The following is a 57,671-nucleotide window of genomic DNA, read 5'->3' as shown; positions in this document are numbered from 1 at the left end:
CCAAGTGAACAATATCCATGGCTGTCGGGTGGAGATACATGGATAAAAGCCACATCCAATGGCAATACATTTTTTCTGAATAAACGAGGCAATTCACTTAGAAAGACTGGCGTATAAGAACCATTCCCCGCTTTTAAGGTATGTCGAACATTACTCCCAATGAAAAAAGAATTGACATGAAAACTTTCCGCAAGATGAGGATTCGCATAACGCGCTTCCCCTTCGGTATGCAAATGGCAAATTTCGACATTTCGTAATTCAGCTGCTCTTTCTGTCAAAGCATTAGCCAAAATTGTGGGCGCAGCCCCAGCGGCTTGCAAATACACTCTGTCTCCCGATTTTACGACTTTTACGGCTTCTTCAGCAGTGACATATTTTCCCATAAATGATTTATTTATAACAAAAGTAACTATTTGTGTGATAATCGAATATGACAAAGCTCATATTTCAGTTGAACATTTTATAAATAAAAGTTAAAATCTCAATTATGAAAGTATTACTATTATATTTGCACCAAAATATCTCAATATGGATCAAATTCTTTCAAATATTAAAATTCAGATTAACGAGAAGCTTTATGTAAAAGACCCTGAGACTTCTCCATTAGGAAAAAAAATCATTGAAGAAAGCATTCTTTTAATTGATAGCATTGGCTTTGACAACTTTACCTTTAAAAAATTAGGAGAAAAAATAGGTTCGAACGAAAGTTCCATTTACCGCTATTTTGAAAACAAACACAAATTATTAGTATATTTATCTTCATGGTATTGGAGTTGGATGGAATACAGATTGGTATTTTCAATTTCAAATCATTCAGATTCTTGGGAAAAACTAAAAAAGGCAATTGCAATAGTGACCGAAAAAGTAGAAGATGATCAAAAAACGTTGCATATCAATGAATCTATTTTGAACAAAATCATTATTGCCGAATTTACAAAAACATTTCATACCAAAGAAGTAGATCAAGAGAACAAAGAAGGTTTTTACTTTATCTACATCAGAGTTATTAACAGATTAACAACTATAATTAAAGAAGTAAATCCTGAATATTTGTATGCAAAAAGCCTTGCTTCTAGCATAGTTGAAGGAGCAATGCACCAACACTTTTTAACAGATCATATGCAATCCATAACCGATTGCAATCAAACTATAAATCCGACGAATTTTTATTTCGACTTAATTGAAAAAATACTTAAAAAATAAAAATATGACTTCATTAAAAAGACTTTTCAACCTTTTAGAGTTAGACAAAAAAGATGTTTCTCAAATCTTTTTCTATGCCATTTTTGCTGGAATCGTGAGTTTATCATTGCCACTAGGAATTCAAGCTATTGTAAACTTTATTCAATCGGGACGAGTAAGTGCTTCATGGATTGTTTTGGTAATCTTAGTCGTTATTGGTGTAGCGCTTGTAGGCATTTTGTCCTTAATGCAATTGCGAATAACTGAAAATTTACAACAGAAAATGTTTGTGCGCTCGTCATTCGAATTTGCCACTAGATTACCCAAAATAGAATTCAAAGAACTTTATGGTCATTATCCTCCAGAATTAGCCAATCGCTTTTTTGATACATTAACCATACAAAAAGGAACTTCAAAATTATTAGTTGATTTTTCGGCTGCCATTTTACAAATCGTTTTTGGTGTAATATTATTGTCATTATACCATCCTTTCTTTATTGTATTCGGATTTTTATTACTAATGCTTTTATATATAATTTTTAAATTTTCTTATAATAAAGGAATCCAAACCAGTCTAAAGACCTCCAAAAACAAATACAAAACGGCGGGTTGGTTACAAGAAATTGCTCGGAATAATTTCAGTTTTAGAAACGAACTGAACTATGATTTTGCTTTAGAAAAAAACAACGGAATCATAAAAGACTATTTATATTGTCGTGAAAGTCATTTTAATGTTATAAAAAAACAATTCAGCCATCTTATTATTTTCAAAGTTATCATTACGGCGAGTTTGTTAATCATTGGTGGCTACTTGGTTTTGAATCAGCAAATGAATATTGGGCAATTTGTCGCTGCAGAAATCATTATTTTATTAGTAATAAGTTCGGTCGAAAAAATCATTCTTGGCCTTGAGACTTTTTATGATGTATTAACAGCAGTAGAGAAGATTGGTCAAGTTACCGATATGGAACTAGAAGAAGAAATTACTGTTGAAAACAAAAGTTGTTATACCAATATCAGTCTTGAAACCGAAAATATGGAGTTTCAATTTCCAGGAACTAATTTTGGAATTCTAAACAACATCAATTTAAAAATAGACTCAGGAGAAAAAATTATAATCGATGGAGAAAACGGATCTGGAAAAACAACCTTGATTCGAGTGCTTTCCGGTTTATTACATCCGACTTCTGGGAATTTCTTTATCAATGATGACACCTTTAGAAAAATTGACATTAAACAATATCGCTCCAGAATTGGAAGTATTATTCAGGGTGAAACACCATTTGAAGGAACAATTCTTGAAAATATCACTTTTAATGATAAAAGCATCAGTACCGAAGATTTAAAATGGGCTTTAGATGGACTGCAACTTACTAGTTTTATAAAAACATTACCCAAAGGTTTAGACACTAAAATATTTCCGGAAGGCAAGGAATTATCCTCTTCCAATGCGCAAAAAATATTGTTGGCAAGAAGTATTATTCACAAACCCAATATTTTATTTTATGAAGAACCAACCGATAAAATGGATGTAAAAGTGGCCAATGAAATTATTGACTTTATCACTTCAGAAAAAAACAAATGGACGGTAATCGTGTCCTCTCAAAATCCGCATTGGCTTACCAAATGTACCCGAGAAATTACGATGCAAAAAGGAACAATTCTATCAGACACCAAAAAATAAGAGTATGCTAAACATATCCGACAAAAACCCGATAAACAACGAAGCTCTTGAAAAATATTCAACAGTCAAGAATTTGAGCAACAGACCTCATTATAAAATTTTGAATAGAATAATCCTTGTAGTTTCAATTGTAGGTGTTATTGCACTTTTCTTGCCTTGGACACAAAACATTTCGGGTACAGGAGCTGTTACAACATTAAAACCCAATCAGAGACCACAATCCATTCAATCTGTTATTTCGGGTCGAATAGAAAAATGGTACGTTCAAGAGGGAAATTATGTAAAAAAAGGTGACACCATTCTTTTTATATCCGAGATAAAAGAAGATTATATGGATCCGAATTTGGTGAAAAATACCAAAAACCAAGTAGATGCCAAAAAACAATCGTTGGAATCCTATGGTTCCAAAGTAGCAACGCTTTCTGTCCAAATGCAAGCCATAGAAAGAGAAAAAGGCTTAAAACTCAAGCAAGCCGAGAATAAAATAAAACAAGCTCGTTTGAAAATAAAAAGCGACAGTATGGATCTTGAAGCGGTAAAAACACAATTAAAAATCGCAACCACACAATTCAATCGTTCTTTACAATTAAACAAAGAAGGACTAAAAGCTTTATCTGATGTAGAAGAAAAACGCTTAAAACTACAGGAAGTTGAAGCTAAAATAATTACACAAGAAAATAAATTTTACACCAGTAAAAATGAATATATAAATGCCGAAGTAGAAATCAACCGAATATCAGCAGAGTATTCCGAGAAAACATCCAAGGCACAAAGTGACCAATACACAGCAATGAGCAATCAATACGATACGGAAGCTCAAGTAAGTAAATTAGAGAATCAATATGCCAATTATAGCATCCGAAATGGAATGTATTATATCAAAGCTCCTCAAAGTGGTTATATCAATAGAGCCTTACAATCGGGTATTGGAGAAAACATAAAAGAAGGAACTCCTATTGCAACGATTATGCCTTCTAATTATGACATTGCAGTAGAATCTTTTGTAGATCCAATAGATTTACCTTTAATCAAAAAAGGAGAAAAAGTAAGAGTTTGGTTTGATGGTTGGCCAACAATTGTATTTTCTGGATGGCCTGATATGTCTTATGGAACTTTTGGTGGTGAAGTCGTAGCTATTGAAAACTTTATCAGTGACAATGGGAAATTTCGAATCCTAATTGCGCCCGATAAAAACGAAGCACCTTGGCCTAAACAATTAAGCATTGGATCTGGCGCACAAACCATAGCTTTGCTAAATACGGTTCCCGTTTGGTTTGAATTTTGGAGAACACTTAACGGTTTTCCTCCTAATTATTACAAAGGAAAAGAGAAACCTTCAAAAGAAAAAAAATAATGCGATATCTTATTTTTATATTCACTTTATTTGGATTGTCTATTTATGGCCAGTCCAGTAACGAATCCACATTACCAACAAATCTCAAAGAAATGAGTTATAATGAGTTTTTGGGTTTTGTAAAAATGTACCATCCCTTGGTAAAAAATGCCAACTTGGAAATCAGCAAAGCACAAGCTAACCTGATGATGGCACGTGGAGGTTTTGACCCAAAATTGGAATTAAATTATAATAAAAAACAGTTTCAAGGCACTGAATATTATTCGATACTAAACAGTAGTTTCAAAATCCCAACTTGGTATGGAATAGACATCAAAGCAGGATTTGATGAAAACGAGGGCTACTATCTTAATCCGCAAAACAAAACTCCTAGCAACGGATTGACTTCGCTCGGAATTAGTGTTCCTCTTGGACAAGGATTACTGATTAATCAAAGGATGGCCGATTTACAAAAAGCTAAAATTCAAGTCAAATTAAGCCAAGCAGAGCAGAAGTTAGAAGCTATTGCCGTTTTATATGATGCTTCAGTCGCGTATTTTAATTGGAAGAAAAATTACGAAGAATATTTGCTTTATGAAAATTACAGCACCAATGCCCAAAAGCGCTATGAAGGAATAGAATCTTTGATAAAACAAGGAGACAAGCCTGCTATAGACAGTGTAGAAGCTGGAATTGTTGTCAAAAACAGATTGCTGGCACTTGAAGATTCAAAATTAAAATTAACAAAAGCCAAGTTAGAATTATCCAATTTTCTTTGGTTAGAAAACAACATACCATTGGAACTGGCAGATGTCATTATTCCTGAAAAAAAATTGGGCCAAACTATTCAGGAAACACTCAATATTAGCAATTTAATCAATCAAGAATCATCATTAATTAATCATCCAAAAATTGAAGCACTACAGAGCAAAATCGATTTATTGACGGTAGAGAAAAAAATGAAAGCCAACATGCTTTTGCCTAAAATTGATGTAGGATATTCGTATTTGGCACAACCCAATCCGACCAAACCCAACAGTTCTGACAATTACAAAGTAGGAGTTGATTTTTATTTCCCTTTGTTTCTACGAAAAGAAAGAGGCGGTTTGAAACTAGCGCAATACAAAATCCAGGAAACTGAGTTTACTAGAGATCTAGAAAAAGTACAATTATCAAACAAAATAAGTGCCCAAAAAACAGAAATTCAATCTCTGACCAAACAACAAAAATTAATCAACAAATTGGTAACCGATTACGAAACTATGTTGACATCCGAAGAGCGATTATTTACACTAGGAGAAAGTTCACTCTTCCTAATCAACTCGAGAGAAAACAGTTTAGTTAGCGCACAACTTTCACAAATAGCTTTAGAAAATAGGTTTTACACTTCCAACTCAGAATTGTATAAAATTATGGCCAATCCAAATTGATTTGTGCTAAAATAAGAAAGAGAGTTTTTTACATCAAAAAGACTCTCTTTCATTTTAAAATACAATCAGTTTATAAAATTATGCAACACAAGTTCAACAGCATAAATTAAAAGCCCCACCAAACCGCCTACAAGTGTTCCGTTAATTCGAATGTATTGCAAATCGCCACCAATTTCTAGTTCTAATTTTTTCGAAACCTCATCGGTATCCCAACTTTTTACGGTAGAAGAAATCAATTCACCAATCATCTTTTTATTATTGATAAGCACGGAAAGAACATCATTTTTGATAAAATTATTAATCTTATCCATCATCAATTGATCGGCTTGTATTCCTTTTCCAAAACTCTGAATCATATTGGCAATACTATTTTTGATTGTTGACTCCTCTTTTTGATTTAGATCATTGGCAATAGCCGTTTTGATTTCCAACCAAATGCCACTAATATAATCCTGCACTTCCTTTTTATTAGCAAAGCCAAGAACCAAATCATTGACTTTTTGTTGCATTTCGGGTGATTCTTTCAACTCGATTATAAAATCCACCACATAGTTGTTTACTTTTTTTCGAATAATGCTGTCTTGATGACTTGCCTGTTCCAGAAAATTATACAATCCATTGAAAATCCCTTCTGTTATTTTTTTATCGGCCAAGCCAAAAGAAAGAAATGGAGTCGAACTTTTTACTTTTTCTCCAATCAGATGTTTGTTGTTTTGCAATTCCACAATTAGAGTTCTCAAAACATTGGTCACCAATTCTTCTTGTTTATCGCTTTTAGCCAATGATTCTAAACCAAGAGCAATCCATTCGGCAAAATTTACTTTGCTTAATTTACCACTAAACTGGGTTTGTATAAAATGTTGAACTTCTTCATCATCTATCGTTTTCAAAAGGCCAGGAATCACGTTTTCAGCAATTAAATTCGCTACAGTATTAGCATTTTTTTCATCTATCAACCAATCCGAAGCTTTTACAGCCACATTAAATTGCTCTATTTTCAGTTCCAATTTTTCTCTAGTCAAAAACTCATCTGAAACAAAATTCCCAAGATTCTCGCCTATTTTATCTTTATTACTAGGAATCAAAGCCGTATGTGGTATCGGAATCCCAAGCGGATGCCTGAACAAAGCCACGACAGCAAACCAATCGGCAATTCCCCCCACCATAGCGGCTTCGCTAAAAGCTTTGAGCCAATCAATTTTATAAACATTAGCAACCACAAAAAGAACCACTGCAAATCCCAATAGGATAAGCGCGTTTCTTTTCATTTTAGCCAAATCCTTCTCTTTTTTACTATCTTCTTCTATGGATGCATTCATAATATAACGAATTGATTTCTTAGCTAATTTAAGCATTTAAAGTACTACAAATCCTAAAAAAAACATAAGTCTCCAAATCGCAGTAGGATTTCGTTCCAGTTTTAAAGTCTTAAAAATTAAAACAAACCCAATACAAAAGAAATAATTTTAAAAGTGTATTTTTGCACTCTGAAAATTCGAAAACATGATTATTCAAAAAACACGTGAGGAAATAGAATTAATGCGCGAAAGTGCCTTAATCGTATCAAAAACATTAGGAATGATTGCTTCTGAAATAAAAGAAGGAGTTACCACATTATATCTAGACAAAAGAGCCGAAGAATTCATTCGTGATCACGGTGCTGTCCCTAGTTTTCTGGGACTTTATGGATTCCCGAATTCATTGTGTATGAGTCCAAATTCACAAGTTGTACACGGAATTCCGAACAACAAACCCTTAGAAAGCGGTGATGTAATTTCGGTTGACTGCGGTGCTTTCAAAAACGGATTTCACGGGGATCACGCCTACTCTTTCGAAATTGGAGAAGTAGCCGAAGAAACTAAAAAATTATTACGCATAACCAAAGAATCGCTATACGTTGGAATCCGCGAATTGCGTGTGGGTAATCGTGTGGAAGATGTTGGTAATGCGATTCAAAAATACACCGAAGCACATGGTTATGGTGTGGTTCGAGAATTAGTGGGTCACGGTGTTGGTCAAAAAATGCATGAAGATCCAGAAATGCCAAACTACGGTAAAAAAGGCCGTGGAAAACTTTTCATCGAAGGAATGGTTGTTGCCATTGAACCGATGATCAATATGGGAACCAAAAACATCAAACAGCATAAAGACGGCTGGACAATTACCACTGCCGACGGAAAACCATCTGCGCATTTTGAACACGATGTAGCTATTATCGATGGAAAACCTGAAATTTTATCGACGTTTGCTTATATCTACAAAGAATTGGGAATCGTGAGCAATGAAGAAGATGAGTTTAGAAAAGTGCCTTTGGTTATTTAAACACGAATTGCACGAACTAAATTAAAAAATAGACACAAATTTCACGAATTAGCACGAATTCTATAGGCTTAAAAATTTCACGAATAATTCATTAATATGGATGATATTTACTTAAAAGAAGAGTCCTATAAGATTATTGGTCTTTGTATGGAGGTTCATAAAATTCTTGGCAAAGGTCATAGTGAAGTGGTTTACAAAGATGCTTTAGAACATGAATTTAGAATTAATTCAATCCCTTTTGAACGAGAAAAGATTTACGAAATTGAATATAAAGATATTATTTTACCACGAAAATACATAGCTGATTTTGTGGTTTTTAATGAAATAATATTTGAAGTAAAAGCGATTTCACAATTAACAAATAGTGATATCAAACAAACATTAAATTATTTAGCATCATCTAAAAACAAATTAGGCTTATTAGCCAATTTTGGAGAAGATAGTCTAAAATACAAAAGAATAATTTTATAGTCCCAAATTAGTGAAATTCATATTAGCCGTAATTAATTCGTGCAAATTCGTGAAATTCGTGTTTAAATTTTTATCAAATGAAATCTGTGTTTAAACTTATACTCAATACAATCCCACGTCCCATTCTTATTCGTTTAAGTTATGTTGCTCGTCCTTTTATCGCTTTTTCATTAAAAGGAGATAAATATACAGACCCAATTGACGGGAAAAGTTTCAAATCGTTCTTGCCTTATGGATACGAAAAACAACGCAACAATGTGCTTTCGCCAAGTACGCTTTCACTGGAAAGACACCGTTTGCTCTGGTTATACCTAAATGAGCAAACCGATTTTTTTACCGCTCCAAAGAAAGTATTGCATTTTGCGCCAGAACAAGCTTTTTACAAACTGTTCCGCAAGCAAAAAAATTTGGATTACACTACAACCGACTTATTTTCTCCTTTGGCAGATGTAAAAGCAGATATCTGTAATTTGCCTTTTGAAGACAATCAATACGATATTATACTTTGCAACCACGTTTTGGAACACATTCCAGATGACACCAAAGCCATGCAGGAGTTATACCGCGTTTTGAAACCGGGCGGAATGGCTATTTTGCAAATCCCGCAAGATTTAAAAAGAGATGTAACCTTTGCTGATGATACGATTACCGACCAAAAAGAACGTGCAAAAATATTTGGACAATATGACCACGTGCGTATTTATGGCCGTGATTATTTTGATAAATTAAGAAGCATTGGTTTTACTGTTATCGAAGAAGATTACACCAATAAAATAGCTCCAGAATTGGTAGAAAAATATTGTTTGGCAAAAGGAGAAATCATTCCAGTTTGTTTTAAATAATTATTTTACAACAAGATAAAAACAAAATAAATTTCACAAATTTGCACAAATTAATCTGTGTGAATTTGTGAAATCTGTGTTTAAACTCTCTAACAATCAAATAATTTTAGCGTTTGAAAACCGAAAATTCCTTTCAGTTCTGCTTTGATATTAGTTTTGAGCAAAAGCTAAACACCTATATTCCGACCGCTTATATTGTAGGACATTCTGAAGCTATAACTTATCTGGACAAAAAAGCGAGTCCCGAGGTACTTCAAAGTTTTGGTGTGATTATTGAAAATTTAGATACAAACACAAAAAAAGTTTTATCCCTTTGTGAAGCACTCAAACCCGAAGTTATTTTTAAGAAATTCCGCAAAAATAGCAAATCAGTCAAAAATATTGAAGATTTGTTCAAAGACAGCAAACTGCAATTTGGGATTCAGCAATTCATAAAAACAAATTTAGACCAGTTTTACACTTTAGTTTGTGAAGACAATTTCCCGCTCTCGCTGAATTTGGGAAAAGAAAAAGATTTTCGCATTAGTCAAATTACCACTACAAATCCAAAATTGGAAACCAGTCTTCAATTTGACAAACACGAAAACGGAATTTCTTATACGTTACTTTTAAAAGACGAAGCAACGACATTCTACCCATCAAACACAGACATCACGTTACTTTTGGACGAACCTGGCTGGCTAGTTGCTTACCATAAATTGCATCTTTTAAAAAATATCAACACCAAAAAAATTATTCCTTTTTTGAAAAAGAAAACCATCGAAATTCCTTCGAAAATGGTTTCTGAATACTTTGAAAAATTCATCAAGGACGTGGCAAAAAAAGCAGATATAAAAGCCACCGGATTTGCAGTCGAACTCAAGGACAAAATCAAATCTTGTTCACTCGAGTTGTCGCATGATTTTTTTAAAAACACTTATTCTCTAAATCTTTTATTCGACTATGATGGTTTTAGTTTTGACAATAGCAAAACCAAGAAAATCCATTCCGAAATTGACAGCCGAAATCTGGAGGAAATCAAAGTGATTCAATATAAAAGAAAAGCGGTCGAAGAAGCTTCATTTGAAAATAAATTGTTAGAATTTGGCTTTATAAAAACGGAAACCGGTTTGTATGGGCTTTCGCCAAAGGACGAAAAACAAGACCCTTATACCACTATTCAATGGGTTATCGAAAATCAGGAAAACCTCAAATCTTTAGGATTCTCAACAGAAGATCTAAAAATAGACAGCAAGAAAATCGACACTCATAAAGTGGCTATTCAATTTTCGAATGACATCAAAAGCGATTGGTTTGACATCAAAATGATTGTGGTTTGCGAGGCATTTGAATTTAGCTTCACTGAAATTGTTCCGAATATAAAAAACCGAAACCGACTCTTTCTTTTACCAAACGGCAACTATTTTTTGATTCCGATAGAATGGATGACACTTTACGGACCAATGGCGAAATTAGCAAAAGTTCAAAACGGAAATATTATCTTACTTAAAAGCAATTTTGCTGTTTTGGATGGTATTTTAGAACTTAAAAATTCAATACATTTAAAAGGAGAGGTCGAATATCAACCTTCCACTTTGGTAAAAGCAACATTGAGACCCTACCAAATTGAAGGAGTCAAATGGCTTTTGGAACACTACAACAATGGTTTAGGCGCTTGTTTGGCTGATGACATGGGATTGGGAAAAACATTGCAAACATTAACCACATTGGTTGCTGTACAAGAACAATTGGAATTTAAAAAAGCCGAAGACATTCAACTCGATTTGTTTGGAAACGAAATTCCTGTACCCAAAGAATACCTAAAAGCATTAATTGTTTTACCGTCTTCTTTGGTTTTTAACTGGTACAATGAAGCCCGGAAATTCACACCGCATTTCCGCAGAGTGCAATACATTGGCAACGACCGAAAAATGATTTCGAAAAAACTAGAAAAATACGATCTGATTTTTACGAGTTATGCCATCATTTCTAGAGACATTTCGATTTTGGAAAAATACAATTTCAGGTATTTGATTTTGGACGAAAGTCAATACATCAAAAATAAAAACTCCAAAACTTTCAAGGCAATCAACCAAGTAAAAGCCAACCACAAAATATCGTTGAGCGGAACTCCGATAGAAAATTCACTCGATGATTTATGGTCGCAAATGCAATTTATCAATCCAAATATATTGGGAAGTTATTCCTTTTTTGCCGAAAATTATAAATTTCCAATCGAGAAAAAGCAAGACGAGAACAGTTTATTGGAACTGAAAAATCTTATCGCCCCTTTTATTCTGCGACGCACCAAAGAGCAGGTTTTAAAAGATTTACCCGAATTGTCCGAGCAGATTTACTATTGTGAAATGGAACCCGAACAAGAGAAGTTGTACGAAGAGGAAAAATCCAAAGCCCGAAACTTCCTTTTGAAAACCGAAGGACCAAACAGAGACAAAATCAGCATTATCAACACATTGATGCGTTTGAGGCAATTGAGCAATCACCCTAAAATGATCGATTCCAAATCGGAAATGGATTCGGGAAAATACATTGCCGTGACCCGATATTTGGAAACATTGGTACAATCCAACCAAAAAACAATTGTATTCAGTTCGTTTGTATCCAATTTGGATTTTTATAAAACTTGGTGCAAGGAAAATAAAATCGATTTCTGTGAACTCACGGGAGAAACCCCTTTGAAAGAAAGGCAATACCAAGTCAATCGTTTCCAGGAACAGGAAAAACCATTGCTCTTTTTTATCTCTTTAAAAGCGGGTGGCGTTGGACTTAATATTACCAAAGCATCTTATGTCGTTTTTCTAGATCCTTGGTGGAATCCTTTTTCGGAAAAACAGGGAATTGGTCGTGCGCATCGAATTGGCCAGATGAATAAAGTAAATGTGATTCGGTTTATCACCAAAAATACTGTTGAAGAAAAAATCATCCGCTTACAGGAAAGCAAAAAACTGTTAGCCGATTCTCTTTTGGATGAAAATTACATCAGCACTGAAATTGAGGAGAATTTGGATTTTATACTTGAATAGCTTTAGGCTTTAAGCTATACGCAATAAGCCTTTCGCCTAAAGCTTAGTGCATACAGCTAACATATAATTTGTATATTTACGACTCATGAACGAAAATCAATAATGAAATCAATAGCCGTTTTACTTCTTTCATTCTTTTCCCTAACTGGTACTGCCCAAGTTGAGACTGAAATAGCACCTCCTTATAACATCAAAACGGTATCTTTTGTTCAGAATAGTCAAAACGTAGTTCCTATATTTAGATTGGGAGAACAATTTGAGTTTCAATTTGATGACTTATTTGGCAATGAAGCCGACTACTATTACGAAATCACACATTGCGATTATAATTGGATTCCAACTGACATTCCAAAAAGCGAATACTTAAAAGGTTTTGACGGTCAAAAAATTCAAGAATATGTCAACTCTTTTAATACTTTACAGACTTTTACCCATTATAAATTATCTATTCCTAATAATTACACTAAAATACTCTTGAGCGGTAATTATGTTCTAACCATTTTAAATTCTGACAAAGAGGTAGTTTTGAAGAGGTATTTCATCTTTTATGAAGACTTGGTTTCAGTACCTTTAAAAATTAAAAGACCTCGAACGGTAAAAAACATTTATTCGAAACACAATTTGGAATTTGAAATCAAAACTGGAGATCAAATGTTGTTTCAAAATCCAATGCAAAATCTAAAGGTAGTTTTGTTACAAAATGGAAAATTCAATACTGCTATAAAAAATGTGCCACCTCAATACACAGTCAGTAATAATTTTATCTATAAATACGATCAGGAAACGCAGTTTTGGGCGGGTAATGAATTTTTAAATTTTGATTCGAAAGACATCAAAAACGCCAATAATTACGTGAGCTTCATCAACTCCGACAATGACATTTACAATACCCATTTATACACCAATAATGATAAATCTAGTTTTCCTTACACCAATTTTTCGGATATTAACGGAAATTTTTCTGTTCGAAAACTGGACGGTGAAAACAACATCATTGAATCGGATTATTCGTGGGTTTATTTCAGTCTCTCTGCTCCTTTGGCTAATCCAAGTTCATCCATTTATGTAGTTGGAATGTTCAATAATTACAGCACAACTCCCGAATACAAAATGGATTTTAATCAAAAAAATGGTCTTTACGAAAAAGCAATTTTAATCAAACAAGGATTTACAAACTACCAATACCTAACTCTTAACAGCAAAGGGATTATCGACCAAGAGAATGCTATTGACGGAAATTTTTATCAAACTGAAAACGACTATACCATATTGGTTTATTATAAAGGAAGTGCAGATCGCTATGAAAAAGTCATAGGAAGAGGAACCGCAAATTCATTAAACATAACAAATTAGAAAACTTTGAAAATTTTTAAATAAAATATTCAATTTTTTCGTAGATTTGTCACCATACAGTACCTAATTAGCTCATTAACATGGTTTCACAAATAACAAGAGGCATTAAAATTTCAGTATTGACTAGTTTTGAAGGGACATACTTCAAAAACTATAAGATTCACTTTGCTTTTAGTTATGAAATCACGATAGAAAATCACAGTAAAGATTCAGTACAATTAACATCCCGTCATTGGGAAATTTACGATTCTTTGAATGATTTAGAATATGTAGACGGAGAAGGTGTTATAGGAAAAAAACCGGTTTTGAAACCTGGTGAGTTACATACCTACAGTTCAGGTTGTTTATTATCCTCTCCTTATGGCGCCATGAAAGGGTATTTCAACATGATTAATTTCACTTCCACTAAATCTTTCAGAGTTATAGTACCCACCTTTAGAATGTGTGCTCCTTTTGCTTTGAATTAATTTGACTTTAATTATGACATTTTTAGCATAATTTAAATCTTTCCTTTGTACTTTTGCATCAAATTTATAATCGTTTAATATTTAATTATAGAGATATGCTAAAAGGATTTTTCAATGTACCAAAAGCGGTAAACGAACCCGTAAAAGGATACGCACCTAATTCCCCCGAAAAAGCAGCTGTTTTATCAGCTTATAAAGAAATGTGGAATACTAAAATTGACGTTCCATTGTATATTGGTAGCGAAGAAATTAGAACAGGGAATACCAAAAACATGACCGCTCCACACGATCACCAGCATATCGTAGGAACCTATCATTTGGCAGAAAAAGGACACGTACAAAAAGCTATCGCCAATGCATTGGAATCCAGAACAGCATGGGCAAATATGGCTTGGGAACAAAGAGCTGCTATTTTCCTTAAAGCTGCCGAATTAATCGCCGGTCCATACAGAGCAAGGATCAATGCTGCAACAATGATTGGTCAGTCCAAAAATATTCATCAAGCCGAAATTGACGCTGCCTGTGAATTGATTGATTTTTTACGTTTTAACGTGGAATTCATGACTCAAATTTATGCAGACCAGCCAAAATCGGCATCCGATATGTGGAACCGTTTAGAATATAGACCTCTTGAAGGTTTTGTATACGCGATAACTCCATTCAACTTTACTGCTATTGCTGCAAATTTACCTGCAAGTGCCGCCATGATGGGGAATGTTGTAGTTTGGAAACCAAGTGACAGTCAAGTATTCTCTGCAAAAGTTATTATTGACGTATTCAAAGAAGCTGGAGTTCCTGACGGAGTTATCAACGTTGTATTTGGAGATGCATTAATGATCACCGACACTGTTTTGGCAAGTCGTGATTTTGCTGGAATCCACTTTACAGGTTCTACTCATGTATTCAAAGATATTTGGGCAAAAATTGGAACAAACATTCACCATTACAAAACATATCCGAGAATTGTTGGAGAAACTGGTGGTAAAGATTTTATCATTGCTCACCCAAGTGCCAACCCAAAACAAGTGGCTACAGGAATTGTTCGTGGAGCATTTGAATTTCAAGGACAAAAATGTTCTGCTGCTTCAAGAGCTTATGTACCACAAAGCTTATGGCCTGCTATTAAAGAGCAATTGATTACAGATACAAAATCAATGAAAATGGGCTCTCCAGAAGATTTCAGCAACTTTATTACTGCTGTTATCCATGAAGGCTCTTTTGATAAATTGGCTAGTTTTATTGACCAAGCCAAAAAAGATGCTGATGCCGAAATTATAGTTGGTGGAAATTACGACAAATCAGTTGGTTATTTTATTGAGCCAACAATTATCGTAACTACAGATCCTCATTATAGCACTATGGAAACCGAATTATTCGGACCAGTTATGACCATTTTTGTTTATGAGGATGCTAAATGGTCTGAAACGCTGAAATTAGTAGATTCTACTTCTGAATATGCTTTAACTGGAGCTGTTTTCAGTCAAGACCGTTACGCTATTGAAGAAGCGACAACCGCTTTACAAAATGCAGCCGGAAACTTCTACATCAATGACAAACCAACCGGAGCTATCGTAGGAATGCAGCCTTTTGGTGGAGCAAGAGCTTCTGGAACCAATGATAAAGCAGGTTCTGCATTGAATCTATTGCGTTGGGCTTCTCCAAGAACAATCAAAGAAACGTTTGTAACTCCAACAGATTATAGATATCCTTTCTTGGGAGAATAGTCCTAAAGTTGAAGGTCAAAAGTCTTGAAGACTTTATAAATATAAAAGCCGAATCTTAAATTAAGATTCGGCTTTTTACTTTTTACAAGTTTGAACAAACTTGAAACCTGAAACTTTTCTACACCACAAATTTCAATGGTAAGTGAACTACTTTCTTAGTCTCGAAGAATTCATCTTCAAAGAAATCAGAAATGTTATACTCTGTAGCTTTCGGGAAATCTTTTAGTTCTTCGGTTAAATCACCGCCCTTCAAATAAAGAATACCGTTTTTCAGCTGGTGTTTGTTTTGCTTCTTAATTTTTGTTTTCACCCAAGAAACAAAATCAGGCATATTGGTCACCGCCCGGCTTACGATAAAATCAAAATCTCCTTTCACGTTTTCGGCACGAAGTTGTTCCGCTTTTACATTTTTCAGTTCTAATGCTTCTGCAACGGCTTGAACCACTTTAATTTTCTTGGCAATAATATCGATCAGAAAAAAACGGGTTTCCGGAAAAAGAATAGCCAATGGAATCCCAGGAAAACCACCTCCAGTGCCTACATCCAAGACATAAGTCCCTGGTTCAAACTTATTAACTTTGACAATAGCCAAAGAATGCAATATGTGTTTAGTGTACAAAGAATCAATGTCTTTACGTGAAATTACATTGATTTTTTCATTCCAATCGTGGTATAAAAAATCCAATTTTTGAAACTGTTCTATCTGATTATCAGATAGGTTAGGAAAATACTTTAGAATCTCGTCCATCTTAAAAAATTTTAACAAAAGTACTGCTTTTAGATTAGAAATATTTAACTCAATATTGTATGTTGAAAATTTATATTGGTTACCTTTGCAAATATTCAGAAAATTATATGAACAATACCGCACCTACATTTGCAAAACAAGACAATTTAAAGTTTTTCAGAACACTTAATTCTCGAGTTAACAGCTATTTCAAAGAAAATAATATAGAAAAAACTGGAAACTGGAAAATTCATTTGAAAACTATTATTCTTTTTACTGTCTTCCTTGTGCCCTACTTTTTGATACTTACTTTAGACATGCCCTTTTGGGCACACCTTTTATTGACCATTGTCATGGGAATTGGAATGGCTGGAATTGGGATGAATGTGATGCACGATGCCAATCACGGATCGTATTCAACCAAAAGTTGGGTCAATAAATTCATGGGAGGAACCATATATGTATTAGCAGGAAACGTACACAACTGGCAAGTACAGCACAATGTATTGCACCATACTTACACAAACATTATAGGTCATGACGAAGACTTAGAAGCAGGAAGAATCATGCGTTTCTCCAAAGAAGCCGAATGGCACAAATTTCATAAATTCCAACAATATTACGCCGTGTTTTTATACGGATTATTAACTTTTAACTGGGCTATTACTACTGATTTCAAACAAATGAGCAGTTACCTAAAAAGAAAATTATCGTATGGTGAACCTAAAAGTCCAAAAGTACTTTGGACTACATTAATCATCACAAAAGTTATTTATTTATCTATTTGGATCGTTTTACCAATTGTTATCGGAATCACTTGGTGGAAAGTACTTATCGGATTCTTTGTAATGCACTATACCGCTGGATTAATTTTAAGCATCGTATTCCAATTGGCACACGTTGTTGACGAAGCTGCCAATCCTCAACCAAACGAAGTTGGCGAAATGGAAAATACTTGGGCCATTCACCAATTGTTTACTACAGTCAATTTTGCGCCAAAAAACAAAATTGTAAACTGGTATACAGGAGGTTTAAACCACCAAATTGAGCACCATATTTTTCCACACATTAGCCACGTTCATTATGGCAAAATTGCAAAAATAGTAAAAGAAACGGCCAAAGAATGCCAATTACCTTATTACGAATACAAGACAATGACAGCAGCTGTTGTTGCCCACTTTAAACATCTAAGAACATTGGGTCTAGAACCCTCTCTATAATAATTATCTAAAAAAGAATAAACCAAAAAATTACATTTTAATGAGCAATCCACTTTCAGACAGAATTAACAATCTAGCTACATCCCAAACATTAGCGATGGCTGCATTGGCAAGAGAATTAAAAGCACAAGGAAAAGACATTATCAGTTTAAGTTTAGGTGAGCCTGACTTCAATACCCCAGATTTTATCAAAGAAGCTGCAAAACGCGCTATCGATGAAAACTACAGCACATATTCTCCAGTAGAAGGTTACGCAGAATTGAAAGAAGCAATTTGCAGAAAATTCAAAAGAGACAACAATTTAGATTACAAACCATCACAAATTGTGGTTTCAACAGGAGCCAAACAATCTTTATACAATATAGCACAAGTAATGCTTAACGATGGCGACGAGGTAATTTTACCAGCGCCATATTGGGTAAGTTATTTTGAAATCGTTAAATTATCAGGAGGAGTTCCAGTAGAAGTTCCAACTTCTGTAGACACTGATTTCAAAATCACTCCAGAACAATTAGAAGCAGCGATCACACCAAAAACAAAAATGATGTGGTTTAGTTCTCCTTGTAACCCAAGTGGATCAGTTTACAACAGAGAAGAATTGACTGCTCTTGCTAAAGTATTGGGAAAACACCCACACGTATATGTAGTGGCTGACGAAATTTATGAGCATATCAATTTCTCAGGAACTTTTTGCAGTATCGCTTCTATACCAGGAATGTTAGAAAAAACAATAACTGTAAACGGAGTTGCCAAAGCATTTGCTATGACAGGATGGAGAATAGGATACATTGGAGCACCAGAATTTATTGCAAAAGCATGTACTAAAATTCAAGGGCAAGTAACCAGCGGAGCCAACAGTATTGCACAACGCGCTACAATTACAGCCGTAGATGCTGACCCATCTGTATTGAAACACATGGTTGACGCGTTCCACAGCCGTAGAGATTTAGTGGTAGGATTATTAAAAGAAATTCCAGGAATCAAAATCAACGTTCCAGAAGGAGCATTCTATGTATTCCCAGATGTTTCCTCTTTCTTCGGAAAAACATTAAAAGGAACATTAATCAAAGATGCCAATGATTTCTCAATGTATCTTTTGGCTGAAGCTTGTGTAGCAACTGTAACCGGAGACGCTTTTGGAAACCCAAATTGCATCCGTTTCTCTTACGCAACAAGCGAAGAATTACTAAAAGAAGCTTTACGCAGAATCAAAGAAGCGGTTTCGCTTACTGAAGTTCTAGCTTAAATAGAATTTATTTCAATTATAAAATAGTTTAAGGTTTAAAGTGTCATCGCTTTATGCTTTAAACTGTTTTTTTTTTAAGCAAAACCCAAACAACTTCCTCTCCTTTTTATACTCAGATAAAACTGGTTTTATTGGCAAAAAATCCGTAACTTCATGATTCTAAACTGCTAGAAAAATGAAGAAATCAATTGTATTAATCGGAACTATATTAGTCTCCTTTTCGACATTTGCCCAGCATGAAAAACTAGACCCCAACACTGTTACTATTTCAGCCAATTACAGTTTTTCGGATCCATCTTTGTATGGTATCAGTGCCGAATTTGGCAACAGTGATTTTTTCCTTTTCGATGAATATACTTCCACCCTATTAAACATTTCGGCCTCACAATTGAATTATGACAATAATTTGGTAAAGGTAAAAGGGAATGGTTACACCATTGAACTAGGCAAAAGAGTCTATCAAAAAAGAGGTCGTAAATCTGGCGTTTACCTACAATGGCTTATAGCATATTCTAGCACAAACTTTAACGAAAACACTCCTTTAGGCAATTTTGAAGGAAACTATTCCTATTGGAGTTTAATCAATCATGACATTGGATATAAAATAAAAATTGGAAAAAATATTATTCTAGATCCTTCTATTGGGTTCAATTGGAAATGGGAAGTAAAAGGAAAAGGCGATATCGACAACACCTACGTTGACAATTTCGTATTCCGATGCGGCGTAAAATTGGGGTTTAGTTTTTAAACAATTCCATATGAAAAATATTTCTTTCTCTAAAGACACTAAATAATTCTATACTGCTTTTTATTGCAAAAAGACTAATTCTAAAAACTTCAAATGGAAAAATCAACGCCCATCAAACGTCACGAATCACTCAAACAACTCAGTCGAGAACACCATCACGGGTTACTGCTATGTTGGAAAATAAAAGAAGGATTAAAAGCCAATATTGCCCCTGAGCGAATCAAAAAATACGCTGATTGGTTTTGGGAAGCACATCTTGCCACTCACTTTGAAATGGAAGAAAAACACATTTTTAGCATACTTCCCGCCAATAATGAATTAATTAAAAGAGCCATTGCCGAACACAAAAGTTTGAACCAACTTTTTCATACTGAAACCGAATTACTAAAAACATTGGAGAAAATAGAAAAAGAATTAGAAAGTCACATCCGTTTTGAGGAACGCATTTTATTCAACGAAATTCAAAAACACGCAACTGAAGAGCAATTAGAAACAATCCAAAAATTGCATGTTGAAGAAAATTTCGAAGATAATGTATCAGACCCCTTTTGGATTAAATGAAAAATTCGATACAATTTACAGTAATAGAAGACGGCCAAAATCAGCAAATTGAAACTTTCCATGGAGCATACCCCAACTTAATGTACTTGCTTAAAGACAAACTTTTTTTGAACAGCTTTGGCGAATGCGGAGGAATGGGAAAATGCGCAACCTGTATCGTAAAAACGACAGGAATCAAAGGTAATTCGGTTACAAAAGACAGAAACGAACCCAACACACTCATAAAATTAGGCCACACTGAAGAAAACATTCGGTTATCCTGTCAATTATTCATCACTCAAGATTTGGAGGGAGCACAAATCGAAATACTTGAAAATATTTTCTAAATCCAAATTTACTGAAACGAATCTTAAACAAGAGAATTTGGGCGTGCCCCAGTTGAGTAAAGAAGGCTACTTATAGCAACGGTTAGTCGCCTTCATTACTCAACTGTGTCGGGCCATCCATGCTACTTCGGTAGCTTATTCCTGTCCCTCACCCGGCGAACTGCTAAATAAGTAATTCATCATTTCTTCCTCAAGAAATCACCAAAATACAGCAACCATTCCAAAAGAATTTCAAACAAAAAATGTATTTTTGTTACAATCTAAACAACCTTTCCGTTACCAAGGAAACTCACAATATACAAAGTTCAAACCAATGAAAATATTACTTTTAGGATCTGGTGAATTAGGAAAAGAATTTGTAATTGCGGCACAACGCATCGGACAAACCGTAATTGCTGTTGACAGCTATGAAAATGCACCTGCAATGCAGGTAGCTCATGGTTTTGAAGTGATCAATATGCTCGATGGAACTGCTTTAGACAATATTGTAGCCAAACACCAACCCGATTTCATCGTTCCCGAAATAGAAGCCATCAGAACCGAGCGTTTTTATGACTACGAAAAACACGGAATTACGGTAGTTCCATCTGCAAAAGCGGCTAACTTTACCATGAACCGAAAAGCCATTCGCGATTTGGCTGCCAAAGAACTAGGATTGCGTACTGCCAATTATCGCTACGCCACTTCAGCAGAAGAATTACGAAAAGGCGTTGAAGCTGTAGGAATGCCATGTGTAGTAAAACCGTTAATGTCTTCCTCCGGAAAAGGACAATCGACCATAAAAACTGCTGCCGATATTGACAAAGCATGGCAATATGCCGTAGAAGGTTCTCGAGGTGATGTAGTTGAAGTCATAGTCGAAGCTTTTGTCAAATTCAATTCGGAAATAACCTTATTGACTGTAGTCCAAAACAACAACCCCACCTTATTTTGCGCTCCAATCGGACACCGACAAGAACGTGGCGATTATCAAGAAAGCTGGCAGCCCGCAAAAGTATCCGACAAAGATCTATACGAAGCACAGGATATGGCCGAAAAAGTAACCGAAGCTTTGGGTGGTGCCGGATTATTTGGTGTTGAATTTTTCCTTGCCGATGACGGTGTTTATTTCTCTGAATTATCCCCAAGACCACATGACACCGGAATGGTTACTTTGGCAGGAACACAAAATTTTAATGAATTCGAATTGCATTTACGTGCTATCTTGAGCTTGCCTATTTTTGAAATTACTTTAGAAAAATCAGGTGCGAGCGCAGTAATTTTAGCATCAGAAAACTCGATAAGTCCTAGTTATTCAGGCATTAATACTATTGCTGCTTTACCCAAAACCGATTTCAGAATTTTCGGAAAACCTACCTCAAGACCCTTTCGCAGAATGGGAGTCGCTTTAGTCAACGACACTTTGGATACTCCAATTGAGGAAGTCGTAAAAAAAGCAAAAGAAGCTGCTCAACTAGTCACAGTACATCCTTAATCACTATTTAGAATCCCGAAAAGCTGTGGGTGTCATTGCTGCATGCTTCTTAAATAAACGTACAAAATAAGAATAGTCATCAAACCCTAATGCTGTTGCAATTTCGTTGACTGTTCTTTTTTTATCCATCAGCATTCTTTTTGCTTCCAGAACAATCCTGTCTGTAATAACCTGAGTGGTAGTTTTCTTTAATCTTTCATTACATATTCTATTCAAATGCTTCAGTGTAATATGGAGTTCAGACGCATAAAAAGAAGGGGCTTTTTCTATCCAGAAAAACTTCTCCAAAAGTGCATGAAAATCTTTGATTTTTACATTATAGGAATGCGTTTCCAGAACATGGGTTTCATTATACTTTCTGGCAATTTCAATATGAATACTGTCCAATAAGTTTATGATTTTATCTTGTTTCATAATTTTATTTCCTTGATATTCCCCAAGCATATCAAGGAAATAAGATTCAATCGCTTTTACTTCTTTAATATCAAAAACCATTTCAGGAGAATTCCCTAACGAAGAATAAAAGGAATAAGCATCTATTGTCTTTTGTCTAAAATACAGATTGTACATCTCCTGAGAATAAAACACCACAAAACCATCAATATCATCAGACAAAACCCAATGATGTATTTGTCCAGGCTGTAAAAAAAACATACTGCCAGGCTGAATGATAAAACTATCAAAATCGATATCATGTGTTCCTGAACCATGGGTAAAAAGAACCAGCACATACGAATTATGTCTATGTGACTCTTCTACAAAACTGTGATCAACTAAATGATTCTTGAAAGTATTAATATAGAAATCACTATTGACGTCATTGCAATTGAATCGCTGAATCGAATAAATGGGATACTTTTTCATACTTCCTAAATGTCTTTATTGTGCTATAATTAGCGAATATAGAAAATAGCTGTGACACGAATAAAAAATACCTTTGAAAAAAAATATAAAATGTCACACACACTTGTTCATATCCTAAATAACGATTGTCCACATTGCCTTCAAGGAAAAGTATTTAATGAGAAAAATATTTTTTTAAATGTTGGATTCCCAAAAATGAATCAATATTGCCCCCATTGTCAATTCAAATTCGAAAAAGAGCCAGGCTATTTCTTTGGTGCGATGTATGTAAATTATGGCTTAACTGTAGCACAAGGGATAGCAACTTATATAATTGCACAACAATTTTTTGAAGAGCGCTTCGACTTAAGAATCATTGCCATTATTGCCGTAGTCATAGTATCGATGGCTTCTTTTAACATTCGTCTTTCCAGATTATTATGGATTTACATGTTTAAAAACTATTCCATTTAGAATTAGAAACAAACTAAAAATTCTTAACTTAGGACTTTCAAATTTGTCCTAAAATGAAAAACATATTCGTATTTGCATTATTATTTGCAACACTAATATCAAGTGCTCAAGATAAAAAAAAGCTCATAAAATCTCAAATCGTTGAAGTTTCATGTGGTGAATGCCAATTTGGAATGAAAGGAAAAAGCTGTGATCTTGCCGTTCGCATCGATGGCAAAGCCTATTTTGTAGATGGAACCAAAATTGACGATCACGGGAATGCCCATGCCAAAGATGGTTTTTGTGAAACCATTAGAAAAGCAGAAGTTACTGGAGAAATAGTAAACAATCGTTTCAAAGTCACTTCCTTCACTTTACTTCCAGAGCAAAAATAAATGGCATTAATACTCCAAAATATCGAGCAACATGTTACGCTCACAGCACAAGAAAAAGAACTCTTCTTGTCCAAAACTGAAACACACCATTACAAAGCCAAAACGATCTTATTGAATAGTGGTGCAATTTGCAAACATTCTTATTTTGTAAATTCAGGCATTCTTCGCAGTTTCAATATTAATGATAATATCGTAGAACATGTATTGACTTTTGCCTGCGAAGGTTGGTGGATTGGTGATATGTACAGTCTGCTTTCGCAAAAGCCGGGCAACTTATTCATCGAAGTTTTAGAAGACGCAGAAGTAGTTTTGTTATCAAAAGAAAACCAGGAAATATTGTATCGCGAAATCCCAAAGCTTGAACGTTTCTTTAGAATACTTACCGAAAATTCATTGGTTGCAAACCAAGAACGCCTAATGGACAACCTCAGCCTCACCGCTGAAGAGCGTTTCGAGAAATTTTGCAAAAAATACCCCACTCTCATCCAGAAAGTCGCCCAAAAACAAATTGCATCCTATTTGGGCGTTACTCCTGAGTTTTTTAGTAAAATGAAAAGTAAAACACTAAGAAAGCAGTAGGCTGGCAGCAGATTGCAATCCAATCGTCCGTTAACCAAGTCTGAAAACTACCTTCTATTTTTTACATTCTGAAAACTGAAAACTTCTTTCTTAATCTAGATTAAGCGACAAACACATAAAACGATTGTAAATTTGTATAACAAAAATCACTAAATTTATACATCATGGCAACTACAGTTTTACACAAAGCAGACACAAGAGGACACGCAGATCACGGATGGTTAAATGCTTATCATAGCTTTAGCTTTGCTAGTTGGTACAATCCAGAAAGAGTTCAATTTGGAGCTTTACGCGTTTTGAACGATGACACTATAGCAGCAGGAATGGGTTTTGGCACACACCCACATGACAATATGGAAATCATTACGATTCCACTTGAAGGCGATTTGGCTCACAAAGACAGCATGGGAAATGAATCGACTATAAAAACTGGCGATGTCCAGGTAATGAGTGCCGGAACTGGAATCCAACACAGTGAATTCAATCCAAATGCAGATTTACGCACCAAACTTTTCCAAATTTGGTTGTTTCCAAAAACTAGAAATGTAGCACCACGTTATCAACAAATCACATTAGACACTACTGAACAAAAAAATAATTTTGCTCAAATACTATCACCAAATCCTGATGATGCCGGAGTTTGGATTCATCAAGATGCTTGGTTTTATTTAGCCGATTTTAGTGCCGAGTTTTCTAAAAAATATGAATTAAAAAAAGAAGGAAACGGTCTCTATGTTTTTGTAATATCTGGGACAATAACGGTTGACGATCAGGTATTGGAAACTCGTGACGGTTTAGGAATTACTGATTTCAAAACTTTAGACATTACAGCAATAACAGACGCAAAATTTCTGTTAATGGAAATTCCGATGGGATATTAATTAAAGATTCTGAGTTTCTAAGTCGTTAAGATAAAAAAAATCAAATACTTAGAAACTTAGTCTCTCAGAAACTTAGCAACTAAAAAACATGAGCGATACTGTAAACATAGAATTCAACGAGAAGAACGGTAATTTCAATATTACCGCCGAAGGCAGAAAAATAGCTTTGATGACTTTTGTATTTGCCGGCCCGAATAAAATCATCATCGATCATACCGAAGTATCCCCTGCATTCAACGGCAAAGGATTGGGTAAAAAATTAGTAGAAAAAGCGGTTGAAGTGGCAAGAGAAAAAAACTGGACCATTATCCCGTTATGTCCATTCGCTAAAAAAACCTTTGACAGAAACCCTCAATTCAATGACGTGTTATGATGGAAGATCTTTTTGAAAATGACATTCTTGGTCACATTGGCACTCAAAAGTACCTGTGCACCATTACTTGGAGAAACGGTCAATTCCTAATGGATGAACCAGAAAATGTTGGCGGAAAAGATTTAGGCATGGATCCTTTTTCTACTTTATTAGCTTCTTTGGCAGGTTGTACTCTTTCAACCTTGAGAATGTACATCGATCGAAAAGAATGGATCATTCCAGAAATAAATATTTCATTAAATTTATATCAAGAAACAATAGACGGCGAATTGGCAACCACCGTTAGAAGAAACATCTTCTTTTCGGAAGAAATAAGTACCGAACAAAAAGACCGATTATTAATCATTGCTGATAAATGTCCGATTTCAAAATTACTTAAAGGAAAAATAACCATTAACACCTCCCTTTAACCATGGATCCAAAAAACATCAAAAAAGAATACACCAATGGCGAAGTAACCATTGTATGGCAATCCGGAAAATGCATTCATTCCGGAAACTGCGTCCGCAATAATCCAGACGTTTTCAAACCGAAAGAACAACCGTGGATAACCCCTGAAAACTCAACAACAGAAAAAATCATTGACACTATAAACAAATGCCCATCGGGAGCGTTAAGTTTTTACAGGAACAAAAAAGATTAATCTTCATTCAATTTCCGAATCACTTTAGCAGGATTACCAACTGCTAAAGAGTTTTCGGGAATGTCTTTGGTTACAACTGATCCAGCACCAATAACACAACCGGCACCAATTGTCACTCCAGGACAAATCACGGAATTCCCTCCTATCCAACAATCATCACCAATGGAAACAGGTTTCGAACTTTCAACAGTTCTTCTTTCTATAGCATTTAGCGGGTGGGTAGCCGTGTAAATATGAACACCGGGCGCAAAGAAAACATTATTCCCAATTGTTACTTTCATCGTGTCCAAAACTACACAATTGACATTAAAATACACATTCTCTCCCGAATAAATATTGTACCCATAATCACAATGAAACGGAGGTTCAATATATAATCTTTTGTGAGAATTTGGTATTAACTCACGCAGAATGGCTCGTGATCGCCCATTCATCAAATATTCGGTGACATTCAATTTATGCAATAATTTTTTGGCTCTGGTACGCTCTTCGATAAGTTGTTTGTCATTGGCCAAATAAATTTCGCCCAAAAGCATTTTTTCTTTTTCGGTCATTTTTAATAATTCATTTTCAAATTGCAAATGTAATTGCGGTATCCAAATATCGATAATTATCTTGATTTTTATAGTTATTCATAATGAGTTGCGCCTTAAAAAAACAAAGCGTTGACTCTGCACCTTGATTGATATTGACATTTCGATCTTCAAGACCATCATAAGATGCTCCATTTACGGGATTATAAATGATCTGATTGAGATGATTATTTCCCAAAAACCATGAAAATGCGAGATTTAATTGGTTTCTATATTTGACGTTTTTTGTTACCTCATAAAACAAGTGCAAGGTAATAATTGTTGTAGCAACTTCAATAGGTTGTTCGCCATACGTATTTTTTTTTCTGCCTTTAACGAACCATCCTCTATTGGAGATTACACTAAATTCTCCTTTCATAAAATAATGTGATAAAAGAAAATCAAAAGTAATTAATGCGATTTTTTTGTATTTCAAATCTCCTGTGGCCATAAAACTAAAAAGCATGGCTTCTGGAAGCACATTGTTAGCATAGGTCATATAATCTTCATACCAACACCAATCCTCGTCGGAGTTGATGTGATAGTGATTCAATAATTTATCTGCAAGCTGTATTATATTATTTTTAATTTCCTCCTTTGGGTAAATCTGATAATAGTAATAAAGCCCTTTAAGTGTGTAAGCAATCGCTCTTGGAGAAGTAACCTCATTCACATGTACAACCGCTTTATCCCAAACTTTTTGTGCTTCGATCACTACTTCATACGGAAGATCTTTTTGATTACATAGGGTAAAACCTAAACTCCATAACGCTCTACCATTCGAATCCTCGAGGTTTACCTGTTCGTTTTGCTGTGTCAAATGAAGATCAAAATTTTTGTAATTATCAAACTTGCCGTCTTGTCGCTGAATTCCTTTGATAAAATTAAAATAAATAGCAGCCAGTTTCAAGGCTGTGGGATCTGAACTTATATTGTAATACATCACCATATCAATTAAAGCCCGGGCATTATCATCTAAGGTATAACCTGATGTCAAATCCGGTTGACTAAAATCTGAAAACTGAAGAATTCCATGATCTGTTGTCATCTCTTTGATGTGATCCAGCTTTATGGGTGGAAAATTGAATCTTAATTTCTCCTTACTTTCCGTTACTTCTGCAAATAGAAATCCGTATTTCAAAGCAATATTTTCCCATGTGGTCTCATGAGTCAAAGCATATCCATTACGTCCCATTTCTAATCTTCTCTGTTTATTTTCAACCAGTTCGAGTATGGCTTTTTGAAATTCTTCAGGTTTATGAAATCCCTCTAACAAAATCCCAACACCTGAATTCAACGCTTCGATGGCATGAGGTATAGGCGTCGAAATAATTGCACAACCACAGCTCATTGCATAAGCAAAAGTCCCGCTTACAGCCTGATTGGGGTCTTTGGAAGAAAACAAATAAATATCGGATAAAATCAAATAATTAAGCAGCTGTTTTAATTCCAAAAATTCATTAACAAAAAAAACATTGTTCTCAATATGGAGTTTTTTTGTTATTTCAATTAGATTCTCCCGGTATTTTTCCCCATCTTTTTTAAAGATCTCTGGATGAGTTTTACCAACTACCAAATAGATCACTTCAGGATGTATTTCTATAATATCCGGAAGAGCATATAAAACCCGCTCTATATTCTTATTTTCACTGATCAACCCAAAAGTTGACAATACAATTTTATTCGAAAAATTAAATTCTTTTTTTAAATTCTCTTTTTGATCCAAAAGCACCATGTGAGTACCATGCGGAATGACCATTAATTTTGACTCTCTGCAACCATAATCTTGAATTAAAATCTCTTGAGACTTTTTAGTCAATACTACAATTTTGTTAGACAAATCAATAATTGCCTGAACTACTTTTTTTAATTTTTCGTTAGGACTGGGGAGTACTGTATGAAAAACTGTTGCAATTGGTTTATTTATCGCTAATAAAAAAGAGAGCAGATAATTACCATAATCACCCCCAAAAAGACCAAATTCATGTTCAACACAAAGCATTCCAATATCATCACGACTATTAATCCTTTCGGCCAAGAGACGATATTCTTCAATAGCTGAAACGGTTAATGTATAATGCACCTCAGAGGCATATTTGAATTGATTCTCTTGCTTTTGTAAGGCACATATTTCTATTGGGAGTGAATCTCCAAAAACCAACTTAACCGAATTGACTATATCATTAGAAAACGTCGCCAATCCACATTCTCTTGGCGGATAAGAGCTCATTAATAATATTGTTTTGTTTTTCTTTGATTTCATCATTACTATCGTTTACTGTTTTTCAAGGCGTCCAGTAATTCAGCTAAATCAATTACCGCATACGTAGAGGAATAATCCGATACAGCATACGGTAGTATAAGACTTTTGTTATGAATTATGGAGCCACAGGAATACACCACATTAGGTACATATCCTTCTCTTTCATCTTCTAAAGGGGTAAGCAAAGGCTCTGCTAATCGCCCAATTTCCTTAGAAGGATCATCCAAATCAAATAAAGACGCTCCTACACAATACCGTCTCATTGCTCCTACTCCGTGGGTAATCACGAGCCAACCTTCTTCTGTCCATAAAGGTGATCCACAATTTCCAATTTGTGTATATTCCCACGGATATTCGGGGCGTTGAATAATTTGAGGATTTTTCCATTCGTTAGGACGTACCGAATACATGAGATAATTGTTGACCCCGTCAATTCTCCCCAGCATGGCATATTTGCCTTTAATTTTTTTAGGAAATAATGCCATTCCTTTACTTTGTGAGCCTTCACCATACAAAGGCATAATACGAAACGTATAAAAATCTTCGGTGGTAATTAATTTTGAAAGTATGGAATGCCCGTTATAAGCAGTATAAGTCCCCATTACACTTTCGGAACCATCATCATCCACAAAACGGACAAAACGAGCATCTTCAATCCCTCGACTTTCCGTATCGGAAATTGGAAATATTACTCGCTCGGATATATCCGAATCATGTTTGAATTGTACATCATAAAAAGAGTCCAATAACCAAATCACTTCTTCATATGCTTCTTTTTTTTCTTTACTTGTATTTGGATTTGCCAATTCTCCGGTTAAAACATTTTTCAATACCTCATAGTCAAACACTTCTGGAAAGTCGCACATTATGGAAGAATAAATATCCAATGTATGCATTTCGGCTAATTTGGACATAATCCGTTTTTTATTGTACATCATTTTATGCAAAACCTCTGCTTTTTCAATATCGTCTCCAATTCGCATCATCCTTAGATTGTTGTCTTTATCTATAATTCCTCTTCTAAATACGATAGACGAAACATGACCCTCACCTGTAGCCCGAAAGGAAATAACAACCCTCTTTTCGCCTTTTTCCAAACTTGATTGATCAAAGTCCTCAACCATTGAAGGATTAAAAAAAGCAGACGATTCAATGGAGTATTCCATAGTAAGATAAGAACCTATAAGAAGTTTACGCTCTTCTGTTAAATCAGCTTCGTTGATTTGCATTTCTGCGATTATAGGTTTAATATTGTTGAAATGACTATAAAATATTGCCGAAATATTCCGGTGCCTTCTTGCAAATCCTCTGTTTATTTGTTCTAAAGTATGATTAACATCATAATTACTCATCACCAATATCCGACCGATCAACTCTTTGGTTCGTTGTTCTCCACTATTAAAATATCTAGCAACAACTCTGCTAGAATCAGGCAAAAACTTTACATTTTTTCGTGTAACAGATACTTTCATAAAATTATTATTTAATTATGATACAAATAAGCAAACGACTTTTGGTTGTAGTAGGAAGGCATTTTAGTTATTATGCCTATATGTTATTCTAATGAAGTTCAACCTCATTGAATAAAATTGGGGACTTGTGTTTTTCTATTAATATTGGCCAAATAGTTGTGTTATTTAAGAATAGCCATATATCTAAAAAATTAAATCAAACACATTCAAATTTACAAATAAAAAACCACTTAAGTACATGATAATTATCATATTACAACCATTTTAAAAGCTTTAATCTTATAAAAAATAAAATAATCTCATTTAGCCCTGATGGAAGGGAAAATCCTTTTTGCCCCGTCTCGTCCTTAAAGACGAGACGGGGCAAAAAGATTGGAATGACAGCAGGACAACTGTTCTTGATAAGCAAAAAATTGCTGCTCCTAAAAAAAGTAGTATTTTTGCAGTCTGAAAAAAACTAAAATAGTACCCCGAATAATAGTGAGGGGTTAAACTTAAAAAACAACAGATGAAAGCATACGTATTTCCAGGTCAAGGCGCACAATTCACGGGAATGGGCAAAGACTTATATGAAAACTCTCCATTAGCAAAGGAATTATTCGAAAAAGCAAATGAAATTCTAGGTTTTCGCATTACCGACATTATGTTTGAAGGCACTGCAGAACAATTAAAAGAAACTAAAGTTACCCAACCCGCTGTTTTTTTACACTCAGTAATTTTAGCCAAAACCTTAGAGAATTTTAAACCAGAAATGGTAGCAGGACACTCTTTGGGTGAATTTTCGGCATTAGTAGCTAATGGCGCTTTATCTTTTGAAGACGGATTAAAATTAGTTTCACAACGTGCTTTGGCAATGCAAAAAGCATGCGAAATCACACCATCGACTATGGCTGCCGTTTTAGGATTGGCGGACAATATTGTAGAAGAAGTTTGCGCATCAATTGACGGTGTTGTAGTGGCCGCCAACTATAACTGTCCCGGACAATTGGTAATTTCGGGAGAAACTAGTGCGGTAGAAAAAGCTTGTGAAGCAATGAAAGCTGCTGGCGCCAAACGTGCCTTATTATTACCTGTTGGAGGAGCTTTTCACTCACCAATGATGGAACCTGCAAGAGAAGAACTGGCTGCTGCTATTGAAGCGACTACATTCTCTACTCCTATTTGCCCTGTGTATCAAAATGTAACAGCAACAGCGGTTTCTGATGCAAACGAGATCAAGAAAAACTTAATCATTCAATTGACAGCTCCAGTACGTTGGACGCAATCGGTACAACAAATGATTGCAGATGGCGCTACTTTATTTACCGAAGTAGGTCCAGGAAAAGTATTAGCCGGTTTGATTGGAAAAATTGATAAAGAAGCGGTTACGGCGAATGCATAAATTTTAGACTGCAGTTTTCAGGTGGTAGAAAACAGATTGCAGTCAGAAAAATAGATCACAAAAGAGAACCCCCATGAACTGATGTTTGTGGGGATTTTTGTTTTTGTCTTGTAGAGATGCACAAACTGTTCATCTCTACCGGCACCGCACAATAATACTTTAAAAACAAAAAATCCCAAATCATTATAAAAATGACTTGGGATTTTATATTCTTAAATCCAGTAACTATAATCTGCTTTCTGCCACCTGAAATCCGAAATCTAACCTCTAATCTTCTGCTCCCATTTCCAGGCGCCGGCCATGGCCTCATCTAAGGTTGATTGCGCTTTCCATCCTAATACATTATTAGCTTTGTCGGTATTAGCATAAGCTTCGGTAATATCACCTTCTCTGCGGGGAACGATTTTATAAGGAAGTTTTTTACCACTCACTTTTTCGAAACTGCGTATTACTTCCAGAACAGAACTTCCAGTTCCAGTTCCAAGATTAAATGTTTCTACCTTATCCAGATTCTTTTTGTTCAACAAACGTTGCAAAGCTATTACGTGGGCTTTCGCCAAATCGACTACGTGTATGTAATCACGAATACAGGTTCCATCAGGAGTAGGATAATCATCTCCAAAAACAGATAATACGTTGCGTAAACCTAAACCGGTTTGTGTTATAAAAGGCACTAAATTTTGAGGAATACCTAATGGTAATTCTCCTATTTCGGCAGAAGGATGCGACCCAATCGGATTGAAATAACGCAATAAAATAGCGTTGATTTTGGTTACTTTAGCTACATCAATAATAATTTCTTCTCCAATTTTCTTGGTATTCCCATAAGGAGACATCGGTTGCTGTACGGGTGCGTTCTCTGTGATTGGCATTTTTTCGGCTTGGCCATAAACCGTGCAAGACGAACTAAAAATAAAATTGGCTTCTGGCTTTTTCTCCAATTCCTGAAGAATATAAACCAATGCCCCTAAGTTGTTTTCATAATACAGCAACGGATTTTCGACACTCTCGCCTACTGCTTTGGAAGCAGCAAAATGGATAACACCATTAACATCATTGTGTTTTTTGAAAAATTCTTGTACACTTTTTTTCTCACGTAAATCCAAATTTTCGAATATTGGCATTTTCCCTGTAATCGCAACAATTCCTTTTAAAACATCTTCTGATGAATTGGAAAGATTATCAATAATCACAACTTCAAAACCTTCTTTTTGCAATTCGACTACAGTATGCGACCCAATAAAACCTAAACCTCCTGTTACTAGTATCTTCATGTTTGTTATTATAAAAAAGACGCTATAAATAGCGTCTTTATGGAAATTATTTTAAATATTCTAAAACACTGTCCGTTATAAATTTAATTTGATCATCATCAAGCTCTGTATGCATCGGTAATGAAATTACTTCTTTTACCAATTGATTCGTTACTGGAAAATCTTCCTCTTTGTAACGCACATCCAAATACGCTTTTTGCGAATGCAATGGAATCGGGTAATATATAGCACATGGAATTCCTTTGTCCAGTAAATGTTGCATTAACCCGTCTCTATTAGCCCCAATAATTCGCAATGTATATTGGTGAAAAACATGGCAATCACAATTATCGCAAATACTAGGAGCAACAATATTTTTGTGCCCTTCAAAAGCAGCAGTATATTTTCTAGCAGCTTTTTGTCTTGCTTTTCCATATTCATCTAAAAAAGGTAATTTAGCATTAAGCACAGCGGCTTGAATACTGTCCAAACGAGAATTCACGCCTACTACATCATGATGATAACGTTCGTACATTCCGTGATTTACGATACCGCGCAGTTTGTGTGCCAAAGCATCATCATTGGTAAAAATAGCGCCGCCATCACCATAACATCCTAAATTTTTTGACGGAAAAAAAGAAGTAGAAGATACATGACCTATTGTTCCCGCTTTCTTTTTAGTCCCATCCGAGAATTTACAATTCGCTCCGATAGCTTGCGCATTATCTTCAATTACATACAAATTATGTTCTTTTGCAATAGCCATAATAGCTTCCATATTTGCAGCTCGTCCAAATAAGTGAACCGGTACAATCGCTTTGGTTTTTGGTGTAATCGCTTTTTTGATAGCCTCAATAGAAATATTCATATTCACCATATCCACATCTACCAAGACAGGCGTTAATTGCAACAACGCAATCACTTCAACAGTAGCTGCAAAAGTAAAATCGGCTGTAATAACTTCGTCGCCAGGCTTTAAATCCAATCCCATCATGGCAATCTGCAAGGCATCTGTTCCGTTGGCACAAGGAATTACATGCTTAACATCTAAATATTCTTCTAATGATTTTTGAAATGCATGAACTTGAGGTCCATTAATATAAGCATTGGTATCCAAAACTTCCTGAATCGAAGCATTTACAGTTGCTGCGATTTTATCGTATTGACTTCTTAAGTCAACCATTTGTATTTTTTTCATGTAATCTTTTTTAGCATCCTATGCCTTTCACAGGAACAATTAATAGAAGTAAACTTGTCTCAAGATCAAATTTCACTGCAATTTAGCCCTCCAAACAAGCACAACAAAAATAGTTATTTAATGAGTTTAAACCAATCAAAATAACATAAAGAAAATGTATTTTTACAAAAAAAAATACCAATGCATTTTCTTTATAATTTAGCCATTTTATTTGCCCAATTTTCATTAAAAATCATAGCGTTTTTTAGCCCAAAGATGAAACTTTTTGTTGACGGCAGAAAAGATGTTTTCACAATTTTGAAAAATAAAATATCACCAAAAGATCAAACCATCTGGTTCCATGCTGCTTCTCTAGGTGAGTATGAGCAAGGATTACCTGTAATAGAAAAAATCAAAGTCACCTATCCAACTCATAAAATTATAGTAACCTTTTTTTCTCCTTCTGGTTATGAAGTTAGAAAAAACAATACTGTAGCCGACATAACCGTTTATCTGCCTTTGGACACACCAAAAAATGCCAAACTGTTTTTAAAACTAGTACATCCAGACCTCGCTTTCTTTATTAAATATGAATTTTGGATAAATTATCTGGATCAACTACATAAACAAAACATTCCTACTTATTTGATTTCGGGAATTTTCAGGAAAAAACAATTGTTCTTTAAATGGTATGGCAGATTTTATAGAAAAGCACTAGACACCTTTACTTATTTTTTTGTTCAAAATGAGAACTCAAGAAAACTAATCATAGAGCTAGGAAAAACCAACGTTAGTGTTTCCGGCGACACCCGTTTCGACAGAGTGGCTACCATCTTAGAGAAAGACAACACTCTGGACTTTATAGCCCAGTTTAAAGACAATAAAACAACAATCGTGATAGGAAGTTCGTGGCCAAAAGACGAAGCATTACTTGTTGAGTACATCAATTCTTGCGCACTCGATGTAAAATTCATTATTGCTCCACACAATATAAAACCAGAACAAATTCAGCAATTACAAAGTAGCATTAACAAACAAATAGTATTGTTTTCAGAAAAAGAAAACAAAGATTTATCGCAATACGAAGTCTTCATCATAGACACCATTGGCTTATTAACCAAAATTTACAGCTATGCCGATATCGCATATGTAGGTGGCGGCTTTGGAAACCCTGGAGTACACAACCTACTAGAACCGGCAACTTTCGGCATCCCTATAATAATTGGTCCCAATTACACCCATTTTGATGAAGCAATCAATCTGGTCAATATTGAAGGTTGCCTTTCCATAAACAACACAACAGAACTTCAACAAGCATTTTCTAAATTGATACAAGATCCTGACATAAGACAAAAAACAGGAGAAATTTGCTATAGTTTTGTACAAAAAAACAAAGGAGCCACAAATAATATTTTAGCGCAAATAACTCACAAAAGAGATTAAAAACAAATAAGCCAATTCTATTTAAACCCTTCTAAAAAACAAACACAATAGTATATAAAATATCAGAATATTTTAACAACAGTAAGTATTTACGTATTTTATATTTCATAAAAGAAAAAGCTAATCACCTGATTGAAAATTATTTTTAAAAAATAAATGAAAAAATATTTTACGTATTAAAAATTTTATATCTTTGCCACGAATTAATAATTAACCTTTATATTAAATTAAGATGAAAAAAGTATTTTTAAGTTTAGCTGTTGTTGCTGTATTAACTGTTGTATCTTGTAAAAAAGCTGACGCACCTGCTGAAGAAACTGTAGCTGTAGATTCTACTGCTGTTGTTGCTGATACTGCTGCTGTTGTTGCTGATACTGCTGCTGTAGCTGTTGATTCTGCTGCTGCTGCTCCTGCTGCTGCTCCAGCTAAGTAATTTCAAATTACACTAGAAAAAAATAAGCTGCATTTTATGCAGCTTTTTTTATGAATTTATTTTTTATCAAATAAATTCATAAAAAAAGACCATTTCGAAAAATTTCGAAATGGTCTTTTTTTATACAAAGATTTAATCTAAAAAAATCAAATCATTATCCGAAAAATCCAAAATCTCGGATACTGACGCATATTTCACAATTTCATCAATCCCCTTCTGAACCCTCAACTCAGTAGTGTATTTTCTGCTTATCGCAAACGGAGCTCCATCCAAAAAAAGTTTAAAAAAATACTTACCTCCTGCCGATTTGCATTTATCAAATTTAGCCAGATCCACATTAGTTTTAAAATACTCAATACCCGCTTCACATTCAAACTTTAACTCATAACTCAAGCTTGTGAAAATTACTTTCCCTTTTCTCGAGGTAAAAACAAACTTGTACTGATCATCGAATCTTTTACTTATTACAAAAGCACCCATTTTAGATTGTAGATTTAAGAAGTTAGATTATAGATTTTAAACTTAAAAAAAATCCGACATGATATTCCATAAATAAAAAAAGCCTCAAACATAGTTTGAAGCTTTCTTGTACTCAGAGCGGGACTTGAACCCGCACGAACATTGCTGTTCACTGGATTTTAAGTCCAGCGTGTCTACCAATTTCACCATCCGAGCATTATGTGGTGTTAGAGCGAAAAACGGGGCTCGAACCCGCGACCTCGACCTTGGCAAGGTCGCGCTCTACCAACTGAGCTATTTTCGCATTTCAATTCTAAAAAGAACCGCAATTCTCATTTCGTATTAACTCACCTAACTTTAGTTGTCAGAGGAGTTCGTTGAACTTGTTTGCGGTTGCAAATTTAGAATATTTATTCAATTACGCAAGGCTTTTTTTGAAAAAAAATCGATATAAAATTTAACGTTCTGACAACGAAAACTTTAAATCTATAAAAATCATTTCCTTGATAACATTCTTTTAATCTCGTTGAGTTTCATCAATGCTTCTACAGGCGTAATGGCGTTTATATCCAAATTAATAATCTCTTCTTTAATTTCTTCCAACAAAGGATCGTCCAGATTAAAGAAGCTCATTTGCATTTCTTCCTTGGCGGACTTAATCCCAGTCAACACATCGCTCGAATGGTTTTTCTCTAATTTCTTCAACATTTTTTGCGCTCTCGAAATAACGAGCTGAGGCATTCCTGCCATTTTGGCTACATGAATACCAAAACTATGCGCACTTCCTCCTTTTACTAATTTTCGAATAAAAAGCACCGTATCTTTTAATTCTTTAACAGAAACATTGTAGTTCTGAATTCGAGGCATTGTCTCGCTCATCTCATTCAATTCATGGTAATGCGTTGCAAATAATGTTTTAGGTTTTGATGGATGTTCATGCAAAAACTCGGCAATAGCCCAAGCAATGGAAATCCCATCATAAGTACTCGTCCCTCTCCCAATTTCATCAAGTAAAACCAAACTTCGTTCGGATATATTATTCAAAATAGAAGCTGTTTCGTTCATTTCGACCATAAAAGTAGACTCTCCCATCGAAATATTATCCGAAGCTCCGACCCTTGTAAATATCTTATCCACAATTCCCATTCGAACACTTTCGGCAGGCACAAAACTTCCCATTTGAGCCAGCAAAACGATCAAAGCGGTTTGCCGTAATATTGCCGATTTACCCGACATATTAGGTCCTGTAATCATAATTAATTGTTGTGTTTCTCGATCCAAGAAAACATCATTGGTAATATATGGAACACCAACCGGCAATTGCTTTTCTATTACGGGATGTCTTCCATCTTTAATTTCTAACTCGAATGTTTCGTCAATCTCTGGACAAACGTATTTATTTTCAATAGCCAATTGTGTGAAACAGCACAAACAATCCAATTGTGCCACCAAATTAGCATTCATCTGAACAGGTTTGATGTACGTAGCCACCCAACTCACTAATTGTTCAAATAAATCGTTCTCAATCTTCTGAATTTTCTCTTCTGCACCTAGAATCTTAGTTTCATATTCTTTTAGTTCTTCAGTAATATAGCGCTCTGCACTAACTAATGTCTGCTTTCTAATCCATTCTGCAGGAACTTTATCTTTATGAGTATTTCTAACTTCGATGTAATATCCAAAAACATTATTAAACGATATTTTCAAAGAAGAAATACCTGTGCGTTCTGATTCTCTTTTTTCAATCCCTTCCAAAAACTGCTTCCCCGAAGTAGAGATCGCACGCAAATCATCCAGCTCCTCGTTAATTCCTTTGGCGATAGCATTCCCTTTAGCTACAGCCACCGGAGCATCTTGATTTAAAGTGGTTTTTATCTTTTCACGTAATAAATCACAACTATGCAAACTGTCACCAATTACTTTGACTGCTTCCTGCGGACTCTCTAATGCTAAAGTTTTAATCGGAATTATGGCATCTAGAGACTCTTTCAAATACACCACTTCACGTGGCGAAACTTTACCAGCAGCAATTTTCGAAATCAAACGTTCTAAATCCGAAATTTGCTTGATTTGATTTTGAATGTTTTTTAAATTGTCTTGATTTTCCTTTAAATAAGAGACCACTTGATGACGGCTTTTTATTTTGTTACTATCCTTTAATGGCAAAGCTAACCAGCGTTTCAACAAACGACCACCCATTGGCGAAAGCGTTTTATCAATCACATCTAGCAACGTAACAGCATTTGGATTGTAACTATGATAAAGTTCGAGGTTTCTTATAGTAAATCGATCCATCCAAACATAAGCATCCTCAGCAATTCGATGAATAGCAGTAATATGCTGTACTCGGTTATGCTGTGTTTCGGATAAATAATAAAGAATAGCACCCGAAGCGATAATTCCCTCCCTTAACTCCTCAATTCCAAATCCCTTTAAAGAAGTGGTTTGAAAATGTTTGGTTAATATTTCGAGAGCATAATCCTCCTTAAAGACCCAATCTTCCAAGTAGAAGTTATGAAAATCCTCCCCGAAAATTTCACGAAACTCCCTTTTATTATTTTTAGGAACCAGAACCTCGCTCGGATTGAAGTTTTGAAGCAGTTTATCAATGTATTCAGCATTTCCTTGAGCAGTAAGAAATTCACCCGTAGAAACATCCAAAAAGGAGACTCCAATTGATTTATTGGCAAAATAAACCGCAGCAAGAAAGTTATTGGTTTTGGATTGCAAAACTTCATCATTCATAGAAACTCCCGGTGTTACAAGCTCTGTAACCCCACGTTTTACGATGGTTTTGGTCATTTTAGGATCTTCCAATTGATCACAAATCGCCACTCGAAGTCCAGCTTTTACCAATTTTGGCAAATAGGTATTGATAGAATGATGTGGAAAACCAGCAAGTGCAGTCTCGGTCTCAGAGCCCGCGCCTCTTTTGGTTAATGTAATCCCAAGAATTTTTGAAGCCCGAACGGCATCTTCTCCAAAAGTTTCATAAAAATCCCCAACACGAAACAACAAGCAAGCATCAGGATATTTCCTTTTGATTTCGTTGTATTGTTTCATTAATGGAGTCTCTTTAACTATCTTATCTTTTGCTGCCAAAATTATCGTATTTGAATGAATAAAAAACTCAGCGAATTTATAATTTTATACTGCAAAAAACTAAGGCCCCAAAAAATTAAATTACTTTTAAGAAAATTTTACAATACAATTTTGTTTATTTGTATAAATTTGTGAAACAATTCAAAAAATACTATGAAAAAAATATTTCTATTAGCTATGCTAACTGTTTTAGGGGTAACAACTTCTAACGCTCAAGATACTTCAAAAAAGAGCAAAAAAGCGAAAACAACTGCAGTTGCCGCATTACCAAAAGTAGATGGTGCAGGAATGGTTTTTGAAAATGAAACAATTGATTATGGAACTGTAGCTCACAATGCAGATGGTAACCGTCAGTTTGTGTTCACTAACAATGGTAATAAACCATTGATTATCACAAACACGCAAGGATCTTGTGGATGTACTGTACCTACTACACCAAAAGAACCAATTGCGCCAGGAGCAAAAGGAGTTATTGGAGTGAAATACGCTACCGACAGAGTTGGTCCATTTACAAAAACAGTTACTGTAACTTCAAATGCTGAAGGACAACCTACAAAAACACTTACTATAAAAGGGACTGTTTTACCAGACGCTGCGCCTGCAGCAACAAAAAGCTAACATTACTTTTTTATACAATAAAAAAAGGCTTCCTAATTTAAGGAAGCTTTTTTTATAAAACACAATCAAAACTATGAGAAAACTAGAGAACAGTGAACTGGAAAGAAAATCCATTGCAGATTTTAAGAAATCTGAGAAAACACCTTTGATTTTAGTTCTAGATGACATTCGCAGTTTGCATAATATAGGATCTGTTTTTAGAACAGCCGACGCATTTTTAATCGAAAAAATAATATTGTGTGGCATCACGGCCACACCTCCAAATAAGGAAATCCACAAAACTGCTCTTGGCGCAACCGAAACGGTAACTTGGGAACACCATGAAAATGTATTAGATGTTATCACAAATTTAAAAAAAGAAAACATCACTACTCTCGCAATAGAGCAAGCAGAAAGTTCTATTTTCCTTCAAGATTTTAAAGTTGATACCGCTGAAAAATACGCTTTAATCTTTGGAAATGAAGTCTACGGTGTAGCTCAGGAAGCTGTAACCTTATGTGATGGTTGTATTGAGATTCCCCAGTTAGGAACTAAACATTCACTGAATATTTCGGTAAGTGCTGGAATTGTTGTTTGGGATTTATTCAAACAATTTAACAATTAAAAGTTAATTTGTAATTAATTATTATTTTCCTCTAATAAACTCCTAGACAAACTTTTGCGTTTTGATTTAAAAGCTTATTTTTATAGAATGAAAATTAAATGCTCCATTAACATAATATTGCTTTTTGCACTTTCAATTCACAGTTATTGTTTTGCAAATCTAATGAGTTATCCACCAAAAAAAGGATATTCGACTGCATTCTTTAAATCAAAAAAAACAATACCAACTTTAGCAAATATTGCACCAGTACTTTCAGCTACAGGAAATCAAACCTATTGTCCTTTAACAAGTGTTAACATTGCAACTACAATTACCATTACTGATCCTGACGACACTACTACCGATGCTATTTACATCCAAATTTCATCTGGTTATAGCAATGGGCAAGACCAATTATTGCTTAACAACTCCTTATTACATCCCACTGTCACAAGTAGCTGGAATTCCAGTGAAGGGAAATTAACATTAAAAAGCCCGACTGGAATCCCTGTAACGTATGCCGATTTTGAAGACGCTGTAAAAGACGTACAATTTAGCAATTCATCACCTTCACCTGTAGGTGTAAGAAATTTTTCAATTAGTATTGGACAAGCCAATTATTTGCCTAGAAACGGTCATTATTATGAATATGTACCCAACTTAGGAATTACTTGGACCAATGCAAGAGCAGCGGCAGACATCAGAACCTATTATGGCTTAAAAGGCTATCTAGCAACACTTACTGCAGCTGACGAAGCTCAATTAGCAGGGAAGCAAGCTCCTGGTGCAGGCTGGATTGGAGGTACCGACACTGAAATAGAAGGTGTTTGGAAATGGGCAACAGGTCCTGAAGCTGGCACTGTTTTTTGGAACGGACTTTCGAACGGATCAACTCCCAATTTTGCCTTTTGGAATTCAGGAGAGCCTAATCAAGCAGGAGATGAAGATTATGCCCACATCACTGCACCTGGAGTTGGGATAGCGGGCTCTTGGAATGATTTAGCAAATGCTGGAGATGTAAGTGGCAACTACCAACCCAAGGGATACATTGTAGAATATGGTGGAACAACTGGAGATCCTATATTACAACTTTCAGCCAGTACAACTTTGACCATTGCCTCTATTACAAGTACAACCCCTGCATCAAGATGTGATGCGGGAACTATTACACTTTTTGCCACAGCCACAGCCGGAACCATTAATTGGTATGATGCTGCTACTGGAGGTACTAACACAGGAACGGGACCTAGTTTTATCACACCCAATTTAAGCACTACAACCACTTATTATGTTGAAACAGCTACCACAAGTTGTTCTAGCAGCAGGACTGCTGTAGAAGCCAAAATAATCGACACACCTACAATTACAACTACAAATTCACCTGTAACGAACTGCGGACCAGGATTATTTACGGCAACAGCCACTCCTTCAGCCGGAACAGTAAATTGGTATTCCCAAATTGGAGGATCCGTTGTAAATACAGGATTATTCTATATCACACCTAACATTGATTCAAACACAACTTATTATGCCGAAGCCATAAATAATGGCTGTACGAACAACATAAAAGTTCCAATTGATTTAGTCGTTTACCCACTACCCCCTGTTAGCAACCAAACAGTAAAAAAATGCAACTCAAGCAAAGTTACATTGGATGCGGCAATTCCAAATATGAGTTATTTATGGTCAACAAATGAAACTACTCAAACAATTGATGTTTCAACAACAGGGGTTTTCACAGTTGATATAACCAGCCTAGCTCCTGAAAGCTGTACTAGCAAAAAAACAATTACGGTTCAAGAAAACAATAAACCCGAAATAAAAGAAGTAAAAGTCGAAGAAACAACAATCACAATACACCTGGTAAAAAATGAGGCCTATTTTGAATTTTCAATAGACGGAATTAATTACCAAAGTTCAAATGTATTTACGAATGCTCCCAGCGGGTTACAAACTGCTTATGTTCGAGAAATTAATCAATGTAGCATCGACAGCCAGCCATTTATTGTATTAATTGCACCTAAATTCTTCACCCCAAATAATGATGGCTTCAATGATGTGTGGGAAGTAAAAGGTTTAATAAATTATCCATTGGCAGAAGTTACTCTTTTTGACCGTTACGGAAAACTAATTACCCAACTCAATGCCCGAAATAATAATTGGGACGGAACTTTTAATAAAAATCCTTTACCCGCAACTGATTATTGGTATGTATTAAAATTAGACAAAGATAGTCCCGAAGTCAAAGGCCATTTTTCTTTGAAAAGGTAAATTATAAGCTGCTCTTTTCTTTAATTTCATTTAAAACAAAAAGATAATCTTCTTGTTTATTTACAAAGTCTCGATCGGAAACATCAATCACCAAAACATTCAAATCAGTTTGGGTTTTGATATACTCCAAATATCCCTTATTTATTTTATCCAAATACTCAGACGTAATATCTTGCTCATAACTTCTTCCACGATTCTTTATATTTTGCAACAATCGATCTGTATTTTGATAGAGATAAATATACAAATCAGGCTTTGGCATTTCTTTATAAATAATATCGAATAGCGTTCTATACAAACGAAACTCATCTTCTTCCAATGTAATCTTAGAAAACAATAATGATTTAAAAATATGATAATCGGCAATAATAAAATCTTTGAATAAATCAAATTGCGACAAATCATCTGACAACTGTTGATACCTATCAGCCAGAAAAGACATTTCTAATGAAAAAGCATAACGGCTCTGATCTTCATAAAATTTAGGCAAAAATGGATTATCGGCAAAACGCTCCAAAACGGTTTTAGCATTAAAATCTTCAGCCATTTTTAGTGCCAACGTCGATTTACCAGCTCCAATATTACCTTCTATCGCAATGTAATTATATTGATTTAAAATTATTTTATCCAAAGGACTTTCTAAATTTTGAACGACTTCACAAACACTGTCATCTGGAGAAATTTGAATCAATTCTGAAATGGATTTTTTTAAAATAGGATGCTGCCAATCGACATTCAAATCTTGAAAAGGCAATAAAACAAATTTCCTGTCTTGCATTAAAGGGTGCGGAATTTGAAGATGCTCAAAATTTAGAATTTCATCATCAAAAGCAATCAAATCGATATCAATAATTCGAGATTGATAACCTCCGCCTTCGCTACGAATACGACCTAGTTTTTTTTCAACTTCTAAAACTTGTTCTAAAACTTGTTCTGCTGTTTTAGTAGTATGCAAAACTAAAGCACAATTATAAAACGCTTCACTTTCGAAACCCCACGAGGGCGTTTCATATAATTTAGAGACTTTTACAATAGTACCAATTTCATAATGAATCAATTCAAAACATAATTCGATGTTTTTCAACCGATTGCCTTGATTGCTTCCTAGAGATAAAATGACTTGATGTTGTGATTTCATATTAGGCACAAATTAAGTAAAAGAATTTTAGAATAGCAGTATATTTGCGCATCGTGTTGCGATTTATTTTTACACTAAAACTGTAACAAAACAACACTTTTTGCTACTTATTAAAAAAAAATAATATATGAGATTTTTAGGAAATGTAATGGCTACCATTATTGGTATTTTTGTTTTTTTCATGTTGCTCTTCTTTGGGATAATACTTATAGGTACACTTTTTGGAGAAGAATCCGAAGGAATTGAAGTAAAAAATAATTCAGTTATCGAATTGAACTTAGAAAACATCTCCAATGATTATGCCGGAAAATATAAAGATCCTTGGATGGATATCTTTTCTGAGAAAAAAAGTATTGGCCTTACAGACATCATTAATGCAATTGCTGCCGCAAAAACAGACAGCGACATTAAAGGAATCTCAATTTTGAACGAAGATTCATCATTGGGATTGGCTCAAAGCAAAGAATTGAGAGAAGCTTTGAATGACTTTAAAAAATCAGGGAAATTTGTAATGGCTTATGCCAATAATTACACGCAAAGAGATTATTATTTAAACTCCGTTGCCAACACTATTTACTTGAATCCAGCTGGAGATCTTGATTTTAAGGGATTATCCACTGAAATAATGTTCTTTAAGGATTTACAGGAAAAATCAGGAATAAAAATGGAAGTTATTCGTCACGGAAAATATAAAAGTGCCGTTGAGCCTTTTCTTGAAAACAAAATGAGTGACGCCAATAGAGAACAAACTACCGCTTTATTAAACTCCGTTTGGAGTTCAGTCATAGCCGATATTTCGGAAAGCCGTCATATATCTACTGCTCGATTAAACGAAATCGCAACTGGTTTATTGGCTCGCACGCCAGAAATGGCCAAAGCCAATAAACTGATTGACATTGTTGCGTATGAAGATGTCTATCATGATGCGATCAAAAAAGCTTTGAAAGTCACAAAAGATGAAGACTATAACAAAGTATCAATGACAGATTATGCACAAAAAATAGCGACTACGTCTATCCTCTCAGACACAGATAATCAAATAGCGGTGATTTACGCTCAAGGTGAAATTCAGAGCGGAGAAGGTGATGTTAATGTTATTGGAGAAGGTTCTATGCGTCGTTCATTTCAAGAAGCCAGAAAAAATAAAGATATCAAAGCAATCGTGCTTCGCATAGACAGCCCTGGAGGAAATGCATTAACATCTGATTTAATTTGGAGAGAAATCGAATTGACCAAGAAAACAAAACCAGTGGTAGTGTCAATGGGAAATTATGCCGCTTCGGGAGGGTATTATATTGCATGTAATGCCAATACCATTTTTGCTGAAAGAAACACCATAACAGGTTCAATTGGAGTTTTTGGAATTTTACCCAACTTTAGCCAATTGTCCACCAAAATAGGAATCCATACAGAGCAAATAATGACAAATGAAAACGCCAGGTACAGTCCATTTGTCCCTTTGAACGAAAAATTCAAAGGCATAACTCTTGAAGGTGTAGAACGCGTTTATAAAACATTTGTAACTCATGTTGCAGAAGGAAGAAAAATGACATTTGCGCAAGTAGATTCTATTGCTCAAGGTCGCGTTTGGACCGGTACAGAAGCTAAAAGAATTGGATTGGTAGATAAGATTGGAAATTTAAATGACGCTTTAACAGAAGCCGCTTCATTAGCCAAAATCAAAGACTACTCCACCCAAAACTTCCCAGAATATCAAAAAGATTTTAGTGATATCTTAGCCAAACTTCCTTTTGCCAAATCTAAAGAAGCATTAATCAAAGAAGAATTGGGAGAAGAAAACTATTTTATTTTACAACAAATTAAAAAAGTTCAACTTCAAAAAGGGATTCAAGCCAGAATGCCTTTTGAAATAAACATTCAATAATTTTTTCAGACAACAAAGAAGAAGCCCTTTCAGACTAAACAATTGAAAGGGTTTCTTTTTATGTATCATCATCATTTCAAAATCATAAAATAAGACTAAAGAATGGTGATACCATATTCCATTAAAAAAACAAATATTACCTTCGTACTATAATTTTACAAAAAAACTAATGAATAAACCCTTATTTTTGTAAATAATAACCCATTTTACCTAACCTATATGCTAAAGAAAATTTTAAAAATCGTTGGAATTGTATTGGTTGTACTTGTAGCTTCCTTATTTGCTATTCCGTATTTCTTTAAAGATCAAATAAAAGCTAAAATTACAGAAGCCATCAACGAAAAAGTGGATGCCAAAGTTTCCTTTGCAGATGCTGACTTGAGCTTATTCAAAAATTTCCCAAAAGCAACTGTTACTTTGGACAAATTATTGATTATCAATAAAGCTCCTTTTGAAGGTGACACGTTGGTTTCTTTGGGTGAATTAAATTTGAATATGTCCATCAAAGAATTATTTAAGGGCAAAGGAGAAGCCATGGAAATTGAAGGAATCACTTCCAAAAACGGTTACATCAACATTATTTTCAATAAAGATGGAATTGGGAATTTTGACATTGCATTGAAAGACAACAAACCCAAAGAGGACAAAAAAAGTGAGCCTATGCTTTTGAAAATTCAGAAATATCAAGTTGAGAATTTCAAGTTCCAATACTTTGATGAATCTTCACAAATACGAATGGTCATCGACAGTTTGAACCACGAAGGAACAGGCGATTTTAATGCTTCAAAATTAGATTTGGACACCAAATCGACTGCTAAAATATCCTTAGACATGGGTAAAATCAACTATATGAAGAATGTTGCTTTATCACTCGATGCCGTTTTAGGAATTGATTTAGACAAAAGTAAATACACTTTTAAAGAAAACAAAGCGCTGATCAATCAATTGCCTTTAGAATTTGATGGTTTTATACAAATGGTCGATGCAGGACAGGTGTATGATTTGAAATTTAAAACACCAACTTCCTCTTTCAAGAACTTTTTGGGACTAATTCCTGCTGCTTATTCTTCGAGCTTAGAAGGCGTAAAAACTACGGGAGATTTTACCGTAAAAGGTTTTGCCAAAGGTATGCTTACTGACACAACCATTCCAAAATTTAATATCGAAATAAGTTCAAACAATGGTTCTTTTCAATATCCGAACTTACCAAAATCAGTTCAAAGTATTGTAATCGATACTAAAATCGTAAATGAAACAGGTTTAATGAATGACACCTATGTTAATCTTGACAGACTCTCTTTTAGGATAGACCAAGACGTTTTTGATGCCAAAGCCAATATAAAAAACATCAGCACCAATGCATTGGTAGACGCAGCCTTAAAAGGAACGATTAATTTAGCCAATCTTTCTAAAGCCTATCCTATAAAAATGGACAAGCCACTTACCGGAATTTTGAAAGCCAACGTAACGACCAAATTTGATATGGCATCGGTAGAAAAAAGTCAATATCAAAATATTAATAATGCAGGAACAATCGGTTTAACAGGATTTAATTATGCTGATGCCAATGGCAAAAACATGACCATAAGTTCAGCTTTGGTACAATTTAACCCAAGCCAGGTGCATTTGAAGCAATTTAATGCCAAAACCGGAAAAAGCGACCTAAGCGTAACGGGAGTTTTGGATAACTTTTATGGTTTTATGTTTAGAAAACAAGAACTAAAAGGGAATTTTAATTTGACTTCCAATCAATTGGCAATTAGCGATTTTATGACAACCACTGCTGCTCCAGTCGCTGCAGCTGCGGAAACCCAAAAAACTAAGAAATCTGAGCCGTTGAAAATCCCTGCTTTTTTGAATTGTACGCTTAACGCAAAAGCCAATACAGTTTTGTACGATAACTTAACCCTAAAAGCGGTTTCGGGTAAAATGATTATCAAAGACGAAAAAGTTACTTTAGAAAATGTAAAAACATCTATTTTTGGAGGAACAATTGGCGCGAGTGGCGCTGTTTCCACAAAAGGAAAAACACCCGTTTTTGACATGAACCTTAATTTGAACCAAGTTGACATTCAACAAAGTTTCACTCAATTGGATATGCTAAAAAAAATTGCTCCAATAGCGGGAATCGTAAACGGAAAAATTAACACAACCATCAAATTGAACGGAAATCTGGATGCTACCGAAATGACTCCTGATTTAAAAACACTTTCGGGTGATTTGATTGGGCAATTGCTTTCGACCACTATCAATGCAGAAAATTCAACAATGTTAAAGGCATTGAGCTCCAATTTAAAATTTATCGATTTAAGCAAAGTGAATCTTAACGATATCAAAGCGGCTCTTACCTTTAAAGACGGGAAAGTAAATGTAAAACCATTTGAAATAAAATACCAAGACATAAAAGCAGTCGTAGGCGGTACTCATGGCTTTGACCAAAACATGGACTACAACATCAAATTTAATGTTCCTGCCAAATACCTAGGCAAAGAAGCCAATGCCTATATCTCGAAAATGTCACCAGCTGATGCTGCCAAATTTGATAACATTCCAGTAACAGCATTAATGGCTGGAACATTCAGCAATCCAAAAATCTCATCCGATATGAAAGCGGTAATGACCAATTTGACGATGCAATTAGCCAAACAACAATCGGATAAATTACTTAAAAAGGGAACTTCAGCATTGGATAAATACCTAAATACCAACACAAAACCTGGTACTGATACAACTAAAACCAATGCCCAAAAAGAAGACATTAAACAGAAAGCGAGCAGTTTAATCAACGGTTTGTTTAAGAAAAAAACACCTTAATACAAGCTTCAGAGTTTCTAAGATTCTAAGTCACTAAGATTTCTACAAAATTAGTGACTTAGAATATTAGCTGTTAAGAAACTTAAACTTCCAGACGAACCACATACCCTTCAAAGCTACGAACATTGAAAACGGTTCCGTCATCAAAAATAAGGTATTGCCCTTTGATTCCCATCAGCTTCCCTTTGTAACTATGAGTTTTATCTAGACTCAAACTGTTTACTTTTTTCGGATAATTCAATACTGGGAAATGCATTTCGTATAAATCGTTTTTATCCGTATGAAAATATTCCTGCACTTCGGCTGGGATAAGATTTTCTAGTTTTAACCGCTCAGCGACTAAATCCAAATGGACAATGTCGTTTTGAAGCATTTTGCGCCAATTGGTTTTATCGGTATAATGACTTTTGAGTGCTACCTCGGTAATTCCTGCCAAGTATCGGTTGGGAACTTCAACAATTGAAATGGCTTGGCTTGCCCCTTGATCAATCCATCGCGTAGGCACTTGAGTTTTACGAGTCACCCCTACTTTGACTTCACTGGACAAGGCCAAATAAACGATATGAGGTTGAAGCTGCACTTGTTCCTCATACTCCAAGTCGCGGTCGGCTACGCCCAGATGAGCGGTACTCAACTCAGGCTTCATGATCCAGTCTCCCACGGCCGGACTCGAATAGAAACAATCGTAACAAAATCCCTGACGGAATATTTTTTTCTTTTTTCCACAATTCAAACACTGATATCCTTCAAAATTAATTTCCAGTTCTTTGTTTAGTAACTGATTCACATTTAAAAAACTGTTTTCGAAAACCAAATAATATTGAATGGGGTCTCCAAATTCGGTTTGCATTTTAGAAAGTACACCTTGGTATGTCATTTTAGATTATAGAATTTAGATTGCAGTTAGTAAGACAACTCATTTGGGTTAGAATATTTGATACAAATAGAATTGTTTTTTATAAAAAAACACTATTTTTGGTATTATTGCAAAGTTAGTATTTGTGGCTCTATTTCCAAATCTAAAATCTGCAATCTAAAATCATAAATTAGAAATCCACATGCCATTACCAATAATCAATTCTATCGCTTCCTGGTTTTTAAAACAACGAATTGACCAGATTGAGCTTTTCTTGAAATATCCCAATGAAGTTCAGGAAGAATTGTTAATGAATTTAATCCGTTTATCTGAGGAAACGGTTATTGGTAAGCAATACAATTATGAGTCAATAAAATCATACAAAACCTTTACCGAAAGAGTTCCCATTTCGACTTACGAAGATTTGGAACCATTAATAGAACGTACTCGAAAAGGTGAGCAAAATGTTCTTTGGGAAACTCCCATAAAATGGTTTGCCAAATCAAGCGGCACCACCAATGCCAAAAGCAAATTCATACCTGTAAGTAACGAAGCACTTGAAGATTGCCATTACAAAGGAAGCAAGGATTTACTGTGTATGTACTTAAACAACAACGAAGAATCGGAAATGTTTTTGGGCAAAAGTTTGCGATTGGGAGGCAGCTCACAGATCTATGAAAATAACAATACTTTCTTTGGGGATCTATCGGCTATTTTGATAGAAAACATGCCTATTTGGGCAGAATTTAGCAGCACACCAAGCAGTAAAGTTTCTTTAATGAGCGAATGGGAAACAAAAATGAGTGCTATCATTAACGAAACCAAAAACGAGAATGTGACCAGTTTTGCCGGTGTTCCGTCTTGGATGTTAGTCCTTTTGAATAAAGTATTGGAAGAAACAGGAAAAACAAATCTAATGGAAGTTTGGCCTAATTTGGAAGTATATTTTCACGGAGGGGTTAGTTTTGATCCATATAGGGAACAATACCAAAAAATACTTCCTCAAAACCAATTCAAATACTATGAAATTTATAATGCTTCTGAAGGTTTTTTTGCCATTCAGGACTTAAATAATTCGAGCGATTTGTTGCTAATGTTGGATTATGGAATTTTTTATGAATTTATACCGATGGACACTTTTGGCACACCAGACCAAAAAGCCATTCGATTATCTGATGTACAATTATTCAAGAATTATGCCATGGTGATTACTACCAATGGCGGCTTATGGCGTTACTTAATTGGCGACACCGTTCGATTCACTTCCTTAAACCCTTATCGCATTCGAGTTACAGGGCGCACCAAACACCATATTAACGTTTTCGGTGAAGAATTAATGGTCGAAAACACAGATCAGGCCATTGCCAAAGCCTGTAAAATAACCCAAACCGAAGTAGTGGATTATACCGTTGCTCCCATATTTATGAAAGACAAAGAAAAAGGAGGTCACGAATGGATGATTGAGTTTAAGAAAAAACCAAAAGACATTACCGCTTTTCAAAAAGCATTGGATGACACCTTACAATCCTTAAACTCCGACTACGAAGCCAAGCGCTACAATAATATGACCCTCAATCCTTTGGTAATTAATGTAGCTAGAGAAAAATTGTTTTATGATTGGCTAAAAGAAAGCAACAAACTGGGAGGGCAACACAAAATCCCTAGATTATCTAACAAAAGAGATTATCTAGAGCAATTGAAAAAAATGTAAATCTAAGTAACTATGAAAAAAATATTCCTTCTACTGACTGTTATAATGATTACTTCCTGCAGTTCCTCCAATCATGTTTGTGGTGGAAGTGGCGGAAAACGATGTGTTGAAACAACAAAAAAAACAAATACCGATACTATTCTTAATTCATAGAACTTCTTCTATATTTATATAAAACCCAACAAAAAAGCCATTCCAAAATCAATTTTAAATAGCTTTTCATATTATACACAATCATCAACAACACAATACTATTTATCCAATATCTTTTTTTAAATTGGCTAAGTTTTGAGTTTCGGCATCTTTAATGATTATCTCTCCAATAAAAATCATAAGATTCATAGGGTACTTACAATGCCCATAAAATTTGGAAGTCACCTTAGTTTGATTTATCGATACTGACTCTAACAAAGTACTAACTTTATCATCTCTTTTCATAGGTCGTTCAAAATGCAAATCGACATCAATTTTGTCTTCGGAAATAGCTGTAATTTGTTGTGAACCTGCTCCAACATTATCATCTTTACTGTCCCAAGAAGCTTTGAATCCAACAGTTCCATCCACACCTTGATAGACCATATTTACATTTGGATCTTGCATTACCCAAATACTATAATTCTCTTGATTTTTGACCAATTTCACATAATCAAAAACCACTTGCTTTGGCTTGTTTATGGTTGTTGAAACCGAAACCGTATAATCATTTGAGATAAAGAACGGAATGATTAGTAATAATGCTATCAGACTAACTATTCCTAAACCTATAACTTTTAGTATTTTCATAAAATATCAGATTATTTATTAGGGGTTTCATCAAAATTAACCATCCAATGGATTCCGAATTTATCTACAAACATTCCAAAATAGGCTCCCCAAAAAGTTTGGTTCATCGGCATAAAAGGATTTCCACCAGCTGATAGCCCATCAAAAAGTTTATCCGCTTCCTGCTTACTTTCGGTATTGATTGAAATCGAAACATTTGAACCAAAAGCAACCGAACCACTAGCTTCATTACTGTCACTTCCCATCAAAATTGAGTCTTTCCCTATCGGCAAGGACATATGCATAATTCTGTTTTTATCCTCTTCGGGTATTGACCCGGCTCCTTCTGCATCAGCCGGCATGTCACCAAACTTTCCCACATAAGGGAATTCTCCTCCAAAAACCGACTGATAAAACAAAAAAGCTTCCTCACAGTTTCCATTAAAAAGTAAATACGGATTGATTGTTGCCATAATATTTTAAAATTTAGATTAGTTATTTTTAGTTTCTATGGTTATAAGAAACTAAGTTACTAAGATTCTAGGAAATGATATAAGTTTTAAAAAAAATCTGAAAAAAGATAATTAATACATTTCATGTGTAAAAAAATCAGCATTTCTTCACTAATTCAAAGTCTTATAATCTTAGCAAGTTGGTCCTTATGAAACCAATAATATGGTAAAAGTTGGGATTCAATAATTTTTTAACAATACAATCTTAGTCGATCATTCGTTTTAGAATTACCTTTTTTTGAGCTAATATTATCACCCAAATTGATGATATTATAAATATTAGAAACGTAAATAAAAACCAAAAATTGATTCTGGCATAGTTCGTTATTAAGCCGCTTGCATATGTCAATGGTATTAACAAAACTAAAAAGCTAAAAAGCAAAATTTTATAACTTTTACTAATAAGGAAGACAACTAAAGCAGCTATTATAGCTATTATAATAAATCCTTCCCAAAATATTACTGTAGAAGCATTAAATATGTCATGAAAAAATTGAAACAAACAAAGCATCATAAAGGCTAAATTTGGAGTTCCATTTTCATCAAGACCTGGTATCATTAAAAATGAAGTGATAGCAATAATTTTTAAAATTTTAATAATTATTGACATGTTCTTTTGGTTTTTGGTGCATTATTTGATTTGAATATATGATTAGGCAATGTAGCTAAGCAAAGGTCGGGAGACTTAGCGCAGCGGGTATACCTGTAAAAATTAAAGCGTTAAGACAAACTCTTCCTACAAGAATAAATAATGGATAATTAAATTTTATTTTTAAATGCAATAATACGATATCTCCGCTATCACTCGTTACAAACGAGTAATAGCGGAGAATGCATTTAATTATAAACTAATGAAAATTGCTTTTACAATTTATTTTCTTTTTGAGCTAATAGTATCACTGCGATTGATGCAATTATAAACGTTGCAAACGTAAATATAAACCAAAAATTGATTCTGGCATAGTTCGTTATTAAGCCAGTAGCATAAGTTAATGATATTATTAACCCTAAAAAGCAAAATACTAAAATTTTATAATTTTTACTTTTGAAGAAAACAACTAAAGTTGCAAGTATTGGTATAGTAATAATTCCTTCCCAAAATATAATAGAAGAATTATTAAATATGTCGTGAACAAATTGATACAAATAGATTGCTAATAATGCGAAATTTGGAACTCCATTTTCATGAAGTCCCATTATCATAAAAAAGGCGATTATTGAAATAATTTTAAAATGTTTGATAGTTAAGGACATGTTCTTTGAGTTTTTGGTGCATAATTTGATTTGATAGTATGATTAGCCAATGTAGCTAGAATATCTGCCACAGTGTTTGGAGTATCAACCCAGCTCGACGTTGAAACACCAGTAATATTCAAAACGTTAGTTGCAAAATCTGAACAATTATTAAAACCTAAATCATAATTTCTGTTCTGATAATCTACTGATAATGAAATAATTTTCTCCAATTGTTGTGGAGAAATTTGTCCCATGTTTGCAGACACATCATAATGATGCCCTCCATTTTCTCCCATTATACCTTGTCCTGTTAATGAATTAATACCTGAATTTTTCGGATAATATCCAAAAACCATAGTATTATTGCCTTGGGAGATAGAAATAAAAGCATGCCCTACACCATTTTCATTACCCATTCTTTCTGCAAAAACAGTTAAATTTGCACTTGCAGATGTGTTTAAGCAGCTTAAGAATTTTTTAATATCAGCAATTGGTATGTCTGGTGGAGGAGGCATTAAGTTTATTCCAGGATTATTTCCGCCTCCACTACCTTCCTTATAATTATACATTTCTAATCTTTGATTTAATATATCTTCTTTACCATAACTACCATCGCAAGGAAATGGCAAAATAGTTGTTGTCCTTGTTGTTGTAGTACCAAGATAGTTAACTGCCACTATTTTATCTCCAACAGTCCAAACATCAAAGCGAGAAAGAGTTTGATCGATAATTACCGTATAATTTCCTCCGCACTGGGGTATTTTATTCGTGGCATCAGATTTAGTCGAAAAGGCATTAATGCTTTCTGCCAGAACATTCAAATCATCAATTTTGGAAACATTTCGGGCTTTTCCGTTATATATCGCTACAGAACCCAAATTTTCTCCGTTTAAAAGAAATACATTTAATGTTCCTGTAAAATCATTTAGTTTTGTAATAGTTTCGGGATAAGCATTACTCCCTTTAGTAGTATATACTTCTAAAAAATAAGAATATAATTTTCCTTCTGACTCAATTGTAACAATCTGATATTTTAAATGGTTCTCTAAAAAATTAGATTCTAGCGTACTTACTGCTTTTTCATGAGCTGAAATCTCATAAATTTTAAAATTACCTTTCTGCGTTTTATTTATAGTTTCCCAATCTATTGCTACATTTTCAGCAATATTTACATTAGAGAATTTATCTAATTCTAAATCATTTTTTACTTGATTTAAATTCGCATTTTCTGTATTCTTTGCTATCTCTTCATTATTACAGGACACTAAAAATAGCATCAAAAAACAAACTGAATATTTTAAAATTTTTTTCATATTAAAAATATTAATTAACAACAACTTCAAATATATAAATTTATTCTTAATAAAATATTAATTTTGTAAAAAAAAACCTGCTCGAATATGAGCAGGTTTATATTAAGTAACTGAACCTTAAGAAGCTATCTCCAGACGCTTCAATAAATTTTTGTTCAATGTTTCTTTGGCATATTCCATATCAATTTCCAATTTTTTATCATCGGAACTTGGTAATTCATACATCGCATCAGTAAGGATAGCTTCGCATAACGAACGCAATCCACGAGCGCCTAATTTATATTCCAATGCTTTTTCTACAATAAAATCAAGAGCTTCATCAGTAATGGTGAATTCAACCTCATCCATCAAAAACAATTTTTGATATTGCTTGATTAAAGCATTTTTAGGCTGAGTCAAAATGGCACGCAATGTTTCTCTGTCCAAAGGATCCATATGTGTCAAAACAGGTAAACGTCCAATGATTTCAGGAATTAATCCAAAATCTTTAATGTCTTTTGGGATAATATATTGCAACAAATTGTCTTTGTCTATGTTATCCACATTTTTAGAAGTAGAATAACCCACTGCCTGACGGTTCAAACGTTTTGAAATAATACGCTCTACTCCATCAAAAGCACCACCGGCAATGAACAAAATGTTCTGAGTGTTTACCTCAACAAATTTTTGATCAGGATGCTTACGACCTCCTTTTGGTGGCACATTAACAACAGTTCCTTCCAATAATTTCAACAAAGCTTGTTGCACTCCTTCTCCCGAAACATCACGAGTGATAGAAGGATTATCGCTCTTACGGGCAATTTTATCAATTTCGTCAATAAAAACAATTCCTCTTTCGGCTTTGGTTACATCATAATCAGCAGCTTGCAAAAGACGAGTTAGAATACTTTCAACATCTTCTCCCACATAACCTGCTTCGGTAAGGACTGTTGCATCAACAATAGCAAGCGGTACATCCAACATTTTGGCAATCGTTTTGGCTACCAAAGTTTTTCCCGTACCGGTTTGCCCTACCATGATGATATTGCTTTTTTCAATCTCTACCTCATCGTCCAATTGCTGTTGCATCAAACGTTTGTAGTGATTGTAAACCGCAACGGACATCACTTTCTTGGTTTGCTCCTGTCCAATAACGTATTGATCAAGGAAAGCTCTGATTTCTTTTGGTTTCTTTAAAATTAAATCACCAACCAATTTCGAACCTCTATTCGTTTTTAATTCTTCCAGAACAATTCCATGTGCTTGTTCGATACATTTATCACAAATGTGAGCATCGATTCCCGCAATCAATAAATTGGTTTCTGGTTTTTTCCTTCCGCAGAAAGAACATTGTAATACTTGTTTTGCCATTCTTTTTTTTTGTTGATAGTTGATAGTTAATGGTTGATGGTTTGAACCCAACAACTACCAACTATCAACCAATAACTATTTATCCTCTTCTCAACACTTCATCAATCATTCCGTATTCCTTGGCTTCGTCAGCAATCATCCAATAATCGCGCTCGCTGTCTTTATGTACTCTTTCAAAAGTTTGTCCTGAATGATGTGAAATAATTTGATATAACTCATCTTTCAATTTCAACATTTCGCGTAAGTTGATTTCCATATCAGTTGCAACACCTTGTGCACCTCCTGATGGTTGGTGAATCATAACACGTGAATGAGGCAAAGCCGAACGTTTTCCAGCAGCTCCTGCACACAAAAGAACTGCTCCCATAGAAGCGGCCATTCCTGTGCAAATTGTAGCCACATCTGGTTTGATGTATTGCATCGTATCATAAATTCCTAAACCTGCATAAACACTTCCTCCAGGTGAATTCAAATAAATCTGAATGTCTTTGGAAGCATCTGCACTTTCCAGGAATAATAATTGCGCCTGAACGATGTTTGCAATTTGGTCATCAATTCCTGTACCTAGGAAAATAATTCTATCCATCATTAATCTCGAAAAAACATCCAATTGTGAAATATTCAATTGACGCTCTTCTATAATATAAGGAGTCATATTTTTTGGGTTCATCGCAGCTACTATTTTATCATAGTACATTGCATTTACCCCTTGACCCTTAATCGCAAATTTTTTGAATTCTTTTCCGTAGTCCATTTTAAAAAGTTTA

The 57,671-nt window shown here is 34.6% G+C and carries 54 protein-coding genes and 2 tRNA genes (1 of these 56 only partly in view); 34 read left to right on the top strand and 22 right to left on the bottom strand.

Annotation, left to right across the window (positions count from 1 at the left end; all coding sequences use genetic code 11):
* Positions 1-383, bottom strand: the beginning of a protein-coding gene (locus KZH69_RS04195; protein WP_219316209.1) for an acetyl-CoA hydrolase/transferase family protein. Its footprint begins 892 nt before the window's first position; only the first 383 of its 1,275 coding nucleotides appear in the window; it begins with the start codon at positions 381-383; its stop codon lies off the left edge, out of view.
* Between the two features lie 145 nt (positions 384-528).
* On the opposite strand from KZH69_RS04195, the gene KZH69_RS04190 reads away from it, so the two are divergent.
* From KZH69_RS04190 to KZH69_RS04175, 4 genes are read left to right on the top strand one after another with little or no spacing between them, the layout of a single operon-like run.
* On the top strand, positions 529-1,203 hold the full coding sequence (locus tag KZH69_RS04190; protein ID WP_219316208.1) for a TetR/AcrR family transcriptional regulator: 675 nt from the start codon (positions 529-531) through the stop codon (positions 1,201-1,203).
* Positions 1,204-1,207: 4 nt separating this feature from the next.
* Positions 1,208-2,866 (top strand): peptidase domain-containing ABC transporter, encoded by a 1,659-nt coding sequence (locus KZH69_RS04185; protein WP_219316207.1) that lies wholly within the window; start codon positions 1,208-1,210, stop codon positions 2,864-2,866.
* Between the two features lie 4 nt (positions 2,867-2,870).
* On the top strand, positions 2,871-4,220 hold the full coding sequence (locus tag KZH69_RS04180) for an HlyD family secretion protein (protein WP_219316206.1): 1,350 nt from the start codon (positions 2,871-2,873) through the stop codon (positions 4,218-4,220).
* Positions 4,220-5,629, top strand: a complete 1,410-nt coding sequence (locus KZH69_RS04175; RefSeq protein ID WP_219316205.1) for a TolC family protein — start codon at positions 4,220-4,222, stop codon at positions 5,627-5,629. Before KZH69_RS04180 ends, KZH69_RS04175 begins: the two co-directional genes overlap by 1 nt.
* A 65-nt stretch (positions 5,630-5,694) precedes the next feature.
* On the opposite strand, the gene KZH69_RS04170 is transcribed toward KZH69_RS04175, so the two are convergent.
* On the bottom strand, positions 5,695-6,948 hold the full coding sequence (locus tag KZH69_RS04170) for a DUF445 domain-containing protein (protein ID WP_219316204.1): 1,254 nt from the start codon (positions 6,946-6,948) through the stop codon (positions 5,695-5,697).
* Between the two features lie 184 nt (positions 6,949-7,132).
* Here KZH69_RS04170 and map point away from each other — a divergent pair, with 184 nt between their 5' ends.
* From map to pruA, 7 genes are all read left to right on the top strand, one after another.
* Positions 7,133-7,951 carry a type I methionyl aminopeptidase gene (map, locus tag KZH69_RS04165; protein WP_219316203.1) on the top strand — a complete coding sequence of 273 codons (819 nt, stop codon included), beginning with the start codon at positions 7,133-7,135 and terminating at the stop codon, positions 7,949-7,951.
* A 96-nt stretch (positions 7,952-8,047) separates the two neighbouring features.
* Positions 8,048-8,422, top strand: a complete 375-nt coding sequence (locus KZH69_RS04160; RefSeq protein WP_219316202.1) for a GxxExxY protein — start codon at positions 8,048-8,050, stop codon at positions 8,420-8,422.
* 77 nt (positions 8,423-8,499) lie between these two features.
* Positions 8,500-9,264: a class I SAM-dependent methyltransferase gene (locus KZH69_RS04155; RefSeq protein ID WP_219316201.1), complete on the top strand. Its 765-nt coding sequence runs from the start codon at positions 8,500-8,502 to the stop codon at positions 9,262-9,264.
* A 113-nt stretch (positions 9,265-9,377) separates the two neighbouring features.
* The gene (locus tag KZH69_RS04150; RefSeq protein WP_219316200.1) at positions 9,378-12,287 is read left to right on the top strand and encodes a DEAD/DEAH box helicase; all 2,910 of its coding nucleotides are present in this window, start codon (positions 9,378-9,380) and stop codon (positions 12,285-12,287) included.
* Between the two features lie 102 nt (positions 12,288-12,389).
* Positions 12,390-13,640, top strand: coding sequence for a type IX secretion system plug protein (locus tag KZH69_RS04145; RefSeq protein WP_219316199.1), 1,251 nt, complete (start codon positions 12,390-12,392; stop codon positions 13,638-13,640).
* 80 nt (positions 13,641-13,720) lie between these two features.
* Positions 13,721-14,107 carry a Co2+/Mg2+ efflux facilitator ApaG/CorD gene (gene apaG, locus KZH69_RS04140; RefSeq protein ID WP_219316198.1) on the top strand — a complete coding sequence of 129 codons (387 nt, stop codon included), beginning with the start codon at positions 13,721-13,723 and terminating at the stop codon, positions 14,105-14,107.
* Between the two features lie 95 nt (positions 14,108-14,202).
* Positions 14,203-15,831, top strand: coding sequence for an L-glutamate gamma-semialdehyde dehydrogenase (gene pruA / locus KZH69_RS04135; protein WP_219316197.1), 1,629 nt, complete (start codon positions 14,203-14,205; stop codon positions 15,829-15,831).
* A gap of 118 nt (positions 15,832-15,949) precedes the next feature.
* Here pruA and rsmG read toward each other — a convergent pair whose 3' ends face one another.
* The gene (gene rsmG, locus KZH69_RS04130; protein ID WP_219316196.1) at positions 15,950-16,579 is read right to left on the bottom strand and encodes a 16S rRNA (guanine(527)-N(7))-methyltransferase RsmG; all 630 of its coding nucleotides are present in this window, start codon (positions 16,577-16,579) and stop codon (positions 15,950-15,952) included.
* Positions 16,580-16,686: 107 nt separating this feature from the next.
* Here rsmG and KZH69_RS04125 point away from each other — a divergent pair, with 107 nt between their 5' ends.
* The 6 genes from KZH69_RS04125 to purT all read left to right on the top strand — a co-directional run bounded on the left by KZH69_RS04125 (position 16,687) and on the right by purT (position 22,133).
* Entirely contained in the window at positions 16,687-17,778 is a 1,092-nt protein-coding gene (locus KZH69_RS04125; RefSeq protein ID WP_219316419.1) for a fatty acid desaturase family protein, read from the top strand.
* 40 nt (positions 17,779-17,818) lie between these two features.
* Entirely contained in the window at positions 17,819-19,024 is a 1,206-nt protein-coding gene (locus KZH69_RS04120) for a pyridoxal phosphate-dependent aminotransferase (RefSeq protein ID WP_219316195.1), read from the top strand.
* Positions 19,025-19,199: 175 nt separating this feature from the next.
* Positions 19,200-19,772: a hypothetical protein gene (locus KZH69_RS04115; RefSeq protein ID WP_219316194.1), complete on the top strand. Its 573-nt coding sequence runs from the start codon at positions 19,200-19,202 to the stop codon at positions 19,770-19,772.
* A 93-nt stretch (positions 19,773-19,865) separates the two neighbouring features.
* Positions 19,866-20,333, top strand: a complete 468-nt coding sequence (locus KZH69_RS04110; RefSeq protein ID WP_219316193.1) for a hemerythrin domain-containing protein — start codon at positions 19,866-19,868, stop codon at positions 20,331-20,333.
* Complete coding sequence (locus KZH69_RS04105; protein ID WP_219316192.1) at positions 20,330-20,659, top strand: 2Fe-2S iron-sulfur cluster-binding family protein; 330 nt, start codon at positions 20,330-20,332, stop codon at positions 20,657-20,659. The genes KZH69_RS04110 and KZH69_RS04105 overlap by 4 nt, the downstream gene beginning before the upstream one ends.
* Before the next feature lie 313 nt (positions 20,660-20,972).
* Positions 20,973-22,133: a formate-dependent phosphoribosylglycinamide formyltransferase gene (gene purT, locus KZH69_RS04100; RefSeq protein ID WP_219316191.1), complete on the top strand. Its 1,161-nt coding sequence runs from the start codon at positions 20,973-20,975 to the stop codon at positions 22,131-22,133.
* 3 nt (positions 22,134-22,136) lie between these two features.
* Here the strand turns inward: purT and KZH69_RS04095 are convergent, their stop codons facing one another.
* Positions 22,137-22,997, bottom strand: a complete 861-nt coding sequence (locus KZH69_RS04095; RefSeq protein ID WP_219316190.1) for a helix-turn-helix domain-containing protein — start codon at positions 22,995-22,997, stop codon at positions 22,137-22,139.
* A 90-nt stretch (positions 22,998-23,087) separates the two neighbouring features.
* Between KZH69_RS04095 and KZH69_RS04090 the strand changes: the two genes are divergently transcribed.
* The 7 genes from KZH69_RS04090 to KZH69_RS04060 all read left to right on the top strand — a co-directional run bounded on the left by KZH69_RS04090 (position 23,088) and on the right by KZH69_RS04060 (position 26,300).
* Entirely contained in the window at positions 23,088-23,450 is a 363-nt protein-coding gene (locus tag KZH69_RS04090) for a DUF983 domain-containing protein (RefSeq protein ID WP_219316189.1), read from the top strand.
* Positions 23,451-23,503: 53 nt separating this feature from the next.
* Positions 23,504-23,824 carry a DUF6370 family protein gene (locus tag KZH69_RS04085; protein WP_219316188.1) on the top strand — a complete coding sequence of 107 codons (321 nt, stop codon included), beginning with the start codon at positions 23,504-23,506 and terminating at the stop codon, positions 23,822-23,824.
* Positions 23,825-24,403 (top strand): Crp/Fnr family transcriptional regulator, encoded by a 579-nt coding sequence (locus KZH69_RS04080; RefSeq protein WP_219316187.1) that lies wholly within the window; start codon positions 23,825-23,827, stop codon positions 24,401-24,403. It abuts the gene before it with no gap.
* A 164-nt stretch (positions 24,404-24,567) separates the two neighbouring features.
* A complete protein-coding gene (locus KZH69_RS04075; RefSeq protein WP_219316186.1) occupies positions 24,568-25,284 on the top strand; it encodes a pirin family protein in 717 nt (238 codons plus the stop codon).
* Positions 25,285-25,372: 88 nt separating this feature from the next.
* Positions 25,373-25,657 (top strand): GNAT family N-acetyltransferase, encoded by a 285-nt coding sequence (locus KZH69_RS04070; protein ID WP_219316185.1) that lies wholly within the window; start codon positions 25,373-25,375, stop codon positions 25,655-25,657.
* Positions 25,654-26,067, top strand: a complete 414-nt coding sequence (locus KZH69_RS04065) for an OsmC family protein (protein ID WP_219316184.1) — start codon at positions 25,654-25,656, stop codon at positions 26,065-26,067. The genes KZH69_RS04070 and KZH69_RS04065 overlap by 4 nt, the downstream gene beginning before the upstream one ends.
* A 2-nt stretch (positions 26,068-26,069) precedes the next feature.
* Positions 26,070-26,300 carry a (4Fe-4S)-binding protein gene (locus tag KZH69_RS04060; RefSeq protein WP_219316183.1) on the top strand — a complete coding sequence of 77 codons (231 nt, stop codon included), beginning with the start codon at positions 26,070-26,072 and terminating at the stop codon, positions 26,298-26,300.
* On the opposite strand, the gene KZH69_RS04055 is transcribed toward KZH69_RS04060, so the two are convergent.
* From KZH69_RS04055 to KZH69_RS04045, 3 genes are read right to left on the bottom strand one after another with little or no spacing between them, the layout of a single operon-like run.
* Positions 26,297-26,854, bottom strand: coding sequence for a sugar O-acetyltransferase (locus KZH69_RS04055; protein WP_219316182.1), 558 nt, complete (start codon positions 26,852-26,854; stop codon positions 26,297-26,299). The two genes, KZH69_RS04060 and KZH69_RS04055, sit on opposite strands and share 4 nt — an antisense overlap.
* A 16-nt stretch (positions 26,855-26,870) precedes the next feature.
* Entirely contained in the window at positions 26,871-29,102 is a 2,232-nt protein-coding gene (locus tag KZH69_RS04050) for a glycosyltransferase (RefSeq protein WP_255557634.1), read from the bottom strand.
* Between the two features lie 38 nt (positions 29,103-29,140).
* Entirely contained in the window at positions 29,141-30,607 is a 1,467-nt protein-coding gene (locus KZH69_RS04045; RefSeq protein WP_219316180.1) for a glycoside hydrolase family 130 protein, read from the bottom strand.
* Between the two features lie 508 nt (positions 30,608-31,115).
* On the opposite strand from KZH69_RS04045, the gene fabD reads away from it, so the two are divergent.
* Positions 31,116-31,988 carry an ACP S-malonyltransferase gene (gene fabD, locus KZH69_RS04040; RefSeq protein ID WP_219316179.1) on the top strand — a complete coding sequence of 291 codons (873 nt, stop codon included), beginning with the start codon at positions 31,116-31,118 and terminating at the stop codon, positions 31,986-31,988.
* A gap of 260 nt (positions 31,989-32,248) precedes the next feature.
* On the opposite strand, the gene galE is transcribed toward fabD, so the two are convergent.
* Positions 32,249-33,262: a UDP-glucose 4-epimerase GalE gene (gene galE / locus KZH69_RS04035; protein WP_219316178.1), complete on the bottom strand. Its 1,014-nt coding sequence runs from the start codon at positions 33,260-33,262 to the stop codon at positions 32,249-32,251.
* Positions 33,263-33,308: 46 nt separating this feature from the next.
* Positions 33,309-34,439 (bottom strand): DegT/DnrJ/EryC1/StrS family aminotransferase, encoded by a 1,131-nt coding sequence (locus tag KZH69_RS04030; protein WP_219316177.1) that lies wholly within the window; start codon positions 34,437-34,439, stop codon positions 33,309-33,311.
* A gap of 180 nt (positions 34,440-34,619) precedes the next feature.
* Between KZH69_RS04030 and KZH69_RS04025 the strand changes: the two genes are divergently transcribed.
* Together KZH69_RS04025 and KZH69_RS04020 are read left to right on the top strand one after the other, a co-directional pair.
* Positions 34,620-35,861 carry a 3-deoxy-D-manno-octulosonic acid transferase gene (locus KZH69_RS04025; RefSeq protein WP_219316176.1) on the top strand — a complete coding sequence of 414 codons (1,242 nt, stop codon included), beginning with the start codon at positions 34,620-34,622 and terminating at the stop codon, positions 35,859-35,861.
* Positions 35,862-36,093: 232 nt separating this feature from the next.
* Positions 36,094-36,294 (top strand): hypothetical protein, encoded by a 201-nt coding sequence (locus KZH69_RS04020; RefSeq protein ID WP_219316175.1) that lies wholly within the window; start codon positions 36,094-36,096, stop codon positions 36,292-36,294.
* 132 nt (positions 36,295-36,426) lie between these two features.
* Here KZH69_RS04020 and KZH69_RS04015 read toward each other — a convergent pair whose 3' ends face one another.
* From KZH69_RS04015 to mutS, 4 genes are all read right to left on the bottom strand, one after another.
* Positions 36,427-36,774, bottom strand: a complete 348-nt coding sequence (locus KZH69_RS04015) for a YegP family protein (RefSeq protein WP_219316174.1) — start codon at positions 36,772-36,774, stop codon at positions 36,427-36,429.
* 109 nt (positions 36,775-36,883) lie between these two features.
* A tRNA-Leu gene (locus tag KZH69_RS04010) sits at positions 36,884-36,969 on the bottom strand.
* 15 nt (positions 36,970-36,984) lie between these two features.
* A tRNA-Gly gene (locus tag KZH69_RS04005) sits at positions 36,985-37,057 on the bottom strand.
* Between the two features lie 191 nt (positions 37,058-37,248).
* Complete coding sequence (mutS, locus tag KZH69_RS04000; protein WP_219316173.1) at positions 37,249-39,855, bottom strand: DNA mismatch repair protein MutS; 2,607 nt, start codon at positions 39,853-39,855, stop codon at positions 37,249-37,251.
* 153 nt (positions 39,856-40,008) lie between these two features.
* Here mutS and KZH69_RS03995 point away from each other — a divergent pair, with 153 nt between their 5' ends.
* The 3 genes from KZH69_RS03995 (at position 40,009) to KZH69_RS03985 (ending at position 43,327) form a co-directional block, all read left to right on the top strand.
* On the top strand, positions 40,009-40,473 hold the full coding sequence (locus KZH69_RS03995) for a DUF1573 domain-containing protein (protein WP_219316172.1): 465 nt from the start codon (positions 40,009-40,011) through the stop codon (positions 40,471-40,473).
* A gap of 73 nt (positions 40,474-40,546) precedes the next feature.
* Entirely contained in the window at positions 40,547-41,077 is a 531-nt protein-coding gene (locus KZH69_RS03990; protein ID WP_219316171.1) for an RNA methyltransferase, read from the top strand.
* Between the two features lie 162 nt (positions 41,078-41,239).
* A complete protein-coding gene (locus KZH69_RS03985; RefSeq protein WP_219316170.1) occupies positions 41,240-43,327 on the top strand; it encodes a T9SS type B sorting domain-containing protein in 2,088 nt (695 codons plus the stop codon).
* 1 nt (position 43,328) lies between these two features.
* On the opposite strand, the gene folK is transcribed toward KZH69_RS03985, so the two are convergent.
* The gene (folK, locus tag KZH69_RS03980; RefSeq protein WP_219316169.1) at positions 43,329-44,465 is read right to left on the bottom strand and encodes a 2-amino-4-hydroxy-6-hydroxymethyldihydropteridine diphosphokinase; all 1,137 of its coding nucleotides are present in this window, start codon (positions 44,463-44,465) and stop codon (positions 43,329-43,331) included.
* Positions 44,466-44,592: 127 nt separating this feature from the next.
* On the opposite strand from folK, the gene sppA reads away from it, so the two are divergent.
* The gene (sppA, locus tag KZH69_RS03975; protein ID WP_219316168.1) at positions 44,593-46,350 is read left to right on the top strand and encodes a signal peptide peptidase SppA; all 1,758 of its coding nucleotides are present in this window, start codon (positions 44,593-44,595) and stop codon (positions 46,348-46,350) included.
* Positions 46,351-46,569: 219 nt separating this feature from the next.
* Positions 46,570-49,164: an AsmA-like C-terminal region-containing protein gene (locus KZH69_RS03970; RefSeq protein ID WP_219316167.1), complete on the top strand. Its 2,595-nt coding sequence runs from the start codon at positions 46,570-46,572 to the stop codon at positions 49,162-49,164.
* A gap of 82 nt (positions 49,165-49,246) precedes the next feature.
* On the opposite strand, the gene KZH69_RS03965 is transcribed toward KZH69_RS03970, so the two are convergent.
* Entirely contained in the window at positions 49,247-50,041 is a 795-nt protein-coding gene (locus tag KZH69_RS03965) for a DUF2797 domain-containing protein (protein WP_219316166.1), read from the bottom strand.
* Between the two features lie 181 nt (positions 50,042-50,222).
* Between KZH69_RS03965 and KZH69_RS03960 the strand changes: the two genes are divergently transcribed.
* Together KZH69_RS03960 and KZH69_RS03955 are read left to right on the top strand one after the other, a co-directional pair.
* Positions 50,223-51,731, top strand: a complete 1,509-nt coding sequence (locus KZH69_RS03960) for a GH3 auxin-responsive promoter family protein (protein WP_219316165.1) — start codon at positions 50,223-50,225, stop codon at positions 51,729-51,731.
* Between the two features lie 12 nt (positions 51,732-51,743).
* Positions 51,744-51,884, top strand: coding sequence for a hypothetical protein (locus KZH69_RS03955; protein ID WP_219316164.1), 141 nt, complete (start codon positions 51,744-51,746; stop codon positions 51,882-51,884).
* 102 nt (positions 51,885-51,986) lie between these two features.
* On the opposite strand, the gene KZH69_RS03950 is transcribed toward KZH69_RS03955, so the two are convergent.
* The 7 genes from KZH69_RS03950 to clpP form a co-directional block, all read right to left on the bottom strand.
* Positions 51,987-52,514, bottom strand: coding sequence for an SRPBCC family protein (locus tag KZH69_RS03950; protein ID WP_219316163.1), 528 nt, complete (start codon positions 52,512-52,514; stop codon positions 51,987-51,989).
* An 11-nt stretch (positions 52,515-52,525) separates the two neighbouring features.
* On the bottom strand, positions 52,526-52,966 hold the full coding sequence (locus KZH69_RS03945) for a VOC family protein (RefSeq protein WP_219316162.1): 441 nt from the start codon (positions 52,964-52,966) through the stop codon (positions 52,526-52,528).
* Between the two features lie 244 nt (positions 52,967-53,210).
* The gene (locus KZH69_RS03940; protein ID WP_219316161.1) at positions 53,211-53,615 is read right to left on the bottom strand and encodes a hypothetical protein; all 405 of its coding nucleotides are present in this window, start codon (positions 53,613-53,615) and stop codon (positions 53,211-53,213) included.
* A gap of 254 nt (positions 53,616-53,869) precedes the next feature.
* Positions 53,870-54,259: a hypothetical protein gene (locus tag KZH69_RS03935; RefSeq protein ID WP_219316160.1), complete on the bottom strand. Its 390-nt coding sequence runs from the start codon at positions 54,257-54,259 to the stop codon at positions 53,870-53,872.
* Positions 54,250-55,554, bottom strand: coding sequence for a hypothetical protein (locus KZH69_RS03930; protein ID WP_219316159.1), 1,305 nt, complete (start codon positions 55,552-55,554; stop codon positions 54,250-54,252). Before KZH69_RS03930 ends, KZH69_RS03935 begins: the two co-directional genes overlap by 10 nt.
* A 117-nt stretch (positions 55,555-55,671) precedes the next feature.
* The gene (gene clpX / locus KZH69_RS03925) at positions 55,672-56,904 is read right to left on the bottom strand and encodes an ATP-dependent Clp protease ATP-binding subunit ClpX (RefSeq protein ID WP_077371265.1); all 1,233 of its coding nucleotides are present in this window, start codon (positions 56,902-56,904) and stop codon (positions 55,672-55,674) included.
* Between the two features lie 79 nt (positions 56,905-56,983).
* Entirely contained in the window at positions 56,984-57,658 is a 675-nt protein-coding gene (clpP, locus tag KZH69_RS03920; RefSeq protein ID WP_219316158.1) for an ATP-dependent Clp endopeptidase proteolytic subunit ClpP, read from the bottom strand.
* Positions 57,659-57,671: the final 13 nt, after the last annotated feature.

Origin of the sequence: Flavobacterium taihuense, from assembly GCF_019351435.1 — a bacterium.
GTDB classification, from domain to species: domain Bacteria; phylum Bacteroidota; class Bacteroidia; order Flavobacteriales; family Flavobacteriaceae; genus Flavobacterium; species Flavobacterium taihuense.
Note: the sequence above shows the minus strand (reverse complement) of the source record. Positions and strands in the feature narration are given on the sequence as shown.

Coding starts and splice junctions, on each gene's coding strand:
- map (WP_219316203.1), top strand. CDS start 7,133: ATGATTATTCAAAAAACACGTGAGGAAATAGAATTAATGCGCGAAAGT.
- KZH69_RS04090 (WP_219316189.1), top strand. CDS start 23,088: ATGTCACACACACTTGTTCATATCCTAAATAACGATTGTCCACATTGC.
- KZH69_RS04110 (WP_219316193.1), top strand. CDS start 19,866: ATGGAAAAATCAACGCCCATCAAACGTCACGAATCACTCAAACAACTC.
- KZH69_RS04030 (WP_219316177.1), bottom strand. CDS start 34,439: ATGAAAAAAATACAAATGGTTGACTTAAGAAGTCAATACGATAAAATC.
- KZH69_RS04095 (WP_219316190.1), bottom strand. CDS start 22,997: ATGAAAAAGTATCCCATTTATTCGATTCAGCGATTCAATTGCAATGAC.
- KZH69_RS04055 (WP_219316182.1), bottom strand. CDS start 26,854: ATGACCGAAAAAGAAAAAATGCTTTTGGGCGAAATTTATTTGGCCAAT.
- rsmG (WP_219316196.1), bottom strand. CDS start 16,579: ATGGACGAGATTCTAAAGTATTTTCCTAACCTATCTGATAATCAGATA.
- KZH69_RS03935 (WP_219316160.1), bottom strand. CDS start 54,259: ATGTCCTTAACTATCAAACATTTTAAAATTATTTCAATAATCGCCTTT.
- KZH69_RS04105 (WP_219316192.1), top strand. CDS start 20,330: ATGAAAAATTCGATACAATTTACAGTAATAGAAGACGGCCAAAATCAG.
- KZH69_RS04180 (WP_219316206.1), top strand. CDS start 2,871: ATGCTAAACATATCCGACAAAAACCCGATAAACAACGAAGCTCTTGAA.
- folK (WP_219316169.1), bottom strand. CDS start 44,465: ATGAAATCACAACATCAAGTCATTTTATCTCTAGGAAGCAATCAAGGC.
- KZH69_RS03970 (WP_219316167.1), top strand. CDS start 46,570: ATGCTAAAGAAAATTTTAAAAATCGTTGGAATTGTATTGGTTGTACTT.
- KZH69_RS03985 (WP_219316170.1), top strand. CDS start 41,240: ATGAGTTATCCACCAAAAAAAGGATATTCGACTGCATTCTTTAAATCA.
- KZH69_RS04085 (WP_219316188.1), top strand. CDS start 23,504: ATGAAAAACATATTCGTATTTGCATTATTATTTGCAACACTAATATCA.
- apaG (WP_219316198.1), top strand. CDS start 13,721: ATGGTTTCACAAATAACAAGAGGCATTAAAATTTCAGTATTGACTAGT.
- sppA (WP_219316168.1), top strand. CDS start 44,593: ATGAGATTTTTAGGAAATGTAATGGCTACCATTATTGGTATTTTTGTT.
- purT (WP_219316191.1), top strand. CDS start 20,973: ATGAAAATATTACTTTTAGGATCTGGTGAATTAGGAAAAGAATTTGTA.
- KZH69_RS03945 (WP_219316162.1), bottom strand. CDS start 52,966: ATGGCAACAATCAATCCGTATTTACTTTTTAATGGAAACTGTGAGGAA.
- KZH69_RS04060 (WP_219316183.1), top strand. CDS start 26,070: ATGGATCCAAAAAACATCAAAAAAGAATACACCAATGGCGAAGTAACC.
- KZH69_RS03930 (WP_219316159.1), bottom strand. CDS start 55,554: ATGAAAAAAATTTTAAAATATTCAGTTTGTTTTTTGATGCTATTTTTA.
- KZH69_RS04160 (WP_219316202.1), top strand. CDS start 8,048: ATGGATGATATTTACTTAAAAGAAGAGTCCTATAAGATTATTGGTCTT.
- KZH69_RS04185 (WP_219316207.1), top strand. CDS start 1,208: ATGACTTCATTAAAAAGACTTTTCAACCTTTTAGAGTTAGACAAAAAA.
- KZH69_RS04020 (WP_219316175.1), top strand. CDS start 36,094: ATGAAAAAAGTATTTTTAAGTTTAGCTGTTGTTGCTGTATTAACTGTT.
- KZH69_RS04190 (WP_219316208.1), top strand. CDS start 529: ATGGATCAAATTCTTTCAAATATTAAAATTCAGATTAACGAGAAGCTT.
- KZH69_RS04070 (WP_219316185.1), top strand. CDS start 25,373: ATGAGCGATACTGTAAACATAGAATTCAACGAGAAGAACGGTAATTTC.
- KZH69_RS04145 (WP_219316199.1), top strand. CDS start 12,390: ATGAAATCAATAGCCGTTTTACTTCTTTCATTCTTTTCCCTAACTGGT.
- KZH69_RS04170 (WP_219316204.1), bottom strand. CDS start 6,948: ATGAATGCATCCATAGAAGAAGATAGTAAAAAAGAGAAGGATTTGGCT.
- KZH69_RS04015 (WP_219316174.1), bottom strand. CDS start 36,774: ATGGGTGCTTTTGTAATAAGTAAAAGATTCGATGATCAGTACAAGTTT.
- KZH69_RS03950 (WP_219316163.1), bottom strand. CDS start 52,514: ATGAAAATACTAAAAGTTATAGGTTTAGGAATAGTTAGTCTGATAGCA.
- KZH69_RS04050 (WP_255557634.1), bottom strand. CDS start 29,102: ATGAGCTCTTATCCGCCAAGAGAATGTGGATTGGCGACGTTTTCTAAT.
- KZH69_RS04075 (WP_219316186.1), top strand. CDS start 24,568: ATGGCAACTACAGTTTTACACAAAGCAGACACAAGAGGACACGCAGAT.
- KZH69_RS03965 (WP_219316166.1), bottom strand. CDS start 50,041: ATGACATACCAAGGTGTACTTTCTAAAATGCAAACCGAATTTGGAGAC.
- KZH69_RS03955 (WP_219316164.1), top strand. CDS start 51,744: ATGAAAAAAATATTCCTTCTACTGACTGTTATAATGATTACTTCCTGC.
- KZH69_RS03990 (WP_219316171.1), top strand. CDS start 40,547: ATGAGAAAACTAGAGAACAGTGAACTGGAAAGAAAATCCATTGCAGAT.
- KZH69_RS04115 (WP_219316194.1), top strand. CDS start 19,200: ATGAAGAAATCAATTGTATTAATCGGAACTATATTAGTCTCCTTTTCG.
- KZH69_RS04155 (WP_219316201.1), top strand. CDS start 8,500: ATGAAATCTGTGTTTAAACTTATACTCAATACAATCCCACGTCCCATT.
- KZH69_RS03940 (WP_219316161.1), bottom strand. CDS start 53,615: ATGTCAATAATTATTAAAATTTTAAAAATTATTGCTATCACTTCATTT.
- fabD (WP_219316179.1), top strand. CDS start 31,116: ATGAAAGCATACGTATTTCCAGGTCAAGGCGCACAATTCACGGGAATG.
- KZH69_RS04045 (WP_219316180.1), bottom strand. CDS start 30,607: ATGAAAGTATCTGTTACACGAAAAAATGTAAAGTTTTTGCCTGATTCT.
- galE (WP_219316178.1), bottom strand. CDS start 33,262: ATGAAGATACTAGTAACAGGAGGTTTAGGTTTTATTGGGTCGCATACT.
- KZH69_RS04065 (WP_219316184.1), top strand. CDS start 25,654: ATGATGGAAGATCTTTTTGAAAATGACATTCTTGGTCACATTGGCACT.
- KZH69_RS04120 (WP_219316195.1), top strand. CDS start 17,819: ATGAGCAATCCACTTTCAGACAGAATTAACAATCTAGCTACATCCCAA.
- KZH69_RS03960 (WP_219316165.1), top strand. CDS start 50,223: ATGCCATTACCAATAATCAATTCTATCGCTTCCTGGTTTTTAAAACAA.
- KZH69_RS03995 (WP_219316172.1), top strand. CDS start 40,009: ATGAAAAAAATATTTCTATTAGCTATGCTAACTGTTTTAGGGGTAACA.
- KZH69_RS04125 (WP_219316419.1), top strand. CDS start 16,687: ATGAACAATACCGCACCTACATTTGCAAAACAAGACAATTTAAAGTTT.
- KZH69_RS04080 (WP_219316187.1), top strand. CDS start 23,825: ATGGCATTAATACTCCAAAATATCGAGCAACATGTTACGCTCACAGCA.
- clpP (WP_219316158.1), bottom strand. CDS start 57,658: ATGGACTACGGAAAAGAATTCAAAAAATTTGCGATTAAGGGTCAAGGG.
- KZH69_RS04175 (WP_219316205.1), top strand. CDS start 4,220: ATGCGATATCTTATTTTTATATTCACTTTATTTGGATTGTCTATTTAT.
- KZH69_RS04025 (WP_219316176.1), top strand. CDS start 34,620: ATGCATTTTCTTTATAATTTAGCCATTTTATTTGCCCAATTTTCATTA.
- pruA (WP_219316197.1), top strand. CDS start 14,203: ATGCTAAAAGGATTTTTCAATGTACCAAAAGCGGTAAACGAACCCGTA.
- clpX (WP_077371265.1), bottom strand. CDS start 56,904: ATGGCAAAACAAGTATTACAATGTTCTTTCTGCGGAAGGAAAAAACCA.